Raw genomic sequence first — 55,533 nt, forward strand, 5'->3', positions numbered from 1 at the left:
ACCGCGCGCGCGAAGGGCACTATACGGAGGCCACGCGCGCGTGGCTCGAAGCGGCGACCGGCGAGCGCATCGACACCGCGATGCTCGACGCGCACGGCACGCCGCTCGATCAGGCGGTCGCGATGTTGCGCGAGAGTCATCGCTTCGCAACGGACAGTGGTATCGGTGCGCTCGCGGATCTGGTCAATGCGGGCGACGCTGTGGGCGTCGCGAAGATCTGGACACGCGGTCACGCCGATCTCGCGCGCCTCACGTGCCCCAGCACCGACGACGCGCCGCTGCGTGCGCTGATCGTCGACGGCAGGGCGGCAGACGCCGGTGCGGACCACGACGTACTCTCGCGGCGTCACGGTTATCGACACTACCTGGAGACGATGCGCGCATTACGGCCCGGGTCCGGCACGTCGTCCGAAGCACTCGCGCAATGGGCGGCCGCCGTGTTGAAGGCGCACGGCGAGTTCCAGTTGCTCTGTGCGTTGCGGCGTGGTCCGTGGGGCGTCGAAGGATTGAACCGGCGCGTCGCGCGGCTGTTGCACGAAGAAAACCTGATCGATCCGCGAGGCGACTGGTATGCCGGGCGACCTGTGCTCGTCACTCACAACGACTACGAACTGGGGCTGATGAATGGCGATATCGGCATCGCACTCGAATTGCCCGTGTGCGACGGCGAGCCGCCGATGCTGCGCGTCGCGTTCCCGGCCGCCGATGGAACGGGTGGTGTGAAGTGGGTGTCGCCGAGCCGCCTGCAAGGCGTGGAAACCGTGTTTGCGCTTACGGTGCACAAATCGCAGGGTTCCGAATTCACGCATGCCGCGTTAGTGCTGCCCAACACGTACAGCCCCGTCCTCACGCGCGAACTCGTCTACACAGGCATCACGCGCGCGCGGGCGTATTTCACGCTCGTGCTGCCCGAAGGGCGGTCGGTGCTCGATCGCGCCGTACTCGCGAAAGTGCAGCGCGCAAGCGGTTTGATGGCGGGACTCGCTGAGGATGCCGGCACGGCTTGACGCACGGTTGGCCGAAGCACGAGACGACGAGACGAACGGGCGGGCTGCGTGAGCACCCCGCCCGTTGTCGCGTAACGGCCGGGCGCGGCTTAGACGAGGGTCAGCGTCACGTCGATGTTGCCGCGCGTCGCGTTGGAGTAAGGGCACACGATATGCGCCTTGTCGACGAGCGCCTGCGCGGCCGCGCGGTCCATGCCGGGCAGTGAGATCTTCAGTTCGACTTCGATGCCGAAGCCGTTCGGAATCGGTCCGATACCGACGCTGGCGTCGATGGCGACGTCGGCGGGAATCGCAATCTTGTCGCGCGCGCCGACGAACTTCATCGCGCCGATGAAGCAGGCGCTGTAACCCGACGCGAACAGTTGCTCCGGGTTCGTGCCTGCGCCGCCCGCGCCGCCGAGTTCGCGTGGGGTGGTGAGTTTGAGGTCGAGGTTGCTTTCAGGCACGACGGCACGGCCATCGCGGCCCCCGGTGACGTGAGCGTGAGCGGTGTAGAGCACTTTTTCGATCGACATGACGGACTCCTGGTGGGTGTTGCTGTAGAACGGGACTGCGTTGGGAAGATGATTAGCTATGCAGATCGATATCGATCGCTTGTGTGCTGCCTTGTTTTGAAGCGCAGTAGACCGGCGCCGAAACGCTCTCGTGGCGAAGGGCTTTCGCCTGCCCACTCGTGACGACACATGCCTCAATCCGTTTCGGGTACATGATCCTCGCCCTCATAAGCAAATCTGGCGGCAGTCAAATGATGATGCGAAATGACGGCCGGCGCTGTGTTCCTGCAAATCTGCATATATCTATCAGAAGATAGATAACTGACCCCAAAAAGAAGGCGGAGCACCGCCTTGCCTCGCGTTCCTGCGGGAAGATCAGGACGCGCGTTTTCTCCACATTGCGTCCACATCTTCCAGCCGCGATTTCGCATGAAACAGGCGGCTTGCCAGCGCGCTGCCCTGCAGGGCAGCGAACAGCGCACGCGCCGAACTTTCGGCGCTGCCGTTGACCGCGAGCGTCCCTTCTGAGACGCCGGCGGCGAGCACCTTCGCCAGCCAGTTTTCGTTGGCGCGAAAGAACGCCTGTACCGCTTTGCGCACGCTATCGGGCAGCGAATCGATGTCCGCGGCGAGCATGCCGCACAGGCAGATCTGATTGCCGTCGCCGAGCGTCTTGCCGAACGCCTTCGTGTACGCCGTGAGCTTCACATCCGCTGGTAGTGCAGCATCGACCGCTTGCAGGGCAGCCATCACTTCGTCGCTGTATTGGCGCACTGCTTCGAGCGCCAGATCGTCTTTCGAAGGGAAGTAGTAGTGGATGCTCGACGTCTTCACACCCACCAGCTCTGAAAGATCGCGATAGCTGAACCCGTTGTAGCCGCGCCGCATCATCAGCGCAATGGCGTGATCCAGAAGTTGTTCGCGAACCGTCGATTTCGTTTCCATGGGATGGAATTTATCTACTGGAAGGTAGATTGTCAAGGACGACGCAAAAGAAAATGTTTCTTCGCCGATTTTCGGGAGGAGAGGCTTTGTTCGACGCACTCCTGCCGTTCGGCCCGGCTTCACCACAAGGGCCGCTTCCACTGTACATCGGCGATACAGGCGGCCAGCTTGCTGCTCGACTAACGAGGTACCTTTTTGCTTGCCGGCGTTGCACACCGCGTGCTTCGGCTTTTCGGCGTGCGGGCTCAGCTAGATCAACAACCGGACTGTTCCACCAGCCAGTCAATTAACGCTCGCACTTTCGGCGGAAGGAGCCGGTTCGGCGGATACAGCAGCCAGACAGGCCCGCTGTAGGCGCGTGGCTCGAACAGCCATTCGGGCAGTACCTGCACCAGCTTGCCAGCACGGAGGTCGTCCGCTACGGCAAACTCGGGCAGGCTTGCCACGCCCCAATCGTCCAGCGCGGCCTCACGCCGTGCACTCACATCGTTCGCTATATAGCGGGCCCGAACTTCAATCGTCTGCGTTTGACTGCCTTGCCGGAAAGTCCACCGGTTGTCGTCCGGCGTATCCCCGATATACAGACAATCATGCTGCGCAAGATCGTCCGGAACGACGGGCGTGCCTCGTGCACGCAGATAGCCCGGAGAGGCGCACGGCATCCATCGCACGGTGCCGAGCCGTCTTGCCACAAGGCCTTGCGGCGGTGTCGGGGTGGGCCGCACGACGAGATCGACGTGATCGCGTATCGGATCGATATCCCGATCGTCGAATACGACCTGTACGTCCACTTCCTGGTAGGTACGCAGGAAGCCTGGAATCTTCGGGTGAATCAGGCTTTTCGCGAGCGAAATCGGCGCGCTGATGCTGACCCGGCCGCGCGGTTGTGCTGTCAGCTGGCTGGCGGCATCGACGGCTCCGGACGCCGCGTCCATCATGTCCCGGCAGTGGCGATAGACCTGCATGCCGGACTCCGTCAGCCGGATGCGTCGGGTCGAGCGTTCGAACAGTCGCGTGCCCAGTGCCCGTTCGAGCCGCTGCACTTGCCGGCTGATCGTCGAAGGCGTGGTGCCAAGCGGGCGGGCTGCTGACGAGAAGTTACCGGCCTCGACCACCTGCACAAAGGTCGCGAGGTCCGGCAGCAACGGGAGAAGTTCGGTCGGTGTCATGGACGTATCCGGGCTGACCTGCATTTCTGGTCTATTTGTGCAACCGATGCACAAAAGATGTTCTTGCCGACCGGATTATCGCCGCCAATGCATCATCGGACAATGAGGACCTTTCGTTACGGGAGGTTCGTCATGCGCTTCCGGTCCAGTACATCTGCTGATTTGTTACTTCTCGTTGTGGCCTTCATCTGGGGAACGAGCTATGCCGTGGTGAAAAGCGCATTGCTCGTCTATCCGGTGTTAGGCCTTCTCGCGTTGCGCTTCGGCATCACGTTCGTGCTGCTGTCGCCATCGCTGTGGTCGATGCGCGGATTGTCGCGATCTCAGTGGGTCAGGATCGTCGGCGCAGGGTGCGTACTACTCGGGATCTTCCTGGCTGAAACGTACGGCGTGCGGATAACGAGCGCGTCGAATGCGGCGTTTCTGATCAGCCTGTGCGTGGTGATGACGCCGCTGGTCGAATGGGCATGGCTCAAACGCACGCCGCGCGGCGTCGAATGGGTGGCAGCTGGACTTTCCCTCCTGGGCGCCTTTCTGCTCGGTGGCGGCCAGTTCAATTTCACAACAGGGGACGCGCTGGTGGTGCTTGCCGCACTGTTGCGCGCGATCAACGTGTGCGCGACGAAGCGCGTCATGCAGGTCAACGCCGTTTCTCCACTAGCGATGACGGCCGTGCAATCCGGCGTTGTGTCGTTCGGTTGCGCCGTGCTCGCTCTGACCGTCGCGAGATCGGAATGGCAGCCCTTGCCTGCATTCGCCGGGTATGAGCGTTTCTGGATGATCGTCGTTTACCTCGTCGCGGGCTGCACGTTGTTCGCATTCTTCGTGCAGAACTACGCGGTCAGCCGTAGCACCCCGACACGCGTCGCGCTGTTGATGGGCAGCGAGCCCGTCTTTGGCGCCTTGTTTGCGAGCGTATGGCTTGGGGAGAGGGTAACTGTGCTTGCGTCGATCGGTGGCGGGTTGATCGTCCTTGCGTCCCTGCTGGCATCGATTAAAGGAAAGGATCGGCGCGATCGGGATGTCGTTCCGGATTTTGAAGAGCCGAAACGGTTAGTCATCTAATGTACGAGCGTACGAGCGCCGGGAAAGTTGGGCTTTGATGCTTCGAACGTGGCGTTGGATGCAGAAGAAATCGAGAGATCCGTCGAAGGTCAGATGGCAGACGCTGAGCGGCCGTTCGAGCGTCCGTGTGCGTTCCCGGGCGAGTGCGGGAAACTGGCCGGCATACAGATCTATGCATGGGGACCGCTGCCCATAGCGGATAAACCGGCGATCTGCGGCACGCGACCTGGAGCGCTCAACCACCGCTTCATTCTGCGAAAGAGATTTGACGGATCGACCGCTGCATTGCGGGCAGCGACATTCGTTCAGTTGGTGCCAGGTGACGCGTATCTGGAACTGTCAATTGGTTACACGGTGCCTGATGTTGAAGCGCGCTTTGCGCTGCAGATTCATGAGGCGGTGGCGGCTGCACTTCGCTAAGGAGCGCCCCGACGATGTCGAGCCACTGCGTGCGGAGCGCAACGGCGTGTAGTTCGGGAAGCAATGCACCCACCTCCAATTCCGAACGCATTCGCGCAACAGTTTCCGCACGATCCAGGCGCGCTCCTGAAATGGTGAATGTCGATTGTGGCCGCACCGGGACGGATGAATCACCGGTGCATGTCGACCCGCAACCGCCCCTCGCACCGTCACGCGAACTGGCCGTTGTCGCTCCGACAACGGCCGTTCACTACTCATTTCGGTTGCGCATCTGCGGCCCTACCTGGCTGCTTGCCTCGAATGATCCGCGAAACCCGGCAGTTCATTGGACAGGCGCGTCGGCATGCCCTCTGGCAACTTCCGGTTAGTACTGTTTTTTCGGTGGCAATGACCGTCGTATCTGTTTTCTCAATCGAGACACAGCCGCTGCTTTTTTCCGCTTGCGCTTCGCGGTCGGTGTTTCATAAGCCGTCCTGGCCCGCAATTCCTTTATCAGGCCGGTGCTCTCAATCGCACGTCGGAAGCGGCGCAACGCGACTTCCAGCGGCTCGTTCAGCTTGGGGGTTACGGTAGTCAATTCTTTTCCTGGTTGTGAGGTGGCGATGTTGAATCATCCTGACGTCCGCGACGGTCCTCGCCGCTCTATTCCGTTGCCGATGAATGCCGTCTGATGAAGGGGGTAAAGACCCGATCGGCTCTTTGTAGGCCGCTATTTTTGCGCTGATGGTGCGTACGATAACCCTCGATCGTATTGGGTATAGTTCGAATTCCCGATCGAATGGGGTGAAGCACAACGGCCGGCGAGCGGCCACTATACGCGTGATTCCCCGTTGCGTAACGGCATTTCTCACTCAATGACGGGCGATCCCCGCGCAGATCCTGCTGTTACGTTTTGCATCACGAAAACGGTTGACCGGATCGATGTATACGCGTATCGTGGGCAACTGAAGTATTCAGGAAGTTCAATTGGTGCCCGTCTAATGTCCGCCACTTGCGCGGAGTTCGTTGTCCTCTTTCTCCCTCTTGAAGCTTCCCCGTCTCCATCCGGAACGGGATTGATCAATTTATTCTTTTTTTGAGGGATTCGTTATGGATACCGGTACCGTCAAGTGGTTCAACGATAGTAAAGGCTTTGGATTCATCACTCCTGATGCGGGCGGGGACGACCTGTTTGCGCATTTTTCAGAAATCACGGGTGACGGATTCAAGACGTTGGCCGAGAACCAGAAGGTCAGCTACGAAACGAAGCGTGGCCCGAAGGGTCTTCAGGCATCTAACATCAAGCCGCTTTAAGTCAGTTACGCGTCCGCTGCCTCAGGCATCGGACGCCGCCCCGCCGCATGAACGCACCGGCCAGCTTTTTCGGTTGGCTGGAGCGTCTCCCAGTCTGTATTCCTCCCCGACGCTTGCTCTTGCATCCGAACGGATCAGCGTCCCCTTGCGGGACGGCGGAGTCCTATATTCATTTCAATTCCACCGGTAACAATGCAAATTCCTGTCACCAGACAATACCGCGGTTATGCGGTCCGACCGTCTACTCACTCTCTGCCTGACGGCTGTTTTTCCTCGAACGTGACGCTCGCGCGGTCCGACACCCTTGCTGGGCCCGCGCTTTACGAATTCTATTCGCTCGGATATTTCAGCAGCGAAGAAGACGCACTGGGTTATTCAGACCGATGGGCGCGCGACTGGATCGATACGCGCGGCTGATTACACCCATCGGTTACGACGCTGTCCACACCGTCTTCGCCCTTCGATGCCGTGAGGCCCCTCTTAGCCAAAGCGCGCGCCTAACCACTCCTGGGCCCAGTTTTTCGCGTAGGCAATTGCGTCCTCGCGTACGTCAAAGCCCGCAAGATCGCCACTCAGGTGAATGTCATGCTCGCTCCCGTCTGCACGGTTGGTGCTGATGCGGGCATGGGCCATGTACTCGCCGTCGGCTCTGCGTGGCGTCGGGTCGATGATGAATCGTGTCGAATTGAAGCGCATTGTCTTTCCTTGCCCGGTTGTCACGCGGATATGATCGTGGCGGACTGTCTGATGGACAGGAAGGTCAGCATCACGCATTCAGAAGAGCCATGATCTGCCCGGCCTCACGGTCGGAATCACAACTCGCCATACCGTCTTCGCGTAGCAGTGCGCGAATCGATACGAACACCAGATAAGCATCCGCATCGACCTCGTGACGACCGTCGCGGATAACACCTTCCAGGTCGGCACGGGCACCCAGCGGCAGAAACCGGTCGACAATGCCGGGGCCGTCGCAGCGAATCCAGTTCAGCAGGTCGCCCCTGTCCATATCAAACTCCCGTGTTGCCTGCCTGTCCTGCCGCAGACGCCTGCCGTCGGGTTCCGGCGTGGAACGAGGCGCGAATCACAATTCCAGATCGAGGATGTTCGTGTCGTGCGAGCACTTGTCGATGAGGTGTTCCGCATAGGCAGTCGATGCACGCCGCGCGTCGCCGGCGTTCTGGAAGGGTTTCGTCACCGCGAGCCGGAATACGCGACTGCGCGGCACTCCCTCTGAACTTCCGGGCTCCTGGATACGCACGGCAGCGTCGAACCCTTCGTCGTAGTTATGCCCGCTTCCTGCCTTGGTGGCACGATGCGGATAGACCAATGGATAAACTTCCAGTCCACGGTAGAGACGGAAATCTGTTGTCATGACAAACCTTTGAAGCCGCATCACCATGCGGCAGAATGTAGAAGGCGTGTGGACAACTGATTTCAGTCTCCACACGATCGGCCGGGTTGTTCGGCCTGCGATGAAAGTGAGCGGCCCGATTCCGCTTGAAAAGGCAGCCTGGGAAGCGCCGGGAACGGGCGTGGGTCAATCAACGAATTCATGCTACGCCCATTGCGCGATTTGTACAGCGAAAGTTTCCTGACCCCCGCGTTGGACGCGAACCGCGTGAGATGAGCCGACGACGAGCATCCGCGCAGGGTTATGATGCAAAAGAGGCGCAGCGGACGTTCGTGTACTGCCGCTTCAACGACGGCGATACGCCGGTCTTGGTGATGCGCCTCCACTGCGCTCGTCCTTGTGCCGAAAATTGATTCTTCCCTTCGTCAGGTCATACACCGAGAGTTCCAGCGTTACCCGATCGCCCGCAAGGATGCGAATATGATTTTTGCGTATACGGCCGGACGCGTAGGCACCTACCACCACGCCATTGTCGAGCGTGACGCGGTAGCGGCTGTCCGGCAACACCTCGTCAACGATACCGTCGAGTTCCAACAATTCTTCTTTTGCCATTCAAGGATCCGTATTAATTTGCAGGACATCGGCATGCGATCTCCCGCGTAGAAAAAAAGCCGCGAGCGTCAATCGACACGCACTCGCACGTAGTGCGGGAACGGGCTGGGTGGGCGGCCCCCGCGTCCTGGAAGTCTGGATAGCGCCTTGTCCGGGCGGCAAGTCATGCACGCGAGGGGATTGGGTCAAACACAGCGGTCCGCAACCCTGGTCGGACGGGCGTCGGGGGGGCAGTCCAACGGGTGCTTCTACCGCCAGCCTTTCTGGGCGATGAGTCAGAGGATGATTCGCGACGAGCCAACGCGCGTCTTGTCGGGCGCCGTGCGAAGAGGAGTAGACCCTCCATTGTAATCGAAGCGCGTCATTTGCACGGGAACTGCCGGCGGGGACAGAGGGATTGGCCGTTGTCGCCCGCACGTGCCGATGTGCAGTCAGAAGCGCCTGTTCGCTTCTTTGCATGCCCGCAGACGGCTATGAACAGCAATCGCGCAATTTATGTCACATGATTTGCGTCGGCGGGACCATTTCGACTTTCCCGGGCATATCGTCACAGCCCTGTCCCAGTTTCGTCAGTGCGCGGGAGCGATACTGGGAATGCACTTGCGTTTCGTCGGACCGCGCTTCGATCGGTTGATTCCACGGCCGTCTGCTGCCAGTTTCCGAGCAGTCTCCCCGGGAATTCGCGAAGAAACAGGAAAATCGCATGCACGCCCGCGTGCGACTATCGGGCCACCACTAACGAACGTTGTCGCGCCGGGCGTGCGGCAGTCAAAGGCCGCGGTGGCCCGCAGTGAAGATGAGCCGCAGACCGAGTGCGGCGATGGCGCCGGCGGCGGCGCGGTCGATCCAGCGCTTGGCGCGCAAATAAAGCTCGCGCGGACGCTGGCTCGAAAAACAGAGCGCGACGACGGTGTACCACCCGGTTTCGATCGCGAACACGAACGGCGGCAGCGCGAAATAGCACCACAGCGGAGGATGGTGCGGCAGGAGCGCGACGAAGATGCTGCCGTAGGCGATGGCCGTTTTCGGATTGCTCAGTTGCGTGGTGAGGCCGACCCAGAACGACTTGCCGGGGCGGCTGTCCGTCAAGGCTGTGCCGCTCATCGAAATCGGCTGTCCCGCGCCTCGCCAGATGCGCGAGGCGATGTAGAGCAGGTACGCGCCGCCCGCGATCTTGAGTCCGGCATAGAGCCATGCGACCGTGGCGAGCACGGTGTAGAGGCCGGCGAGCGCGATGCCTGCGAAGCAGATCGCGCCAGTGCCCATGCCGAGCGCGGTGGCGACGCCGTCGCGGCGCGACAGTCCGATCGAGTTGCGGGCGACGAGCACGAAGCTCGGCCCGGGGCTCATGGCGCCGAGCAGGACGGCGGCGAGGATGCTGACGACGGCGGCCAACGGGGACATGGCGGGGCCTCTTTTGGGGTGTTGCGCGCCAGAATAGCACGAGAAACGTGTCCGGCCGGGCACGGCATAAGCCCCGTGCCCGCTATCCAATGGGCGGCGGTGCATGCGCATCAGGCACGCGTCGTTTGAGCGCGAGCCTCGCCCCGCAGTATGCTCGCGAGCACACCGTCGCGGCGGATCAGTGCATGGAAGAGCGCGGCGCTCAGGTGCAATAGCACGATCGAGAAGAGCGCCAGCGCGAACCAGGTATGGGCTGCGCGTAGCCACGCGTACAGCGCGACGTTGTGCGGCACGATGGGCGGCAGGTGTACGCTGCCGAACATCACGACCGGATAGCCTCCCGCCGAAAGCATCGACCAGCCGATCAACGGCATCGCCATCATCAGGCCGTAGAGCGCGAGATGCGAGGCGTGCGCGGCGACGCGCTGCCAGGTGGGGAGATCGCGAGGCAACGGCGGCGCGCCGCGCACGAGACGCACGAGCGCACGCACGATCACGAGCACCAGAAGCGCAATGCCGAGCGGCCGATGCACTGCGAGCAGCATCGTGTGCGGCCGCGAAACGGTCGACACCATTCCCACGCCGACGAACAGTATCGCAATGATCAGTACTGCCATCGACCAATGAAGCAGGCGCGCAATCGCGCTGAAATGACGTTGTGGCTGCTTCATGGCTGTGCGTCTCCGTGCGATGCCGCGGACTTCGCTTCTTCTCGCGTGCGGCGGTTGAACGAAACGGCATAGGCGGCGGAGCGGGCGGCCAGCAATGGGTCGTCCGAGGGCGCGAGGCCGGCCGGGAGAATGGTCGGGTCGAAGTTCACGTCGCGGCATACGCCTTCGCTCTGCGCCGACGCGCGCTGAAGCACGAGCGTACCGGCGTCGATCTGCTCGCGGCCCGCGGGCCATGCTCGCGTCGCGTCGTTCGCGGGGTCGCCAGGCTGCGCGACCGTGAGCACTAGGTGCCAGCGCAGCGGGCCCTGCGCGAGGCGTGCATCGAGATCGTCGGAGAGGAAATCGGGGCGTGTCATATCTTCGGCGGATGCGGGGGCGTAAGGCGTTTCAGGGATCGTCTGCCAGCGGATCGCATGGCGCTGCCCGCTTGCATCGGTCGCGATGAACGCGTTGATGCTGTAAAACGCTGTAGTCGCGAAGCTCGACGACGGCGCGTGCGTCTTGACCCATTGCCGGAACGGCAGTGTTTCGGGGTTCGCCCGGTTGAACGCATCGAGCTTCGCCGCGTCGGGCTTGCCGGTGGCCGGATCGGCCTTCGATGCAACGAGTTGCCCGTAGAACTGCCGCGGCGTCTGCACGGGAAACACCGGCGTCGAATTCATGCCTGTGCGCCATTGTTCACCGTCCTGCAACTGGAACAGCAGCGCCATGCTGCGCACGGGGACGCTACTATCGGGTGCCGACGGGTTGCTGCCGGGAATCGCGAAACGCCCGACAATGGGCGTGCGGCCCGGCGCGAATACTTCGGCGCTGGACACGTTCGCACCGTTGCCATTGCTTTCGAACTGGCCCTCCACGCAGATTCCTTTCGCATGATTGCGACGGTAGCCCGGATGCGTGCCATAGTTTGCTTCGAACGTGTCGATGATATGGGGCGCACTGACGCGTCGGGGCGTGAGCCATCCCGCGGTCCAGGCGAACGCGAGCGCTGCACACCCTGTTACGGTTGCTATGGCCGCGAGCCGGCAGGGGATGCAGATGGTCGGACGATTCATGATCGCGCTCCGTGTCGTGCGCGGTCGGGCGCGACGCGAGGCCGAATCGAAAGTACGGACGGGAGATGTGGTAAACGAGAAGACATGATCGGTCCAGTCAAAGGCCTCGGTGGCCGACACTGACGCAAACAGTCTCTCCACGCGTTCTATTCCAGGTTTTTTTCGCTGCTGTCCGGCGCCTGTTTTGCCGGTTCGAAAGCGCTCGATGACGGCCGGCGGCTCGTTGCCAGCGCGCGCTGATTTGCATTACGTCTGGAAACGGAGGAAATAATGATGACTGGCGGCTGTCTATGCGGAAGGATTCGCTACGAGATCGCTGGCGAGCCTGTGGACTGCACGGCGTGTCACTGCAACGATTGCCGGCGTGCGTCGGCGGCGCCGTTTACCGCGTGGCTGAGCGTGCGTTCAGCTGATTTTCGCTTCGTCGCGGGGACGCCGCGTTTCTATAAATCGAGTCCGCGAGTCGAGCGTGCCTTTTGCACGGATTGCGGCACGCCGCTGACTTATCGGCACGCTACGTTTGCCGATGAAATCGATGTCGCGACGGGCAGCCTCGATCGGCCCGGCGACGCGCCGCCTGCGCATCACACGTGGACGTCCCAGAAGCTCGCCTGGGTGCAGATCGCGGACGGGCTTCCTCAACATCCGCGCGCGTGGCCAGAGTCATGATGGGCCGTGTCACTGCGTGCATATGCACGCAGTGACACATCGAGATCAACGCGAGATCAACGATGTTCGGTGACGAACTTCGTGACCAGGTACGCATCCATCGCTTCGCTACCGCCCTCGGATCCGTAACCCGAATCCTTCACACCGCCGAACGGCGTTTCAGGCAGTGCGAGGCCGTGGTGGTTGATCGACAGCATCCCCGATTCGATGTCCCCGGACAGCGCTGCGGAAGTCGCGCTCGAGCGCGTATACGCGTAGGCGGCAAGACCCCACGGCAGCCGGTTGGCTTCCGCCACGGCGTCTTCGTAGCTCGAGAACCGCGAGACCGGCGCGAGCGGGCCGAACGGCTCTTCGTTCATGATGCGGGCCGAAAGCGGCACGTCGGTCAGAACGGTCGGCGCGAAGAAATAGCCTTCGCGGCCGATGCGTTCGCCGCCAGTCAGGATTTTCGCCCCGTGCTCGCGCGCGTCGCCGACGAGGCGCTCCATCGCGGCGAGCCGGCGGTCGTTGGCGAGCGGGCCCATTTGCACGCCTTCGTCGAATCCGTTGCCTACCTTGACCGTGCGCAGGGTGGCGACGAAATGCTCGACGAACTCGTCGTACACGGCATCCTGCACCATGAAGCGGGTGGGCGAGATGCAGACCTGGCCCGCGTTGCGGATCTTCGCCAGCGCGAGGAGTTTCGCTGCGCGCGGCACGTCGGCGTCCGCGAATACCATCGCGGGCCCGTGTCCGCCGAGTTCCATCGTGACGCGCTTCATATGTTCGCCGGCCTTCGCGGCGAGCAGCTTGCCCACCGGCGTCGAGCCCGTGAACGAGATCTTGCGGATCGCCGGATGCGCGATCAGATACGACGATACTTCAGCAGGCACGCCGAACACGAGATTCAGGACGCCGGCAGGCACGCCCGCGTCGATGAATACCTGCACGAGCGCGGCGCAGCTCGCAGGCGTTTCTTCCGGTCCCTTCAGCACGACGGTGCAGCCCGAGGCCAGCGCCGCCGACACCTTGCGCACCGCCTGATTCAGCGGGAAATTCCACGGCGTGAATGCCGCGACCGGGCCGACGGGCTCGCGCGTGACGATCTGGCGGACCGCGTCGGCGCGTGACGGAATCACGCGGCCATAGGTGCGGCGGCCTTCTTCGGCGAACCAGTCGATGATGTCGGCGCCTGCGAGCGTTTCGACTTTCGCTTCGGCGAGCGGCTTGCCTTGTTCGCGCGTCATGACCGCGGCGACGTCGTCGGCGCGTTCGCGCAGCAATTGCGCTGCCTGACGCATGAGCTTGCTTCGCTCGAGCGGCGAAACCTTGCGCCATTCGCGGAATGCGCGCGCGGCGGCTTGCGCGGCATCGGAGAGATCCGCTTCGCCGGCGAGGCTCAACCGGCCGATTTCCGCTTCGGTGGCGGGGTCGACCACGGCAATCGTGCGCTCGCCGGCGCGCCACGCGCCGTCGATATAAATCTGGGTATCCGGATAGGGTTTCACGCTGGACGTCATGATGGGGCGATCCTCTTCAACGGTGGAGTGAGGCGGGCGCACGCGCATAGCTGCGCGTGCAAGCTTCGCCAGAAACGGGAGACCGGTCATTTTGCCATCGGTTCGCGCGTGCTGCTGGCGTTGCTATCGCCGGGGGCATCGCGCGTGGACGGTGTGCGCCGCTGCATGTTTGTTCGCGGCGCGGCGAATTCATGCTGCTTTCAGGATGCAAGCCGGAGAATGCCAGCTTGTGACGCGAACGAGGTGCGCGGTACGATGCGTGCGAGACGCACGCGCAGCGTTGCTGATCAAATCCGCAGTCAAAACCGCGATCAAACTCGATGGAGGCGACGCCGTGCTGAAAAATCTGGATCCGCTGCTCAACGCCGATGTGTTGCACGCGCTGGCTTCGATGGGGCACGGCGACGAAGTCGTGATCTGCGACGCGAATTTCCCAGCCGATGCGCTCGCACGCGAGACCGTGCTCGGCCGATTGCTGCGGCTTGACGGCGTGGATTCGCCGCGCGCCGTGCGCGCGGTGCTCTCGGTGTTGCCGCTGGACAGTTTCGTCGATCATCCGGCGCTGCGCATGGAAGTGGTGGGCGATCCGCATGCGGTGCCCGCAGTGCAGCAAGAGGCGCAACACGAAGTCAATGCGGGCGAAGGACGCGAGGTGCCGTTCGCATCGCTCGAACGCTTCGCTTTCTACGAGCGTGCGCGGCGCGCGTACTGCGTGATTGCCACCGGCGAGCAGCGCGGCTACGGGTGTTTCGTTTTCAAGAAGGGCGTGCTGCTGGCGGCGGACGAGCCACGTCAGCCAGCGTAGCGGCTGCGTCTGTCCGACCCTCGCGCATACGCAAACTCGATGGCGTGAGTCGTCCGGTTGCCGTCTCCGTGGGTGTGCGAGAACGGGAAGGGCGCATCGCACGGGGGAGTAAAATGTGCGCGATTGAACGCCCGGATCAAAACGCTTTTGCCAACGCCGAGAAGATGAATCCCGCACCGAAGAACGAACCCACGCAAGAGCCCAAGCAAGGACCCAGGCGCAAGCAGCCGCCCAAGTGGTTGCTGAATACCCTCACCGCGCTGGTGGGACTGGCTACGCTCGGCGTTGGCGTCGGCTGGCTGGTTTACAGCTGGATCGTCGATCTGGAGATCCCGTACTTCGCGATTCCGCTGGTGCTCTGCGTGCCCGTGATCGTCGCGGTGGCGTTTCGCAACTTCTGGGACTAGGATCCCCTTTCAACCTTCCTTTCGTGTTGTCGCAGCAACTCACGGCACGAGCACTTGCCGTCCGACGACGCGGCCTTCGTGTAACGCCTTGAGCGCATCATTGACCTCGTCGAGCGGCCGGCTCGACACCGGCACGGGACGGATCTTGCCGTCGCGCATCAGCGAGACCAGTTCGCGCAACTCGGCCAGCGAGCCCACATAGTTTCCTTCGATCCGCAGCGGCCGCATCGGGATGGTCGGCAATGGCAGCGTGATGTCGCCGCCCATCAGACCCACGATCACGATGTGAGCGCCACGCGCGCACGCGTCGAGTGCGAGCGTCACGGTCGGTGTCGCGCCAACGAGATCGAGCACGGCGCGTGCGCCGCCGCCGACGGCATCGGCAATCTGTTTCGCAGCGTCGCTCGCGCGGGCGTCGATCGCGGCGAGCGCGCCTTCCTTCAAGGCGGCTTCGCGTTTTCCCGCATCGATATCGACGACGATCGCGCCACGGCCGCCAAGGGCCTTGAGCACTTCGATGGCCATGAGCCCCAGGCCGCCAGCGCCGATCACGACGACCGGCGTTTCGTGAATGCGCTCGCCGAACTTCTTGATGGCCGAATACGTGGTGATGCCCGCGCAGGCGAGCGGGGCGGCTTTCACGGGATCGAGACCGCCCAGGTCCACGAGGTAGCGCGGGTGCGGCACGATCACGTAGTCGGCGAAACCGCCCGCGCGCATGATGCCGAGCGATTGGGGTTTCACGCAGATGTTCTCTTCGTCGCGCAGACAGGCCGCACACTTGCCGCAGCCGATCCACGGATACGCGACGGCGACCATGCCAGTTTGAACAGGACCCGCCTCGGAGCCGGCGCTGACGACTTCACCGCATATTTCATGGCTTGGCGTGAGCGGCAGCTTGATCCCACGATCGGTGAGCGAGAGTTTCTTGCCGCCGCCTAGATCGTAGAAGCCTTCCCAGATATGCAGATCCGAATGGCAGAGGCCCGCCGCCTTCACGCGCAGCAGCACTTCCGTGCCCTGCGGTTGAGGGATGTCCTGGTGCATCAGTTCGAGCGGCTGGCCGTGATGGGTCACGCAAAAACAACGCATCTGCATCGGTCTCTCCATGATTGAGGGGACGACGGGTAAGCGATGAGGATCCGATCGCATGATAACGGATACCCGACCCCAAGTCCGCGCGTTCAGTCCTGAGTCAGGGAAAATCCCGCATGCGTGTCATGTGGGGTGTCTGGGCCTTCACGTCAGTTCGAGTTCGTCGATGGAACCCGTCGCGTTGCCGCAGTGCGCGACCGGCTCAGGTGGTGAGCGATGACGCGGCTCGTCGTATGGCGAGATGAGGGCGAGGCAGCTTGAGCAGGAGGCAGCGCTCGCGCTGGCGGCGCTGCTTCGCAGGCAAAGTGCGCTGCGGCGCACCCTGCAGCAGGAAGCGAAGGCGTGTTGGCGATCGAAGGGCCCGCGGCGCTAGCGCGACTTGCTTCGCGCGCTTTTCCTGCTGCCTGCGGTGCGTGGCGTTTCCTTGCTTGCCGGAGCTTCGGTGCCGCCGAAGTGTTCCATCCACGACAGCGAGTCCGCGTAGGAAAGAAAGTGCTGCAGGTAGCCGGGCGACAGCTCGCGCATCAACGAAAGCGATCGATGCACGAGACTGCTTGAATTGAGAGGGCCGGCATTCTGCGGAACCTGGCCCAGCGATTGACGCAGCTGGTTCTCGGTGCGCAGGCTTGCCCAGATCTTGCGGAAGTAGTCGAGCATCTCGGGCGGCGACGGCCGTGCGTGGCCGGACATCGAATCGGCCAGTTCGCCCAGCGGACCGCGAGTGGGCTTGCGCTCTGATGTGTCCTCGGCAGGCGCTCGGAGTTCAGATCGAACCCCGCGCTGCACATTTAATTCGGACAACCTGGCATCCAGCAATGCTCGCGCTTTTCCGCTGTGATTCGTCGAGCGGCGCTCCAGCGCTTCGATGAAGCGCAAGTGCGCCGGCCCGACCCGATCCATGCCACATGCGCCGGGGGAGTCAGGTTGCGCCTCATCCGGAATCGTTTCGTCACTCACTGCGCTCTCCGCCGGAAGCGGTCGATCGCGGGACCGGTGCGATTTCCACGCGTCGGTTCTTCGCGCGTCCGTTCGCGTCGGCGTTCGAACTCACAGGCTGCTGCGAGCCGAATGCGGCCGCGAACACCGACGAAGCCGGCACGCCCTGATCGACGAACGCGCGCGTCACCGTCAACGCGCGCTGGGCCGACAGCTCCCAGTTGTCCGCGAATTGATGGTTGCCGGAGCGCACCTGCTTGTCGTCCGCGAAGCCGCTCACCATCAGGATCTCGTCGTGCGACTTCAGGTAGGCTGCGAGCGGTCCGGCCAGGCTCTTGAGCAGATCGCGGCCTTCGGGTTGCAGTTGATCGGAGTTCTGCGCGAACAGCACGCTGCCGCTGATGCCGATGCGTCCATTGACCAGCGTGACGCGTCCGGACGCGAGCGGCCCCGCCAACGCGTCTTCAAGCGTCTTGCGCCGCTGCGATTCCAGTTGACGCTGCTTGACCGCATCGTCCAGCTTCGTCGAGAGTTCGAGTTGCACGCCGATCACAGCCACGAGGATCAACACGAATGCGCCCAGCAGGACCGACATCAGGTCGCTGAAGGCGGCCCAGATGGGCGTCGTCGGCTCTACGCCGCCGTCGATATCCTCGCTCATGCGGCGTCGGCTCCCGCTGCGATGGCCGTGTCGGCGCGCCGGTCCGCAAGCTGCTGCAGGTCTTCCATAATCTGCCGTTGCGACAGCATGCTCAGGTCGATCACTTCGCGCGCCTGCGCGACGTAGTAGGCAAGCTGCTCGTCGCTGCGTGCGAGCGACTTGTCGAGTGCGCCTTCGATGCGTTGCAGATGCGTGACGAGCTTGTCGTTCGACTTGCCGAATGCCTGCACGGCCGCACCGAACGCGTCGCCGAGGCTCGCGACTTCTACGGCGCCGCGCGTGACCTGCGCGGCAATGCCGTCGAGTTGACTTACTTCGGATTCCACACGATCGGTGAATCGTTTGCCGACGCGTTCGAGCAGGTCAGCCGACGTGCCGACGAGCGCGTCGATTGCACTGCGCTGTTGCGTGGACGCGTGATTCACGGCATCGAGCAGGGTTTCGAGTGTGGTGAGCAGTCGGCTGCGTTCTTCGAGCATCGCGTTGTCGCGCGCCATGCTATCCGAAAGCTTCTGACGCAGTTCGGCGACAACCTCGGCGGCGGCGCGCGGGGCTTCCGACGCCGCCTGTACGAGCCGGGCGATCTCGTCGATCGTGTCGCGCGCCTGGGCCTGCGTCTGCGCCGTGATGGCGTTTGCGGTGCGCTCCAGCGTGTCGCAGATCGCCTGTTGCCGGTCGGCGGTTTGCACGGCTGCGCCGTCCCAGTGCTCGCGCAGCGTCGCGCTCATCGAGGCGACGCTGTCTCGCCACGCGGCGAGCCGCGCTTCGTCACTGGACGCGAGGCGCGTTTGCAACTGCGCGTGCGATTCGTCCACGGTGCGCAGCAATGTGGACGCGTGTTGCTCGAACGTCGCCGCAACCGCGGACAGCGCCTGCGCCTGGCCGGCGGCGAGTTTTTCGCTGGCGCTCGACTGCAGCGCGAATGCAGCGCTCCATTTTTCCGACACCGTACCCGCCGCGGTGTCGAGACGCGCGGCCACGCCGTCGAGCAGGCCCGCCGAACGTTGCTCGAAGGTTTCGGCGTAGCGATCCAGCGATGTGCGCAGATCGGCGGCGAGCGCTTCGTTCGACCGGCGGTGATCCGCGAGCGCTTCGTGCCAGAGCGTCGAGACGGCGGCGGTCGTCGTTTCGAGGCCGCCTGAGAGTCCGGCAAGCTGGCGATCGACCGCTTGCGTCACGACACCGTGCAGCGCGGCCGTTTCGGCTTTGAGGCTCGCCATCGTGGTCTCCACGACGGGCCGGATCGCGGCGCTCGCGGCTCTTGCGCCTTCGGTGGCGCTGTCCTTGAGCGAGCGCGCGACGAAGCCGGCGAGTTCGGCATAAGTCGCCTCGGTCTTGCCGAGGAAGTGCTGCTGCATGGCGATCTGACGTTCGTTCAGGGCGAGGCTCTGCTGCTCGATGGCCTGCATCATCGACTGAAGGCGATCGACGAGAACGGGCATCGCCTCGGCCTGCCGCTGCAGCAGCTTGAAGCTTGCTTCGCGCTGATGCGCATGCGAGAAGACGCGCAGGGTCGTCGCGATCTTTGCGTCGAGCCGCTCGGCTGCCTCGCTGCGCTGGCGGCGGGCAAGCGCCGACATCAGCCCGAGCATGGCCGACGTCGCGACGCCCGCGATTGACGTGCCGAAGGCGAAGCCAAGCCCCTTCACCGGCGCGGCGAGCGAGGCGCGAATCGCAAGCGGGTCCGTCGCGCTCTGAAGTGCCGCGCCCGTGCCCTTGAGCGTCGCGACCATGCCGAGCAGCGTACCGAGCATCCCGAGCAGGACGAGCAGGCCGACCAGATACGGGGTCAACGCGGGGCCGGGCACGGCGACGCGCTCACCCATCACGCGCAGGCGCACCGGCCCGCGCAGTCCGGGATGAAGCCGGTCGAGCCAGGCGTCGAGCGTCGCGGGTGGTTCGGAGAGCGACGCCACGGCTTGCTGCAGCGTGGCGGTCGCCTGCGCGTAGCGCCGCAGTTCGAGCGCGCCTGCGACATAGCAGGCGCCGATCAGTAGCGTGACGGCAAGCGCCAGCGGATTCGAGCCGAGATAGCCGAAGGCGATCCAGCAGACGGCGGCGAAGCCGGCCAGAAAAACTACGAGGTCGAAACGGAATCGGGACATAAAGTCTTGGTTAGCGGGCGCGAAGGGCTGCGAGCAGTCCTTCCACCGGTTGAAACCGAACGTCGAGTTCGGCGAGCAGCACGTTCTGCATTTCCCTGCGGAACCCGTCGAGCCACGCGCCGGGTGTGGACGCTGCGGATTCCCCGCCGGCCTGCGCGGCGGCCAGTGCCTCATCAGCTGCGCGCAGGCGTTCGAAGCGGGCACCGAGCAACGCGGGCACCGAAGCCAGCAGGCTCCGCTCACGCGCGCCGAGCGAGCGCTCCATGATCGCGTCCACTGCGGCGAGGCGGGCGAGCGCGGGCGTCTTCGCGGCCAGCATCACGCGCAGGCGGGCGCGCAACTGGCCGATATCGGTTTCCATCGCCTGCTGGAGGGACAGATAGCGCTGACGATATTCCGCGTAGTCGGCGCGCTCGTCCGCCGGGGCGGCCGGAGCCGGTGCACGGGCGTCGCGCCGCATCAGGGCGGGCGCGCTCTCGCGGGTGATCGTCCGCGTGAGGGCACTGCGCACGCTTGCGCACAGGTTCGCGTCATCGCGTCCGAACGCGCGTGCGTGCGGCGCGACAGCCGGCGGCTCGCCGGTCAGCGCCGCGGACAGCGCGATGGCATCGGTCCAGCCGAGCCACTGGCTCAGGCGGTCCGGGAGCGATTGCGACGATTCGGCAACGTTGGTGTCGGCCAGTTGCGCGAGCAGGCGCGCGAGCGCCGGTGCGCTCGGCGCGGCACGCTGGGGGGCTTGCACCATGTTACGAAAGGAAAAAAGGCAGCAGTTTACACTCTGCCGCGTTTTCGACCTCAAGTGCGTCGATCGCGACGGGCTGAAGGTCGATGCTGTAGGCCCGGTCGATGCGCTTCGCACACGCGCTGTCGAGCCGGATAGCCGTCGCCGCGAAGGGCGATGCGGGGTGCGTGTGTCGTTGCCCGCCGCGCGAAAGAGGCGCTCGGGCTTGAGCGCTTCAGCGTTTTGCCCGACGCTCGTCCATCGTTCGTGCGAACGCATCGAACCAGGCCAGCGTCTCCGGGTTGGCCATCGTTCCCGGATTGGCGACTTTGTCGAGCGGCTGGCCGAGCAGCAGCTTCTTGACCGGCAGCTCCATCTTCTTGCCAGAAAGGGTGCGCGGCACGCCATCCACCTGAAAAACCTCGTCGGGTACGTGGCGCGCGGAAAGCGCCACCTTGATGCGCTCGCGAATCGTTGCCGCCAGTTCCGGTGTCAGCACGTGATCGGGCCGCAGCACGACGAAGAGCGGCATGTACGATTCGCGGCCCAGGTATTCGAGGTCCACCACGAGACTGTCCAGCACCTCCGGCAGGTCCTCCACCGCGCGATACAGCTCGCTCGTCCCCATGCGGATGCCGTGGCGATTGATGGTCGCGTCGGATCTGCCGTAGATGATCGCGCCGCCGCGCGCCGTGATGCGCACCCAGTCGCCGTGGCGCCACACGCCGGGCCAGACGTCGAAATAGCTGTTGCGATAGCGTGCGTCGTTTGCGTCGTTCCAGAAGCGCAGCGGCATCGACGGCATCGGTGCCGTACAGACCAGTTCGCCGACTTCGTCGATCACCGGCTTGCCCGCGTCGTCGAACGCTTCGACGCGCGCGCCGAGACAGCGGCACTGCATCTCGCCGAGCCAGACCGGCAGCGTCGGCACGCCCGCCAGGAAGCATCCGGCGAAATCGGTGCCGCCCGCTATCGTGTCGATCCACACGTCGCCGACATGATCGAGGATCCATCGGTACGCTTCGGGCGGCAGCGGCGAGCCGGTCGAGCCGACCGCGCGCAAACGCGACAGTCCGGATACCCGACGCGGTTCGACGCCCGCTTTCAGGCACGATTGATAGAAGGCAGCGCCCGCGCCGAAGAAATCGACGCGCGCATCGCCGATGAAACGCCAGAGCGCGCCGAGGTCGGGGTAGCCCGGACTGCCGTCATAGAGGCAGAGCGTCGCGCCGACGAGCAGGCCGCCCACCTGGAGGTTCCACATGATCCAGCCGGTGCTCGAATACCAGTTGTAGCGATCGCCGGGGCGCAGATCGAGATGCAACGCCGCGATCTTTACGTGCTCCAGCACGATGCCGCCATGCGAGTGAACGATGGGCTTGGGCAGCCCGGTCGTGCCCGACGAATACACGATCCACAAGGGATGGTCGAAGGGGAGCGCGACGGGTTCGAGCCGCGCATTGCCCGCGATGGCGTCGGCCCACGCGACCGTGTGCCTGAATTCGGCGTCGTATTCGCCGACATTCGCGTTCGCATCGAGATTCGGCACGAGCACGACGTGGTGCACGCTCGGCAGTTCGTCGAGTAACTCGTGCAGGAGTGCGCGACGGTCGTATGACTTGCCGGCGTATTCGTAGCCGTCGACGGCGATCATCACCGCGGGCTCGATCTGGCGGAAGCGGTCGAGCACCGCGAGACGGCCCATGTCGGGTGCACATACCGACCAGATCGCGCCGACACTCGCGGTCGCTAGGAACGCGACCACGGTTTGCGGGATGTTGGGCATGAACGCCACAACGCGGTCGCCGCGCTCTACGCCCATGCCGCGCAGCGTGGCGGCGAGCGCGGCCACCTGGCGCTCCAGTTCGGCCCAGCTCATCTCGCCGTCCCGGCCGGCCTCGTTGCGATGAACGATGGCTGGCCACGCGGCCGTCGCGTGGCGGAACACCTGTGCGACGTAATTCAACTGCACGCCGGGAAACCAGCGTGCGCCGGGCATGGCGGCATCGGTGAGCGCCTTGCCGCGAGGCGTGTCCGATGCGATGCCGGCCCAGTCCCAGATCGCCGACCAGAAAGCGTCGATATCGTCGACCGACCAGCGCCAGAGCGCGTCGTAATCGTTGAACGAAAGACCGCGCTCGTTCGCGAGCCATTGCATGAATCCGGTGACGCGCGCGCGTGCGACCGTCTCGGGCGAAGGCATCCACGCGGGGCGTGCATTGGCTTCGTTGCGCATATTCACGTTATTGGTTTCCTCCAGCAAGGCGGCGAGCGGCGATCAGGCACCGTCCCGTGACAGGGCGGATTTGCCGCGTTTTTCCCATGTGGTCCATTTGTTACCATTTTTCGTACCCCGCACACCACCCGGTTAAACGCCGACTCGCTGCGCTCGCGCCTGCGCATGAGGGTGATCCGGGGAGTTAATGGCGCGTTACACGTACGGGGTTTCATCATGCGGCGCATCGGCGCTTTTTGCATTTGCACCTGGCTGGCGGCAGCCATCCTGTTCCTTGGCCAGCATTCAGTGCCGATGATCGCGGTGAGCGGCGTGGTGGCGTTTGCGGGTCTGGACATTTTTCGTCCCTGATTTCGGCTGACTTCGGCTGATCGTTCCGGCACGTTTAAGTGCAGCGCGATGGCGAACTGGCGGATTTTGCGTGGTTCCTGCGCGGGCCGTTAGACTTCACGCTTCGCCCACTGCCGGCCCGCGAGACGCGGGCATGCCGATGACCGACGCCCTGTTTTCCGCTGTAACCGATACACCTTCACAACATCGCGACGAGGCACAGCGCGCGCGCGCCAACGGCGATGAACTGGCCGCGCTCGCACATCTGATCGCCGCCGAGGCGCTCGACGCGCACGCGGCAGGCGCCATATCGGACGGCGCGGCCCGCATCGCCATGGTGGCGACGGGCTACTTCATGAAGGGTGATCACACGAGCGCGCAGCGCTGGTACGAACTCGCGCTCAATCTGGACGCAGCGCAGGCCGCTGCCTGGCAGAATCTCGCTGCGATACACACGACGGCTGGCCGCGACGACATCGCCGATCATTGCCGCGACCGCGCGTACGCGCTGCAACGTGTCTACGTGGAATCATCGGGCGAGCCGGTGCGTCGGGTATTGCTGCTGTGCGCGGGCCGCTCCGCCGGTAACGTTCCGTTCGATCTGCTCGTGCCGACACCGCACAACGCGCGCATCAAATACGCCATCGACTACGCCCAACCGTACGAAGACGCGCTGCTGCCGCCCTTCGATGTTGTGTTCAACGTAATCGGCGACGCCGATATCGCCTCGCCACTGCAGACGCGCGTCGAGCGATTCGCGCGCGCTGTATCGCGTCCGGTGCTTAACGTGCCCGAACGTGTATCGGCCACGCGTCGTGACCGGTTGCCCGCGTTGCTTCACGGTCTGGATGGCGTGCAGACTGCGCCCTGCATCCGCATCGAAGCCGCCGACGCACACGCGCAAGCGCGCATCGATTCCGCCGGTCTGAAACTGCCGCTGCTCGTGCGCCCTGTCGCAACGCATGGGGGAGAAGGGCTGGTTCGTTGCGACACGCCCGTCGAACTCGAAGCGGCGCTCGCCGCGCAATCCGGCCCGTTCTACGTAAGCGCATTTCGCGACACGCGCGACGCCGACGACTCATACCGCAAGTACCGCGTGGTCTTCGTCGATCGCAAGCCGTATCCCTACCATCTCGCGATTTCGCCGCACTGGATGGTCCACTACTTCTCCGCGGGCATGGAAGGCGTGCGCTGGAAGCTCGACGAAGAAGCGCGCTTTCTCGCCGATCCCGCTGCGGCACTCGGCGAGCGCGCCGCGAAGGCGATCGCCGCCATTGGGCAGCGGCTCGATCTCGACTATGCAGGTGTGGATTTCACGCTGCTGCCGGACGGCAGCGTGTTCGTGTTCGAAGCGAACGCGACGATGCTCGTGCATCGCGAGCGCGCCGGCGGCGAACTTGCGCACAAGAACGACTACGTGCAACGCATCGCCGACGCATTCGAAGCGATGATGCACGCGCGCGTGGGCGCCCCGCGCGGGGCGGCGTGACGCGCGCGATGCGGTCGATGCGGTCGATGCATCCCGATCAGGCTTCCTCCGCCCACGACATCCCTTCGCGCGCCAGCAGCGCGGACGAAGCGGCCGGTCCATACGTGCCTGACGTGTAGGTGCGCGGCCGGTCGCCGAGCTCATCCCAGCCGTTGAGAATCGGCTCGACCCATGTCCACGCCGCTTCGAGTTCGTCGCGGCGCATGAAGTGCGTGAGACGGCCGCGAATCACGTCGATCAGCAGACGCTCGTAGGCTTCCGCGCGGCGCTCAGGGATCGCCTGCTGCAGATCGAGGTTCAGGCTCACCGGCAGCATGTTCATGCCGCTGCCCGGCTCCTTGGCCAGCATCTGCAACTGGATCGATTCCTCGGGCTGAAGCTGGATCACGAGGCGGTTGCCGTAGTTGCGCGGACCGCTCGGGAAGATCGAGAACGGGAGATCGGCGAATTCGATCACGATCTCCGACTGGCGCGTCTGCATGCGCTTGCCCGTGCGCAGGAAGAACGGCACGTTGGCCCAGCGCCAGTTGTTGATGTGTGCGCGCAGCGCGACGAATGTCTCGTTACGGCTGCCCGGCGGCACGTTGTCCTCTTCGAGGTAGCCCTTCACCGGCGCGCCGTCCACGGCGCCTGCTCCGTACTGGCCGCGCACAGTGTCGCGTGCGATGTCGGCCAGCGTCATCGGGCGCAGCGAGCGCAGGACCTTGAGCTTTTCGTCGCGCACGGCATCCGGGTCGAGCGAGACGGGCGGCTCCATCGCGACGATGCACAGCAATTGCAACAGGTGGTTCTGCACCATGTCGCGCAGCGCGCCGGTGTGATCGTAGAAGCCCGCGCGGCTGCCCACGCCCACAGTCTCCGCCACCGTGATCTGCACGCTGCGGATGTACGGCGCCTGCCACAACGGCCCGAAGATCGGATTGCCGAAGCGCAGCACCATGAGGTTCTGCACCGTCTCCTTGCCGAGATAGTGGTCGATACGGTAGATCTGCGACTCCGCGAAATGGCGGCCGACCGACTCGTTGATTTCCTGCGCCGACGCGAGGTCGTGGCCGAGCGGCTTTTCCAGCACGACGCGCGAACGTTCGTCCAGCAGCTTCGCGGACTCGAGGTTGTCACAGATCGTCGTGAAGAGCTCGGGCGACGTCGAGAGATAGAACACGCGCAGCGCGTCCTTTCGGGAAGCTTCCAGCAGGCGAGCGTAGTCGCGGCCGACGTTCACGTCGATGACCACATACTGGAACAAGGCAAGAAAACGGTCCCATGCCTCCTTATGGAAAGCTTTGGCTTCAACGAAGGGGCGCGACTGTTCCTCCATGAACGCGCGGTACTGCTCGATCGTCCAGTCTTTGCGGCCCACGGCGATGATGTGCGTTTCCGGGGGCAGGTTGCCGTGAAGGTGCGCCATATAAAGCGCGGGCAGCAGTTTGCGCGCGGCCAGGTCGCCTCCGCCGCCGAAGATGATCATGTCGACGCTTTCGTCGGGCGCAGCTTGGACAGGCTGTTTCGTCATGGCAGATCGGATGTGGCGCCTCGTCGTACCTGGTTTTGCCTGGTGTTGCCTGGTGTTGCCTGGTGGTATCCGGAAGGCGCTTGGTGGCGCGCAAGTGGCGTGCCGGTTGTAAAAGGCGTCGCAGCGGTGAGACGGCGCGACGCGGCCAAAAAAGCTAATGGTGCATGGTTTCCCGTGAATTTGCACGCGTGCGGTGTGTTCAGCCGAGGCCGGGCACGGCGACGCCGCCGATACCAAGCAGCAAAACCGTGTTCAACGCGAGCACGATAGCCGCGCCGGTCACCGCGAGCCAGACCGTGAAGCGACGATTGCGATACGTGCCCATCACGTCGGCGCGGCTCGTGAACCAGACGAGCGCAGCCATCGGCACGGGCAGCGCGAGGCTCAGCACGACCTGGCTTGCGACCAGCGCCTGGGTGGCGTTCACGCCGAAGCCGACAACTGCGAAGCTCGGCACCATGGTCACGAGGCGGCGCAGCCACACGGGAATCCGGAAGCCGATGAAGCCTTGCATGATCATCTGCCCGGCCATCGTGCCGACGACCGAACTGGAGATGCCCGAGGCGATCAGCGCGAGCAGGAACACGCCCGCCGCGCCAATGCCCAGCAGCGGCACGAGCGTTCGATAGGCTTTGCCGATTTCGGCGACATCGGGAAAGCCTTGGTGAAAAGCACCGGAAGCCATGATGACCATGGCCATGTTGACGAGTCCCGCGACGGTCAAAGCGATCACGACTTCGATGTTCGAGAAGCGCAACAGGCGGGTGCGTTCGGTGTCGTTGCGCGGCACGACGCGCGCCTGGGTGAGGCCGGAATGCAGGAAGAGGGCGTGCGGCATGACCGTCGCGCCGACGATGCCCACGGCGATCATCGCAGCCGGTGCATCGGGAAGGCGAGGTCGGACGAGATCGTGCACGACGCTCGGCCACTCGATCGGCGCGACGAAGAGTTCGACCAGATAGCAAAGCGTGATGATCCCGACGAGCGCACCGATGACGAGTTCGAGCGGCCTGAAGCCCGCGCCTTCAAGCAGCAGCAGGCCGTAGGTCACCAAAGCTGTGATCACCATGCCGGCGAGGAGCGGCATGTGAAAGAGCAGGGCTAGCCCGATCGCGCCGCCGAGGAATTCGGCGAGATCGGTTGCCATCGCCGCGATTTCGCTCACACCCCACATCGCCCAGACGACGGGTGCGGGCAGGTGTTCGCGGCACAGTTCGGCGAGATTGGACCCCGTGACGATGCCGAGTTTGGCCGAGAGCCCCTGAAACAGCATCGCGATGGCGTTGGCGAGCACCACTACCCACAGCAGCGCATAGCCGTAGCGCGCGCCGGCCTGGATGTTGGTGGCGAAATTGCCGGGGTCCATGTACGCCACCGACACCACCACGGCCGGGCCCGCCAGCGGCAGCAGCAGCGCGGCGCCGCGGCGGCGTCCTTCGAGCGCTTCCCGCACCGCAGCCGTCGTGCTCTTCGTCAGGCCTTCGGGCAACTGTTCTTCGCGGATGCGCTGATGCATGCACGGCTCCTCGAAGTTGGGGGCGGAACGACGCGCGGCGTTGCGCGGCAAGGCTCGCGACGCGAAAAACGCGTCATCGGATTGGGGGGCTCACGCGTTAAGCAGACAATCCGTGCGCGACACGCCGCCGCACCTGCCTATCTCAGCACAAACCGGGCGCTCGCGCTGCAACCGGCTTCTCTCCCTTACGAAATGCCTGAATATCCGATCATCCGTATTACGAAAGCCCGCATCGCTTCGACGTTGCTGATGGGCGCGCTCGCGTGGGGCACGCTCGCCCACGCCGACGACAAGGTCATCGTGCTCGATTCCGGCGAGGCGCAGCTTTCGCTCATCGACGAAGCGAGTCGCACCGTGGTCGGCACCGAGCCCACCGGCAAGGAGCCGCACCACCTGATGATCACGCCCGACGGGCAGTCGCTGATCGTCGCGGACTCCGTATCGAACGACCTGATGTTCCTTGATCCGCGCACGGGCAAGGTGCAGCGTCGCGTGGAGGGCATCGAGGACCCGTATCAACTCGGCTTTTCTCCCGATCACAAGTGGTTCGTGACGACGGGTCTGCGCCTCGACCGTGTGGACATCTACAGCTACAACGGCCACGACGTCACGCTCGTGAAGCGCATTGCGCTCGCGAAGACGCCGAGCCACATCACGTTCGCCTCCGACAACAAGACCGCATTCGTGACGCTGCAGGACACGGGTGAAGTGGCCGCGATCGATCTGCCCACACAGACCGTACTGTGGAAACTGCCGGTCGGCAGCACCCCCGCCGGCCTGTGGATGACGCCCGGCGACAAGTATCTGCTCGTCGGCATGACGGGCGAGGACGACGTGGCCGTGGTGGACTGGCGCAACCGCACGGTCGTGAAGCGAATCCAGACCGGGCGCGGCGCGCACAACTTCCGCAATCTCGACGACGGCAAGCACGTCGCGGTGTCGAATCGGGTTGAAAGCACGATCAGCATCCTCGACTACACGACGCTCACGAAAACGGCCGATATCACGGGCCTGCGTCCCGGCCCCGACGATATGGAACTTTCCGCAGACAAACGCTATCTGTGGGTGACGTTCCGCTTCGCGAGGCACGTCGGAATCATCGATCTCACGACGCACAAGCTGATCGACACGATCGCCGTCGGCCGCTCGCCGCACGGCATCTATTTCGCCAACCGGGCGCCGGTCGTGGCGCCGAATCCGGACTGAGTGTGCAGGCCCCGAAGAACTCATTCGAGAGACTCGATGATTGACACCCTGATCTCGCAGCTCGACAACGCCGTATCGTGGCTGCAGACGCTGGTCTACGTGGACGTGTTCCAGCCGGTCTACTACAAGGTCGGCCTGATGGGCTACGACGACGACACCTACGACGCGCTCTACTGGGTGATCGTCGGCCTGCTCCAGGTCGGGCTCAGCTACATCGTGCTGCGCCCGCTCGAAGCGCTTCGGCCCGTCGAAGCCTGGGGCGACCGCAAGGCGGTGCGCGCCGACGTCTGGTACACGTGGATCGCGAAGCTCGGCATTCTGAACCTCGCGTTCTTCTTCATGCTGCAGCCGGTGTTCAGCCACTTGCAGAGCCTGATGGCGATCTACAACGTGCCGAACATCGACGTGGACAGCCTCTGGCCTGGCGTGACCGACAAGTCCATTGTGTCGTTCCTGATCTACCTCGTCGTGCTGGACTTTGCGGGCTACTGGTATCACCGCTGGCAGCATCGCATTGGCATCTGGTGGGAACTGCACGCCGTCCATCACAGCCAGCAGCAGATGTCGCTCTGGTGCGACGATCGCAATCATTTCCTCGACGACATCATCAACGCAGCATTCTTCGCGGCTATCGCGCTCTTCATTGGCGTGCAGCCCGCGCAGTACGTCGTGCTTGTGGCTGTCGGCAATTTCATGCAGAGCGTGCAGCACGCCAACGTGCGGCTGCCGTTCGGCCCTGTGCTGGAGCGCATCGTCGTGAGCCCGGCGTTCCATCGCCGCCATCACGCAATCGGCTACGGCCACGAAGGCACGCGTTACGGCTGCAATTTTGGCGTGCTGTTTCCGTGGTGGGACACGCTGTTCGGCAGCGCTTCCTGGAACAAGACGCTGGAGCCCACCGGTATCCGCGACCAGCTTCCCACGCCGCAAGGCGAGGGGCTCGACTACGGCGAGAGCGTGATCGCGCAGCAGTGGCACGCGCTCGTGCGCATCGCGCGGCGCTTGCGCGGCAAGCGTGATCCGATGGGAACAGCGTCCTGACGCGTGGCTTGTGAGGGCCGCGGTCCCGTCGGTCGTCCGGCTTGTGCAGTTCAACGCATGTCAAAGCATTTCAATGCTCTTCAACGCCTTTGAACGCCCGCTCGCGAGGCGGCGCGAGGCCGCCTTGACCGGCGTCCGGGCGCGCCGCGCCGCAGTGCGCCGCCGGATGCGATAATCCTGCCTGTTCCTGGCATCGCCCAGCACCGAACCGCAAGACCCGCGCCATGCGCGAGGCAGGAGAGCATCTTGAGCCGCATCGACAATCCGCAGCACGATCAGGAAGTTGGCTTTGCCGACGCCACCGTTGACTCCACCCGCATCGACGACGTGCGCATCGGCGCCGTGCGTCCGCTGATTTCGCCCGCACTGTTGCTCGACGAACTGCCGGTACCGCAAGACAGGCAGACGCTCGTGGAAACGAGCCGCGCGCAGATCGCCGACGTGCTCAAACAACGCGATGACCGCCTCATTGTCGTGGTGGGGCCGTGCTCGATCCACGACCACAACCAGGCCATCGAGTACGCAAAGCTGCTGAAGGAGAAGGCCGACGCGCTGAAGGACGATCTGCTCGTCGTGATGCGGGTCTACTTCGAGAAGCCGCGCACGACCGTGGGCTGGAAGGGCTATATCAACGATCCGCGTCTCGACGGCAGCTTCCGCATCAACGAAGGCCTGCGCGCCGCGCGACAACTGCTGCTCGACATCAACGCGCTCGGACTGCCGACCGCCACCGAATTCCTCGACCTGCTGAGCCCGCAATACATCGCCGACCTCGTCGCCTGGGGCGCGATCGGCGCGCGCACGACCGAAAGCCAGAGCCACCGGCAACTGGCGTCGGGGCTGTCCTGCCCGATCGGGTTCAAGAACGGCACCGACGGCGGCGTGCAGGTGGCCACCGACGCCATCGTGGCCGCTCGTGCGAGCCACGCGTTCATGGGCATGACGAAGATGGGCATGGCTGCGATCTTCGAAACGCGCGGCAACGACGATTGCCACGTGATCCTGCGTGGCGGCAAGACGGGGCCGAATTACGATCGGGCGTCGGTGACGGCATGCTGCGAGGCGCTCGCGAAGGCCGGCTTGCGCGAGCAGGTCATGATCGACTGCTCGCATGCGAATTCGAACAAGGCGCATCAGCGGCAGATCGAGGTCGCGAGCGACATCGCCGGTCAGGTTGCCGGCGGTGACCGGCGGATCGTCGGCGTCATGATCGAAAGTCACCTTGAAGAAGGGCGCCAGGATCTCAAGCCGGGCGTGCCGCTCAAGCGCGGGGTGTCGATCACCGATGCGTGCATCAGCTGGGCGCAGACCGCACCGGTGCTGGATACGCTGGCGCAGGCCGTACGCGCGCGCAGAAAGGCCTGAGACGCGGGCGGGCGGCGACGTTTTCGCTCGCTGCCCGACGCCTCACGGTTTCGGCAGTACGCTCTTGCTGCGGCGGTTACGTGGGGGCGGTTCGACGCCAATGCGCTCGTCGCGCGCGAGTACAAGCGCCGTCATCTTTTCCACGATGTCTTCGAACGCCGGATCGGCTTGCCGGACGTACAGCCATTTTCCGATCACCGGATGTGGCTTCAAAGCGGGCATTTCCTCGATGAGCGCGGCGTGACGGTCGTGCGACGTGCAGACCAGCAAACCGTTGAACGGCTCCTCGCGATCGGCGACGACGAGATACAACAGGCCGTCGATGTAGGCGGCGTCGCAGCCGAACATCCGTTTGCGCAAGTAGCCGGCGTCGCGTTCGAGGGCTTCGAGTATCCAGTCGAGCGAGTTGCGTACTGAGGAAGGCATGGGCGTGGCGTCCGTGAGCGGAAATGGGCGATAACTCAGATGCGATGCTATACGCAGCGTCGCACGCACGCCGGAGCCGCTGAAGGCGGCATCGCATCCCCCGCAAACCGTCGCGCCGATGGTCGATACATCCGGCGCGACGCGCGCACGATGAAACGCTGCGCCCACTTGCGCCACACGCTTTGCGGCTCAGTCCTCGATTGCCTCGTGCGCATCCTGCGCGCCGCGCCGCCAATAGGCCGATGCGCGAATGCACTTTTTATCGACGCCGCGTTCGTTCACGAGGTGCGCCCGCACGGCGCGGATCCCCGACGCCTCGCCTGCCGCCCACACGTGTCCAACGCCGGGCGGCAGCCAGATTTCGCGGACGGCGTCGAGCAACGGGTTGTCAGAAATCGCTTCGTCGCGATAGCACCAGACCGCGTAGCAGTCGGTTTCGGTCGGCAGTTCGATACGGGCGGCACGGTTCGCGACTTCAATCACCACCGCCACACGCGCATCTGCGGGAAATTCCGCGAGGCGCCGCTGGATTGCGGGCAGGGCGGTTTCGTCGCCGATCAACAGATGCCAGTCGTAGCCGGACGGAATCACCATCGACCCGCGCGGACCACCGATGCCCAGATACTGGCCCGGCTGTGCCTGCGTTGCCCACGTGGTTGCCGGGCCGGCTTCGTGCAGCGCAAACACCAGGTCGAGCTCGCCCGCTTCGACGTCGAAGCGCTGCGGCGTGAAATCGCGCATGACGGGGCGCCCGGCGCCCTCAGGGAAGATCGGGCCATCCGGGCCGGGCGCTGGTAAAGCAGGTTTTGTGGCGCCTGAGGCCGGGAAAAACACCTTGACGTGATCGTCGAACGACGCCGAAACGAAGTCGCTCAAGTCGCCCGTAAGGGTGACGCGAACGAGCGAGGGCGAGAGCGGCTCGACGCGCGCGACGCGCAGCAGCCGGAACTTAAGCGGATGACGCACACGGACGACTTCAAGCGCTGACGGGTTTTGCATAAATGGCTCTCCGGTTGAGACGGGCTGTCCGCGCGGGATCAGGCGCCGACCTGTTCGATTTCTTGCGTGGCGCGCATCAGGATTGCGGCGAGGCGGCGCTGCTCATCGGGCGATGCATCGGTGCGGCGCAGCAGTGCATGCTTGAGCGCACGCCGCGCTTCGATCAGTTCGCGCACCCAGCCACCTTCTGTTTCGTCGGCCAGATCCTGTCCCGCGAACGCGCGGCGCATCAAGTCCATCTTGCGTCCGAAGTGTGTGAGCCTCGCGAGGATCATGTCGGCGCGTTCGCGGTGGGCATCGAGATGCGCGCGGCCCTCGGGCGACAGCTCATAGCGCTTGCGGTTGCCTTCCACCGTGACGCTTACATAGCCGACTTCTTCCAGCCAGGTGAGGGCCGGATAGACCATGCCGGGGCTCGGGCTATAGAAGCCGTTCGAGCGGGCGTCGAGGGCCTTGATGAGCTCGTAGCCGTGGCTTGGGCGCTCGGCGAGCAGCGCGAGCAGCATGAGTTGCAGGTCGTCCGACGTGAACTTGCGGCTTCGGCCGAAACCGTCGCCATAGCCGTCGCCGTCACCGAACCCTCGGCTGAAGCGCTCGCCCCAGCCGCCGGCTCCTTCGCCATGTGAACGGTGCCGGCCCATGGCGTGCCAAAACGCGTGCAGGGTGGACATACGGCTCGAAACTCCGCAGCCGTTGCGGCCGAAATAATGAGGGTGGCGCATGTCGCCTCCTTTTCGATATCGTAAAACATGTCTTAAGATATATATCGTAAGAGTGTTTGTCAAAGTGAATTTTGGGGGGCAAATGGGTGATGACCAGGGCGCTGCAGCGGGCTCCCGGCTTGAAAGCTAACGGGGCACCCACACGGTTAGCCATTCGGCAGCTATTGGTCTCGCGCCCGGGAAGATAGACTTCGACGATGGAGCGATTCGTTCTGGCACCCAGAACGGATGTGTCCTCCGCAAGCAGGACAGGCGGCGTTTAGTTTTTGTTTTCGCCGGAGCCAGAAACCATTGCGAAAGTCCTAATATGGGACTACCATAACCCATGCGTATCGTTGCCAAGAAAGCCTTGCTGGACTTCATCAGAAATCACGCACGAGCCGAACAGGCGCTGTTGTCGTGGCACGCCGAAGCAGTCAAAGCTGCCTGGCAAACACCCCAGGACATCAGGAATGACTACGGTTCGGCGAGTTTCGTCGGCAAGAATCGGGTGGTGTTCAACATCAAGGGCAACGATTTTCGACTGATCGTCGCGGTCGCTTACCGGATTGGCGTGGTGTATATCAAGTTTGTTGGCACCCACGCCGAGTATGACAAGGTAGATGCGGCAAACGTGGAAATGGAGTAATGGGAATGGATATTCGTCCGCTGCGCACTGAAGAAGATTACAAGGCTGCACTCGCCGCCGTATCCGCGCTTGTCGATGCCGACCCGGCCCCCGGCACGCCGGAGGGCGATCGGCTTGAAATTCTGTCGCTGCTGGTCGAGCGGTACGAAGACTCGCACTTCCCGCTCGCGAGCCCCGATCCTGTCGAAGCGATCAAGTTCAGGATGGAGCAGCAGGGGCTGAAAGCCTCCGACATGAAGCCGTATATCGGCAATACGAATCGCGTCTACGAAGTGCTGAACGGCAAGCGCGCGCTGAGCCTCTCGATGATCCGTCGATTGCACGCGGGTCTGCATATTCCCGCGGAAGTGCTGATCGGCGCGATCTGATCCGGTGCGCCCCGGCGCGCGACTGTATCGGACGAACCGGAGGATCGGGTGCGCCGTGCGGGTAGTCAGCCGCGCCGGCGCGAGTGGGCTCGCGCTTTTCGATTCATGCTCGACGGTACCCGCGTGGCACGGGAACGTTGACCCGAAAGACATATTGAACCAAAGCAGCGCATGTCGGCGGGGTGGCCAGTGGCGTGATTGTCGTCGCCCGTTGCCTTCGATTAATCGGAGACCGGCCCATCGTTGCCGGCGATCAAATCGGATTCAGTTGGCATGATTTACACCGAGTATGCGGTTATGCCATTTTCGAAGCATGACCACGAAACGCAGCAAATCCCGGCTGGCGGGAGAACTCGGCCTCTTTGTCCAGCAGTACGCCCGTAAGGCACACGCGTTGGATCCGAATGACCGGAAGTACGATCGCAAGCTTGAAAAGAAAATGAAGCAGCTCTCCCCATTTGAGCTATCGGAGTTGCTTTCCGACGCGGGCGAAGAGCCAGGTGAGCAGCGCGGTGACGAGGATTGACAGTTGGAGATTGCCGACTTCAACCGGATATGGTCCGCTGTCTACGGGCATCCCGCCTGGTCTGTGAAGCACGGCCACGGCAGCTTTCTTACGCTCGAGTTCGGACAGCCTGAGCTTCAGATCAGAGAGCCGCGAGTTGCTGCACCCGGTGCGTCTGAGTGTGTCCGGGAACGTTTGAGCCGCCGGGACGTGAATGTGACTGGCAGGTGGCACTTGTGGATCTATTGCTGCAACTGGTCAATCACGCTGAACGGCAAAGAGGCCGCCTACAGCGACTCGCCGGACGATGACATCAAGTCTGCGGTGCAGCGACTCGACGGCCAAAAGCTGCTGTCTGTCTCATGGGGCGAGACGCCGGGCGCATGGGTATTCACTTTCGACCTGGGCGGTGAGTTGAAAACCTGGCCGTATGACGACGATCCGACGTACGAGCAATGGTTTCTTTTCGTGCGCGATTCGGGCAACGTCCTTTCTGTACGGGCGGATGGTCTCTGCTCCTATGATTCGGAACACGTTCCAATGGGAGATGAAACGTGGACTCCGATCAATGCGCGCCCGCCGCGCCCCCGCCGCCGGCGCCCTTCGTCGACTTCGTGACCCAGATTAGCGGAATGATGGCGAGGAAGATGATCGCCGAGATGTAGAAGATGTCGTTCAGGCCCATCATCGCGGCCTGCGACGTCACATCGAAATCGAACAGCGCGCGCGCCGACGGCTCGCTCATATGCAGAAGCGTCTGCGTGTTCTCGATCGACTGGTTGAACGCGGGGTTATTCACGGAAGCCTGCTCCGTGAGCCGTGCGTGATGCAGGATCGTGCGGTTGTTCCAGGCGCTCGTTGCGATCGAGGTGCCGACCGCGCCGCAGAACACACGCACAAAGTTTGAGAGGCCCGCGGCGGCCGGTATGCGATGTTGCGGTTGTCCCGCGAGGATGATCGCGGTGAGCGGCACGAAGAAGAGCGCCATCGGGATGCCTTGCAGCAAGGTCGGCAGCACGAGGTGGAATGTGTCGATTTCGAGCACATACTGCGCGCGCATGAAGAAAATCATCGAAAAGAGTACGAACGCGACCGTTGCGATAACGCGCGCGTCCGAGTGCGGCAGGATGCGGCCGACCACCGGCGCGAGGATCACGGCGAACACGCCGAGCGGCGCGGTGACGAGGCCCGCGTCCACCGAGCGGTAGTTCAGATACTCCTGCATCCACTGCGGCAACAACACGAGGTTGCCGAAAAACACGCCGTAAGCGACTGAAATGGCGATTGTGCCGCCGAGAAAGTTACGTTGCCCGAAGAGCCGCAGATCGACGATCGGATGTTCCTCGGTGAGTTCCCAGATCAGGAAAAACGAAAAGCAGATGAGGGCGGTGATGCCCAGCGCGACGATCAAGGGAGAATTGAACCAGTCGAGGTCCTTGCCCTTGTCGAGCAGGATCTGTAGCGACGCGACCCACGCGACGAGCAGACCGAGGCCCACGACGTCGATGGGTGGCTTGCGCGTCGGCGATTCGCGGTGGCGGTAGATTATCCACGTCACGAAGCCCGCGAACAGGCCCACCGGAATGTTGATGTAGAAGATCCACGACCAGTTGTAGCTGTCGGTGATCCAGCCGCCGAGCGCCGGGCCCGCGATCGGTCCGACTGTCGTCGTCATTGCCCAGAACGCGAGCGCAGTGGCCGATTTTTCCCTCGGCCAGGAACCGAGCAGGATGGCCTGCGACAGCGGAATCAGCGGACCCGCGACTGCGCCCTGCAGGACGCGCGCAACGAGCAGGAACGGCAGACTCGGCGCGATGCCGCAAAGCCACGAGGCCAACACGAACGAGAGGATCGACGAGACAAAAACGCGAACCTGGCCGAAGCGCTGCGTGAGCCAGCCGGTGAGCGGAATCGACACGGCGTTGGCGGCCGCGAACACGGTGATGACCCATGTGCCTTCATCGACGGAAACGCCGAGGTCGCCCGAGATCGTCGGGATTGCGACGTTGGCGATCGACGTGTCGAGCACGTTCATGAAGGTTGCCATTGACACCGCGATGGTTGCGAAAACAAGTTTCGCTCCATGAAGCGGAGGCGGTTGTGTGGCTTGGGTTTGCACGGAATTTGCCTGTGTTGTTGTGAGCGTGGGGAACCGGCCAGGCGGGAGCTTGCTTGACGTGGGGAAATCCGTTCCCCCACAATTCCCCACACGGTGCGACGCGGGGAACAGCATACCTCGCCCGCCTCCATGCCGCTGATGAACAATACATTTTGTACGGTCATTTTATCGCGTTGTACTGCCATTTTATCGGTGCAATAAACCGGTGCCATTGCCGGTTTTAAGGTGTGAATATTAATACGTTCTGTCTGTCATTGACGGATTGGTTGTTCTGCGCTGCAGTGCAAATCCTTGCTAATCCCCGCAGCCATTCCCCACATTAAAATGGGATTGAATTCTCTTTGTCGTTTTGTTAATTGAATTAATTCGTTTGATTGGAAAAAATCATGAAGAAATTAACAACTGTTGATAACGGTGTGCTGGTCGAATCCATGCCGCTGATTGGCCGGATACAGCACTGCATCAAGCGTGCGCAGACGCTGCAGCAGCAGGGCGATGAAACCGCTGCCATGGCGCTGGGCTGTGCGGCAGAGTCGGTCCTGTCCGCGTTGATTACCGGGGATTTACGTAACCAGTTCATGGTATTGCCGGAATCGGTGCGGTCATTTTATGAGGTCGTGCAGGATAATGCGTAAGCGCGAGCTTGCTTGATTTCGTCGTATGGGGCGTACATAATGACCACATTGCCGAATATCCCATGCACGCGTCTGGCGTTCACATCGGGTACAAGGCATAGGCTCATGAAGCACCAGTGACGCCCGGTCGTCACCGATGATCCTCTCTCTCACCAGGTTGCAGTCGCCAGGTACGCGTTGACACCAGGGCCGTCCCACCCCTAATTTGGCCCCAGCAGCACGGTACGTCGTCACCACGTCGCCCATCTAACTTGATCGAACGGCCTTCCGTATGGGGTACGCCGTCCGCTATCTGCCCTGGCTGCATGTGGCGGGTTGCTTTTGATCACCCCGAGTGCATGACACGAAGCGTTAGCTGATAGCGTCTGACCCGTCCTCTCCGGATCGGGGCAGCGAGCTTGCGTTTGCCAGCCGTGTTCACGGTGGGCCGATTCCCTTTTGTTGTTCGTTTCTTATCCTTTTTCCCCAGGAGCCATAGCCATGCCTGTAAACAAAGCCAGCCTTCTCGAACGCGCCAGGACCACGAATTCGATCCGCACGCTTGCGGATGCAGGCGTCATCAAGGAAGACCGCTCGTACAAGATTCCGCTCGATCTGCTGGAAGAAGAAGAAGGCTACAACCCGCGTGACTATGACAGTCCCGAATGCGTGGAGAAAATCCGCGCGTTCGCTGATGCGTACAAGGCGGGCCGTTATGTGCCGCCCATCGAGTTCCGCGTGATGAATGGCCACGTGCTCGTGGTCGAGGGCCACCAGCGGCGGCGTGGTGCACTGCTGGCGCGCTCCGAAGGTGCAGAGATTCCCTGGCTGTTCGGTTTCCCGTTCACGGGCGACGACAACGACCGCGACGCGCGGGTGTTCACGGCAGAGGATGGCCTGAAGCACACACCGCTGGGCCTCGCGGTGGTGATCCAGCGCATGAAGAACCGGGGCCTCGCCAACCGGGAAATCGCGGAGCGCATCGCGCGCACGCCGCAACTGGTCGAGCAGTACCTCGTACTGGCGAGGATACCCAGCGAAGCGAAGACGATGGTTGCGGACGGGCAGGTTGATGCGCAGGCAGCAATCGCCCTTTTCCGAAAGCACGGGGACAACCTGGTGCAGGTGCTCAAGGGGTTGCGCGAAACCGTGAAGCAGGAAGCGCAGACCGCGCCCGAGAACGGCAGGCCGAAGGGTGGTGTGAAGGCCGCGAAACCACTAAAAGCGCCGAAGGTGACGGTAGCAGCAATCCGCAAGCTGGAAGAAAAGCAGCGCAGCACGCCGCCGTTGCGGACCGGTCTCACGCCTGTACAGCTTCAGCAGGTGGCGGTGGCGGTCGATGCGTTTGCCCGCGTGCTGGGCGGCGACGAACTGCTGGCCGAGCTGCGTGAGGATGCGGGCGAGGCGGCGAATGACCATGTGTACACGCTTGAAGTCGCACCGTCGCAGGTGCATGCGTTCATGGAGGCGTGGGCACTGCTGCAGCCCCTGACGTTCGCGAATGCTGCGTAACGGTGGACAACATGGAGATGACGATGGGACAGGACCCGAAGGACCGCGACTACCGCAAGGAATACCGGCGCGACCACGCGTCCACGACGCAGAAGCAGGACCGCGCCGCACGCAACGCCGCACGCCGCACGATGGCGCGCAGGCTGGGACCTGCTGCCATCGCCAACCGTGACATCGACCATATCCAGCGCCTGAAATCAGGCGGCACCAACGCGCCGTCGAACCTGCGTGTGATGACGGTGCGGCGCAACCGGGGACGTAATAACTGAGATGGGCGATTACCACGGGGGAGTCTAACGAATTGTTATATTAGTTATGCTAATTGACTAAGCTGGAGGTTGCCATGGAAAACGTCACGCTTGAACCGGACGAAAAACCGGTTGCCGATGAACCCCGCGTCCCCGGCAGGGGGCGACGGCATCCCCTGACGGATGACGAGGTACACACGCGGCTGATGGCATGGCTTGATCGTCATTACGGCGGCAACATCGAGTACATGGCGATGAGTCTGGGCATGACCCCCTCCTACGCACAGATGATCGTGAAAAAGCAGCGTCCGGTGCCACGCTGGATGCTCGACCGGCTGAACATCGTATGCCGACGCTTCACCGTGGTCGAGCGGTATGACGCGTCCAGGAATCACACCCTGTGATTTTCCTGGAGGGCGTCATGAAGCTCGTGTTTCTCGATTTTGAGTCGGCATATGACGACGACTATTCCCTGTCGCGCATGCCGACCGCTGCGTATGTGCGCGATCCGCGCTTCGAGACCATCGGCTATTCGATGGCCGTGGGCGATGGGCCGGTGTCCTGGCATACCGGCGACGCCGGGGAACTGCGCCAGTCGCTCGGTGAGCCGTCATGGTGGCGCGACACCGTACTCATCACGCATAACGCCTTCTTCGATGCGCTGGTGCTCGCGTGGCGCTTCGGCATCGAGCCGGGGCGCTATGTCTGCACGCTGTCGATGGCACGCGCGCTGGGCATCGACCATACGGCGGGCGCGTCGCTCGCGGCGCTGGCCGACCTGTTGCGCGCACAGGGTTATGACATTCCGCGCAAGGGTGACGAGGTGGTACGGGCGAAGGGCAAGCGTCGCGCCGACTTCACACCGGATGAACTGGCTGCATACGGTGCGTACTGCCGCAACGATACGGTGCTCTGCCGTGACCTGTTCCATGTGATGTTCCCGCTGCTGCCGGTCGGGGAACTGCGATGGCACGACATTGCCATCAGGATGGCCGCATGTCCGCTGCTGCATCTGAATCGCGCGGTGCTGCAGACGGAGCTGGAACGGGTACGCGAGCGCAAGGCGGAACTGGTGGCGACGCTCGCGCGGCAGCTTCATGTGCAGTCCGTGGCCCAGCTTGAAGCGGCGCTGGCTTCCAGCGCCAGGATGACAAGGATACTGGAACTGCTGGGTGGCGGGTTGCCCATGAAGTGGTTTGCCGATGAAACCGGCTACCTCACGTACCTGCAGGAGCGTAACGAACGCACGGGCGGTGTACCGGTGGCGTTTGGCATTCCGGTGAAGCCGTCACCCTCTGATGCGTCGAAGCTGACGTTTGCCTATGCAAAGAACGATGAAGGACTGATGGCGCTGGCCGGGTGTGACGACCCGAAGCTCCAGGCGCTGGTGGCCGCGCGTCTCGGTGCGAAATCGACCATCGAGGAATCGCGTCTGGAGAAACTGATTGTGCTGTCGGAGTTCGACCGCCTGAGCGTGCCGGTCAAGGTCAGCGGTGCGCACACGCACCGCCTCGCCAGTGATGATGGCGTCGGAATCCAGAATCTTCCCACAGGTCGTGTTGAAGGCCAGAGCAACGCGATGCGCGTCGCCATCGAAGCGCCAGCCAGACATGTCGTCGTGGCAGGTGATTCAAGACAGGTCGAGGCCCGCACGCTCGCCTACGAGGCGAACCAGCTCGACCTGCTGCATCTGTTCGCCACGGGCGGTGACCCCTATGCCGACATGGCCGTGCAGATCAGCGGACTCGACGCACAGGCCATCCGCGAGGGCGTGCAGGCCGGGGACCCGGTAATGGTGCGATGGCGGCAGACCGGCAAGGCCGTGGTGCTCGGTGCAGGCTTCGGCATGGGCTGGGAGCGTTTCATGAAGATGGCGCGCGCCCAGCATGGTGTGGTGATGGAGCCGTACATGGCGCAGCACGTCATCGAGGTTTACCGGCGGACCAAACATTGCATCGTGAAATTCTGGTCACGCTGCGACGCCGTACTCGAAGCCATGCTCAAAGGCGGCAGCGGCTGGTTCGGCGGACCCGATGAAAAACTTTTCTTCTATGACGGCGCACGTGAGCTGTTTGGCGTGCCTACACCGGGCGTGCGTCTGCCCGATGGCCTGTGGCTGAACTATCCGCGTCTGCGCCGGGAACTGGTTCGAGATGATGGAAACCGGGAGATGTCCGATGAAACCGTGTACGACCGGCGCAGGGGGCACAGCGTGCAGCGCAGGCGGCTATACGGGGCGAAGCTCTGCGAGAACCTGACCCAGGCGCTCGCGTTCGCCATCATGAAGTGGCAGGCACGGCGCATCGCAAAATGCTATCCGGTGGTGCTCAACGAGCACGACGCCTGGGTGATGGTGGTGCCGCAGGAACAGGCCGGTGAAGCGCTGGCCTGGGTGCGCAGTTGCATGCGTGATGTGCCTGACTGGGTGCCGGGTCTGCCGCTCGACTGTAAGGCCGGGACAGGCCCCAACTATGGGAGTTGCTGAGATGAATGCGGATGACAAGGACGAATGCAGTGTGCTGCGTGAACAGCTTGACCGGGTGTACGGCGAACGCAACAACCTGGCGATCCTCGCGGCGATCTTCATGGGCGCATATCTGGAGGGCGTGAAGCACGTGCGCAATACGGTGGCGTTTGTCGGCTGGGGCGTGGACCCCGAGGCGGCGACGGGGTTCGAAACGGTGGTGTACCTGACGCCGTACACCGGTCGCCAGATTTCGTTTCACGTCTCGCCGCGCGAAGCGCCGCTCGCCCGCACGCTGTTGCAGCCGTTCGCGGGCGAGTGGGACGGCACCTTCCGGGGCCGCGAGGAGGACGTATTCCAGTGGCTTCAGGTGATACGCCTGGAAGCCGGGAATGCGTGAACACCATGGGCACCTTCATCCCCATTAGCCAGACCGCGCTTTCGACGTTCCAGAACTGCCCGCGCATGTTCGAGGGCAGGTACGTGACGAAGGAAGCCGTGTTCGAACCCAGCGAAGCGGTGGACGACGGCAACCGGCTGCACCGGGCGCTGGAGTTCCGCATCCGCGACGAAGTAAGCCTGCCGCAGGAGTTTGCCCATCTGGAGTGGCTGGGCCGGACGCTCGATGTCCTGCGCAGGCGGGCCGTCATCGAGGTTGAACACTGGATGGCGGTGGACCGGCAGATGCAGCCCTGCGCGCACAACGCCAAAGCGAAGTACCTCCAGGGCAAGGACGACTGCACGGTGCTCATGGACGAGCGCGCGGTGACGTTCGACTGGAAGTCCGGCAAGTTGCGCCGCGACGTGCAGCAGCTCGAAATCCAGGCATTGCTGACGTTCGCGCATTACCCGCAGGTGCAGGTGATCGACAGCGCACTGGTGTTCCTGAACGCCGGTCAGATGGTGCCGTTTCGCGCGCAGCGCAGCACATTTCATCCCGTGCACCTGGTCACGGAATTCGAGCGCTACGAGGCCGTGCAGGCGAGTGGCCGCTATTCGCCCACGCCGTGCGGGCTGTGCCGCGCGCATTGTCCCGTTCTGAGTTGCGTCCATAACGGACGACATATCGGCAAGTGACTTGACATGGGCACGCCCGAAGGTGAAGTCAAGCAACGGTGCAAGGCGCTGTTCACTCGCGTGGGCGCGTACCGCGCCATGGTCGTCACGTTCGGCTTCGGGGAGTCGGGGCATCCCGATTTTCTCGTCTGCCTGCACGGGGCGCTGATTGGCGTGGAGACCAAGGCAACCGCGAAAAGCCCGGTGTCAGCCCTGCAGCGTCTGCGCCTGAAGCAGATTCGCCAGGCGGGCGGCCTGGCGTTCATCGTGCATGACGGCAATCTTGTGGTGTTTGAACAGATGCTGCTGGCGGTGCACCGGCATGTGGGCGGTGCGATGCAGCGCATTGCAGATGAGCGCGGCGTGGCGCTCGCCACACTCAAGCCCTGGACCGACTACAACCCGCTCACGCTCAGTGGCACCGCCTGGCAGGCCGTGTGCCGCCGCATGAGGCAGAACCCCGAGGAAGGCAAACATGCCCGTCGTCATTCCTGAGCAGAACGAAATGGTGCTCAACCTGCGCCACCCCGAACGGGTGCGCGCGCTGATCCCGTCGTGCCACGATTTCACGTACCGGGGCCATGCGCTGGTGAAGGTGCCGCACACGATGGACGTGATGCGCGTGCTGCGCAATCTCGGCATCAACGTGAAGGGCCACGAGGTCTACCGCTACCGTTACCGTGCGCCCCTGATCAGGGGGCGTCACCGCGTCATGGCGCACCAGACCGACACGGCAGCGTTCCTGACCGAGCGCACGCGTGCCTTCGTGCTGCATCCGCCGAGGATGGGCAAGACCGCCTCGATCCTGCTGGCGATTGATTTCCTGCGCGCGCAGGGTCTCGTGCGCGCGGCGCTCGTCATCGCGCCGGTGTCGGGCCTGCACACGACGTGGGAAGCGGAAGCGTTCGGCCTCTTTCCGCACTGGTCGGCGGCGGTGCTGACCGGCTCGCGCGAGCGGCGGCTCAAGCTCCTGGCGCAGGACTACGACCTGTACATCATCAACCCGGACGGCATTGGCGTGATCGCGAAGGAACTGGCCGGGGCGGTGCGCTCGGGGCGTATCGGCGTGGTGGTGGTCGATGAAATCACCGACTTTGCGAACCCCGAGACGGAGCGCTGGGGCGCGGCGGAGCAGGTGGTGCGCCTCGCAGCTTACGCCTGGGGCGTGACGGGCACACCGGGCGACCCGATGCACGTGTATGGGCAGGTCAAGCTCATCGACCCGAAGCAGGTTCCGGCCTCGCGCACGGCATGGCGGAACATGACGATGTACCAGAGCCGCAACCGGCGCAAGTACCTGCCGCTTGCGGGTTCGGAAAAGCTCGTCAGCCAGGCGATGCAACCGGCGATCTGCTACGAGAAGGACAAGGTGCTGGGTTTGCCGCCGCTGCAGACGCTGGAGTTTGAAGCACCACTCTCGCGCGAACAGAAAAAACTGTATGAGGCGCTACGGCGCGACATGCTGGTCGCGACCGACGACGGCAACACGGTCACGGCAGCGAACGCAGCCGTGCTGGTGGGCAAGCTCCTGCAGGTGGCAACCGGGGCGGTGAAAACCGATACGGGTGCGGCGCTCATGCTCGACATGCACGAGCGGCTGTCGGTGCTGGACACCATCATCGGGCAGGGCGAGTTCAAGACCGTGGTGTTCGCGCCGTACCGGGCGGCGATGGATGCGCTTGTCACGCATCTGGAAAAGCGCTGGACGGTGGCGCGCGTCGACGGTGACGTGACGGGCCGAAAGCGCAGCGACATCTTCACGCGCTTCCAGTCCGAAGCCGCTCCGCATGTGCTGGTGCTGCACCCGAGGACGGCGGCGTTTTCGGTCGAGCTGGCGGCAGCAGACACCATCGTGTTTTTCGGCCCGCCGATGAACGGCGCATTCGTCTACAGCCAGGCGTGCGAGCGCATCAACTCGGGCCTGCAGAAATCGAAAACGCCCGCTATCGTGCATCTGCATTCGACGCCAGCCGAGCGGCGGCTGTTCCGCTCACTGCGTGAAGGCGTGGACCTGCAGGAACGGATCATCGAGCTGTTCCGCGAAATCGTTCATGAAACAGCGTAGCGCCCCTAACCGGCAAGTGACTTTACAGGAGAAACCATGAGCAACAGCAACGCAATCAACTGGCCGCAGGCCACCGACAGCGAACTCACGCGCATCTACCGGATGCTCGGCGCGCAGGAAGACAAGCTGAACCAGACCCTCAAGCGTATCAAGGCGACCAAAGGCGACATCGAAACCGAAATGCTCGCGCGCATGCAGCGGCGCAATTCGGACGGCTTCAGGACGGCGGATGCGACTGTTACACGTTCAAAAAACGTCATGGTGTCGTGCGCATCGGAGGGCTGGCCGAAGTTCTACGGGTGGCTCCTGAGCGAGGCGGATCGCCTCAAGACGGCGAGCGCCGACCCGACGCAGGTATTCGCCTACCTGCACAAGCGGGTGACGAAGGAAACGGTGCAGGCGTACATGGCGGCAAATAATGGGCGGGTGCCGCCCTCGATCACCGTCCTGTCGGAGTACGCGGTATCGGTACGTCGCCGCGCAGCGGAGGCGGCGAAGGCAGCAGCATGAGGCAACGTGGAAAGGAGGTTGATATGGCAACGAGAAAGCGCGCCGCGAAAGCGGCACCCGCATTGGAAACCGCAGCAGGGGAATCTGCAGCAGAGCAGCTACCTGCAGGCGAGCTGACACCCGCCGCGCATGTGAGCACGGCGCTCACGCAACTGGAAGCGCTGGGCGCGCGTCGCTCGCCCGCGCAGGTCAATGCGCTGGCGTACCTGAAGCAGGCGCAGATGTGGCTGGGCAAGGACAACCGTTAATTACCGGGAGAGAGGGAAATGAATGAACTGGCAATCTTTGGCACACCGGATGCACGCACGCTGGCACTGCTGAAAAGCGACACCAGCGGCATCGGTGCGGCGCTCGGCGGGGGACTGGCGGGCGGCATCAACCGCATGTCGATCCGTGGCAAGCACTTCCGCTTCTTCAAGGGCGGCACGGAAGTGGGCGTGCGTCGCGAACACTGGCTCGACGTGGTGATCATCGCCGCGCACCCGGAGGTAGGCCGCATCTGGTACAGGACCGGCTACAGCAAGGAAACGGAAGGGCAGCGTCCGACTTGCTGGTCGCGCGATGGCGTCGCCCCCGATGCGCCCATGGAGCAGATTCCGCAGGTGCAGACGAACCAGGGCTGGCGCACGGTCAACTCCTGCGCCGAATGCCCGAACAACATCAAGGGTTCGGGGCCGCAGGGCGTGGGGCGCGCGTGTGCGTTCAAGAAGCGTATCGTGGTGGTGTCGCCCGATGACATCGAGGGCGATGCCTGGGCGTTCGACATCAACGCGATGAGCCTGTTCGGCGACCCGGACCCGGCGAACAATGCGCGCTCGCTGAAAGACTACGTGACGTTCCTGGCGACACCCCGGTCTGGTTTTGAGAAGGGCATTCCGCCACACGCGATCATCACGCGCCTGACCTTCGATGACCGCGAGGCCGTGCCGGTGGTGCGCTTTGGCGTCGCGCTGAACACCGAACAGCGCGCGTCATTCCTGAGTCCTGCGCAGATTTCGGCGGCGGCGCTGCGTTCGCGCGACGCGGACGTGCTGCATCTGCTGAACGTCGATGCGCAGGAGTACGCGGCTGCGGTGCCGGTGGAGCCTGCCGCGGATGACGACCTGCACGGCGAACCGCAGCCGGTGCAGCAGGAAACGCAGCAGGAAACGCGGTTCGAGCCACCACCGCAGGAGCCGCTGGGACTGGATCACCCGGACGTGCCCGATGCGCTGCGCGAGTGGGCGAAGCATCCGATGGTGACGGAAGCGATGGTGCTGGACGAGCTGCGCGCGAACTATCCGCACACGCTCGACGTGCCGAAACCCAAGGCCCCGCCGCCGCCGCCGCCGAAGCCTGTTGCACCGCCCCCGCCGCCGTCTGCCGCAGCGGGTGCAGCAGCAGGCACGGCGCGGCGCGCACGGCGCACGCCGAAGGATGCCGCCAACGATGCCATGGGTGGTGCGCCGGTCGCGCCGCAGACGGCACAGACCACGCGGCCACGCGGGCGGCCACGTTCGGGCGGCTTCGTCGCACCTGCCGAACCGGTGAACACAGCCCGTGGTTTCACGGGCATGAACGGTGACGCACAGAACGACGATGAAGGCGGCGTGCAGGATGAGCCAGGCGCGGAGTCGGGCCTGGGGGATGCGTTCCTGCAGGGCAAGATCGAGTCCCTTCTGAACGGCACCGACGACTGAGGGGACGTGGCCGGACACAGCCATGAACCGCAATGATATGGGCGGCTTCCTGCGACGCGTGCTGCCGCGTCGCGGGTGGCTGTGTGCCGCCCGACCCATACGGCGGACACAGTACAGCTACTGGCGCAACACGCCCCACGCGGACGTGGATGCGCTGGCAGCAAACCTTGCCGCCATCGACGCAGCCGGGGGCGACGCCTACATGGCGCTCGCGGGTTTTCGCGATGCTGAACGTGCGCACGAAAATCCCGCGAAAGCCGCACGCGGCGTGAAGCGCTTTTATCGCACCCAGGACAACGTGGACACGGTACGCTCGCTGTGGCTCGACATCGACGTGAAACCGGAGCGGGACGATGCCTATGCCACGGCAGATGAAGCCACCAGAGCGATCACGCGTTTTATCCACGACGCGAACCTGCCATGGCCGCTCGTCGTCGCGAGCGGCCACGGCTACCACCTCTACTGGCCGTTTTCCGAGGACCTGCGTGTATCGACTTGGCGCAGCGTTGCGACGCTGCTGAAAGTGATCACCCAGGGGCTGGGACTCAAGGCCGATCACGCCTGCACCACCGATGCCGCGCGTATCCTGCGGCCTGTAGGCACCCTGAACCGCAAGGACCCGTTAAGGCCGCGACCGGTGGAGCTGGTGCGCGTGAACGATGCCTATACCAGTGTCGAGCTGGTGGAGCGGCTGGTAGCGGCAGCAAAACCATTCCGCACGCAACTGATGTCGCTTGTGCAGGCCCGCACAAGTGACTTGACGCCTGCCAGCGGCAGGATCAATGGCAACGCCGCTCACACGGAGGGGCTACTGGCCGCGCTCGATGCGTCGTTGCCGAAGTCCGCCGAACCGGTCATCCTCGGATGCCGCCAGGTCCGCGAAGCCGCGTTTGCACGCGAGGACGTGTGGCGCGGCATGCTGTCGGTGGTGCGGTTGTGTGTACAGGGCGAGCGCTGGTGCCATGCACTGTCGGCGCGCGACACCACGCGTTACCGGCGCGAGGACACCGATGCGAAGCTCGCCACGCTCGCGCACCAGCAGGGCGCGGGCGGCATGCCGATGACCTGCGCCACCTTCAACGACCGGCGACCCGGCGTGTGCGATACCTGCCCGCATCACGGGCTGATCCGCTCTCCCATCGTGCTGGGTCTTGACCGGTTACTGCCTGCGGATTGCGGCGAAAGACCGGAACACCTGGTCAGGGGGGACGGCCAGCTTCACGCGGGACTCGTGATGCCGCACACCGTCGTGCCTGCGATGGCACCGGTCATGACGCTGCGTGATCCGCGTTTTGAACTGGTACTGCCCGATGAAATGGACGAACGACGGCCCATGGGTGTCTGGTTCCTCGAACGCGTGAAAGACGGGAATGGCAACGAACAGACGCAGCGCGTGCGGATGATGCACCAGCCCGTTCACGTCACCGAAGCTGTGCAGGGCCACGATGACGAAGGACGCGAAACTTTCCGCTACTGGGTGCGGGCCTGGGATTCGCCACGCCACTTCTGGTATGCCTTTGACCTGTCGGGGTCGTTGCTGAGCCGCCCGGTTGATCTGGTCGGAGAACTGTATACCCGTGGCGTCACCCTTGCGCCCGGACAGGAACATCACACGGTCGAGTATATGAGAGCCTATGTCCGCCAGATTCGCCGCAGGAACCATCCGGTGCCACAGTACGCGCATGAAGGGTGGGTGAGTGCGGACACGTTCACGACGGGAACAAACATGTATACCGCAGTCACGCCCGCTGGTGATACCCCGGCGCGTGTCGAGATTACACCCGTGCGCCTCACGCGCACAGCGGCGGGCGTAGCGCGCTGGCTCACCACGGCAGGATTGCTGGAAAACTGGAAACGTGCCGCCAACCTCTACGCGAAGCCGGGGCAGGAAGCGATGGCGTTCGCGCTCTTTACGGCGTTCGGTGCACCGCTGCTGCACTTCACCGACTGTGCGGGGTTGCTGGTGCACCTGTGTGGCGAGTCGGGCACAGGCAAAACCTCGGTCATGTGTATTGCGGCAGCCATATGGGGGCAACCCGGCGCTCTGGTGGCGCATGCGCCGCTCACGCCTTACGGCAATACACGCAATGCATTGATGGCAACACTGGGGGTACTGCGCAACATTCCGCTGATGTTCGATGAAGTCGCCATGACGAAGCCCGAGGAAGTGTTTCCGTTGTTGCTGGCACTCGCGAGCGGCAAGGAACGCGACCGCATGACCTCGGCGCTCGACCTCTCGCAGGGGCGTTTCTGGCAGTCGGTCTATCTGTCGGCAGGCAACCGGTCACTTCGCGACATGCTCACCGGCACGAACGACGCAGAACACGCGGCGGTGCTCAACCGGTTGCTGGAAATCCATCTGCCGCCGATCAATCCTGCCGACCAGAGCTGGATAGCCGAGCAGCCTGTCGTGAGTCTGGCAGCAGACAATTATGGTCACGCGGGGCAGGTTTACGTGCAATGGATGGTTGCCAACGCCTCAAAGCTCGCCGGACTGATCCGCGAACGGTTGCAGGTGCTAATGCGTCATGCGCAGGCAAACCGCGATGAGCGCATGTGGTTCACGGCACTGGCGGCCATCCTGACCGGCGCGGAACTGGCACGTGCGGCGGGCCTGCACGACATCGACGTTGCACGCGTCGAGCGCTGGGTCATCGACATGCTGCTGCCCGCGCAGCGGCAGGAAGTGAAGGAAAGCCGCAGCGGCAGGGGCGCGTGGCTGGCCGAATTTCTGAACGAGAACATCGGCAGCACCGTGATCGTCATGCAATCCCATGAGCCTCGCGACCCGGCGCTTGCCGCTGACTACGTGGTGCGCGACATCGCGCCAGGCGGGACACTGAAGGTGCGCTTTGAGCAGAAAAGCCGTCGTGCCTATATTTCACGCAAGGCTTTCCGTAACTGGTGCCAGCGGCGGCACATCGACTACCAGGACACGCTGGCCGACATGCGGCGCAACGGCCAGCTCCTGAAGGCCCGCTGCCGCTCGGCGCTGGGGCGAGGACTCGCGAAATATGGCAGCGCGGAACTGCGCACCGACTGCCTGTGCGTGCAGATCACCGACGACATGCTGGGAGCAGGCGATGACGACGATAGCAGCACGGAATGACGATGGTGCGATCACCATGGCGGCAGATTCGCGCCTCTCGGGCAGCGACTTCGCCTATGCCGATCCGGTGCACAAGATACTGCACGGTGACGGGTGGCTGCTGGGCCTGTCAGGGCCGCTCGCCGTAGTCCAGCACGTGGAGCGCTGTGCCAAGGTCGAGGCGGCACGCTATCCACTTTCCGGCTCGAACCACACGCTGATGGACACGCTGCGCGCGCTGCACATGATGCTCAGGGAAGCGGCGCTCATCCGCCCCGAGTTTGAGGCGACGCAGACAGAAGAAAGTCACTTTAACGCGCTGGTGGCAAACCGCACGGGTCTCTATACGATCATCGAGGACAGGTCAGTCATCGGCCCGCAGAAGTTCTGGGCCATCGGCAGCGGCTGGCGCTTCGCGGTGGGGGCGCTGGCCTCGGGAGCCACCGCACAGCGCGCGGTGTGGGTGGCGGGGCAGCTCGACCACGCCACCGACCTGCACGTGCAGACTGCCTCGCTGCACGCGATCCGCTGAAGGCTTACGCGATCTTTGCGTAGGTCAGATAGCCCTGGAGCTTCAGCGGATTGCTGCCCGACTGGCCGTTGATTTTCGTGAAGCCGAGCCACGTAGACGTGCCTGCCGTCCACGAAGCAATCGAGCCAGCAAGCGCTACCGTGCCGAGGACCGCGCCACCTGCCACGCTGACCGAGGTTTCGGACAGGTCGGGATAGCGCTGTACCGCGTACTGGTAGATTCCGGGCCACGCATACTGCTGGCCGGTTGCAAGCACGATCTGGCCGGGAATCGTGTAGGTGTCGGCGGCTGGGGCGACGACCTTGCTGCAGCCCACCACGAGGTAGGTGCCCGCGAGTCCCAGCGCGAGCGTGCCGTCGCTGTTCACCGAGTAGAGAAAGCCGTTGCGGGCGGTCACGCCGATGCTGAAACTCAGCTCGTAATAGGTGCCCTGGTCGATGCCATAGCCATTGCCCGCCTGCTGGCTGTGGCCGAGTTCGATGGTCAGCGTCGGGATGGTGGGCGTCACGGGCGGCACGAACAGCCCGCCGTCCGAACCCGCTACGAGCACGTTGCCCGTGTCGGTCGAAACCTGGATGCTGCTGCCCGCCAGCCTGTCACCGGAGGCGAGCGGCACGTGCTGGTTGGTGCCGAGAATGATGGGAGTCTGCGTGGTCATGGATTACCTCACACCGTTGTGCTCCAGGCTGAAGTGGTTGCCGTCCGGCGACCGGAATCGTCCACCCCATGAACCGCCCAGCGATTCCCAATACTCGCCTGGTCCCCGGTACTGTTCGCTTTTCGTCAGATACACGCCGTCCTTGAACAGGTTCAGGTCAACGGCGAGGCGCGACGTATGCAGGCTGTTCGCCACGCCCTTGCCCTGTTTCGCATACAGTGCGGCGGTCTCGGGTGGACGGTACGCTTCAGCAAACGATGCTTCGTAGCCATTCGCGTAAATCCACTCGATCAGTTTCGCGACCATCAGCGTGAACTTGCGCTGCTTCTGGCCCAGCGTGAGCGTTGCCATGGCCTATCCCCCTACCTCAAGCGTGACGGCCTGCGAGGCGAGCGCGCCGTTACAGTTGGTTGCCGCAACCGACAGCAGGTAGCTGGCTGCGACAGCCGGTGTCCCGGCGAGCGTCACGAAATTGGCTCCTGCCGTGACACTCATCCAGGCGGGCAGACCCTCGACCACGAGCGCCATCGGCAGCGCGCCGCTGAATACCACCATGCCCTGCCACGCCACCCCCACGCTCGCGGGCGGCAGCATCATGCCGGCAGCAGCCACCGCCTCGCACGGGCAGGCCCCCGCGCAGCAGTCGTAGTGGCAGATCAGGTCCTTCACGCCCGCATACGTCACGCGCCCGTCCACGCAGGCCCCCTTCGGGAAGCTGCGCGGATTCGGCGCGGCGGGCGCGGCATCCTGGTCACGCTCCAGGACCAGCGTGCTCCCATAACCGGATACCTGCAGCACCTCGGAACCGCTGCCGTCCCACGCATACAGGTAGGCGTAGGGGGCCTCGTTGGCGTCGCTGGCCGCAAGACGCGCGAGCAGCTCGGCCTGCGCGGCGGGGTTCAGCGCGAGCGCGGCGTCGGTGGCCGCAAGCGGTGCGGCCAGCGTCGCAAAGAATCCCGTTACTGAAACCTGCATGATGGACACTCCGTACAGCACTCCTGAGCTTCGACCATCGCCACCTGTTCAACGAGCGGGGGTGGCGCTTCGAGCGCGAGACCGAAGGCCAGCAGCTCACGCTCGCCGTGGAGGATCACTGCCTTGTAACGCCCCTCGGGCTGGGTGTAAAGGAGGCGGTCGAAGTAAAAGCACACACGTCCCTGGCTGTCCGTGTCGAACACCGGATACTCGATCACGGGAGACGCACACGGGGGCGGTCCTGCGTCGACCGCCCCGTCACAGGGCACATGGCAGCAGCCATTCCACACCTGGCGGATCGGCAGCGGCGGGCGAGGGCAGTGGATGCGCTCGATGCGCAGCACCAGACCCGAGGCGCACGCGGGTGCCCCTTCGCAGACGGGACTGCGCAGCGCGAAGCAGGCTTTGAGCGTGCGGTACGGCACCACCGGCACGATGAGCTTCTGGACGAGCATCGCTGTTACCTCACTGCACTTCGCGCAGGTAGTCGCGCATGATGGCTTCGCGCTGTGCCTGGATCGCTTCGAGCTGCGGGCGGATCACGTCGGTGTCGCCGTTCGCATCCCGGTACGCCTGGTTCGCTTCCTTCGAGAGCGTGCGCAGCGCATTGGTGGCGCGCGTGGTCGCGTCGTCGCGCACGGGGTTGGCGTCGGCATCCCCCGCCTTCGCGGCGCGCTGCTGCGCCTGCGCACGGTTCAGCGTGTCGTAGAACACGCTCTGCAATTCACCGGGATCGCTCTTGAGCACGCGCGAGAGGCCGAACGCATCCGCGAGGCCCAGCTCGTCGCGCGTGCTCCCAGGCCTGCCTTTCGCGCCCGGTTCGCGAAAGAGGGATGCCAGACCGGTGAGCGGCCCTATCATGTAGCCGTTGACCAGTGTTTTCCATTCTTCAGGCGCGAGGTCAAGGCCCGTGACTTCGCGGACATTGTTCGCCAGCCGCTTGTACGATTCCTCGGTATTCATCTGCCCCTGCATCGAACGGTATTGATCGGGCGAGAGGTCGCGCGTGATGGGCGAGCCGAACGTCGAGGTATTCATCGCCACCTGTGCAGCAGGACGCAGCAGACCCGGTGTAGCCGACAGGAATGTGTCCTTCAGCAGGTTGCCGCTGCTGCCTTCGGGCAGCGCGAGCGGCGTGGTTTCCTTGAGCACGGAATTCGCCGCGCCGAACACCACGTCGCTCATGTCGGCCTTGCCTGCCGCACCGCGCGAGGCGAGCACCGCCAGCTCCCAGGCGACTTTCGGAATGCCGTAGCCAACCGGCACCGAAATGAAATGGTCGCCCACCTTGACGGGGATGCCGTTCGCAACCGTGCTCATCGGCAGGTTGTCGATTTCGTTGCCCATGTCGGGGTCGTCGTTGCCCGTGCCGCGCGCCATCGCATACATCATCATCGCGCCGACAAAGGCGGTGGCGAACACGGCCTGACCCCGGCGCGTGGAGAGCGAGCGCACGAAGTTGGCTCCGCCCTTGAGCGTGGAATTGGTGAACGGAAAGAACGCACGTGCCCAGCCGGTTCTGGTGCCGTGCTGGTTCAGGTCAAAGAGGTCGAGCGTGCGGAACAGCGCCTCCTGCTTCGGCACGCTCTGGTCGCGCAGCGCCGAATAGATCGACAGCGCCGAGCCGGTGTCGAAAAACTCGTTGTATTTGTTGACATAGTTCAGTGCCGCATCGCGTGCCGTGAACGCGCCTTCCCGGAAACTTTCCGCCTTGAACACGTCTTTCGCACGCGCCGCCTCGCGCATGATCGAATCGCGCGAGGCGGCGTATTCACTGGTGTAGGTGGTAAGCGCGCCACCCTCGTGCAGTTCCTTCAGGTACTGGCCGAATTTCGACATGTCCGCGAATTTGCCGGGACCTGCGCGCAGCATGTTCAGTATCGCGCCGTTCATCTGCGGACTGACCTGGGAACGCGCTACATCGGAGAGAAACCGTGTGCGGTTGATAGCGTTGCCGTCCACCGTCAGGATATTGCGCGACACGGCGTTCAGACTACGCTCCAGCACGTCGCGCGCACGCATGAGCGGCGCGAACATGGGGGTGAAGCGCGTGAGCAACTGGAAATAGCCGCGCGTACCTGCGCCGAGCTTCTGCAGCACGGCACTGTGCGTGTCGTCCATCCCGGCGCGCAGCGCCTCGCCCACGTGTTCATCGTCCCAGTAAATCTTCCTGCGGTTACCGTTTTCATCACGGTAGCGGATCACCGAAGTTGCCATACCCGGCCGACCTACGCTCTGGCTGTCCGGCACGATGTGCGCGCCAGCGGGCTTTTCTTCCTCGATGGATTTCGCCAGCGCATCGACAAACGGCTGCTTGGCGATGGCGCGCGAGAGTTCGGAGGCACGCGCATGAAAGGCGGTGAGCGCATCGTCCGCGAGCGAGGCGCGACCCTCGCGCGAGCGGATGATGTCGTGATTCATTGCGGATGCACCGAACACGTCACGCTCGCCGGTCGTGTCGATGCCGGGGTCGCCCGTGAGCGGCACATAATCCTTATTCAGTGCGCTGTCTTCAAGTGACTTGTCGTACACGCCCGCGTCGATCCCGGCGCGGCGCAGCTCGCCATGCACTTTCACGTGTTCGGCAGCAAGCCGCTGCAGGTCAGCCTTGCCGTAGCGCGCTTCGAGCGCGGCCATGCCTTCACGGGCCTGCGCACGCGTGATGCCACCCGGCAGCAGGCGGCTTTGCTCGCCGGATTCCGTCAGACCGCCATGCGCCTGCGCGTGGTCGAATTCCGAAAGCGCATCGCGTGCCGCGTCGCGCGTGCGCATCATGTCGGGCGTGGCAACCTCGCCGCGCTTCACCACCTCGTCAATTTTCCCCTGCGCGTTCTGCAGGGCATCATGCAGGCCCGCACGGGCTACGTCGGTGGCGCTGCCCGCGATGTGCGACCAGGTGGGGTAATACGAAATCTCGCGGGCGATCTGCGCGGGGTCGCGCCCGCTATCGGCATGCCTGCCTGCAATCTCGCTGGTAAGGTCCATCAGGCGGCTACCCTGGTCGTGCAGCAGGTCGTGGTATTCGGCGCGTGCGCGGCCTTTCATGAGCCGCCACTCGCGGTAGGCCGGAATGGAGTCGTATTCGCCGCCGTCGCGTTTGAGGTTTTGCCGCGCCCACGACAGGAACGGCGTGTCGCTGAAATTCAGCGACTCGCGCAGGTTGCGCCAGAGCTTGTAGGAGAGCGTGTCGTTGTCGGGCGGCTTCGCGTCGCGGACCGGCTCGCCGCGCAGCATGCGCATGGCTTCCTCGTGGGTGCGCGGAATCGGGTTCTCGTCGCGCGAGAG

The 55,533-nt window shown here is 63.8% G+C and carries 60 protein-coding genes (2 of these 60 cut by a window edge); 31 read left to right on the top strand and 29 right to left on the bottom strand.

Going from position 1 to position 55,533, the window contains the following annotated elements:
- A protein-coding gene (gene recD, locus D1Y85_RS11865) for an exodeoxyribonuclease V subunit alpha (protein WP_246024884.1) crosses the window boundary here: on the top strand, positions 1-1,007 show its final stretch. It extends 1,213 nt beyond the left edge of the window; only the last 1,007 of its 2,220 coding nucleotides appear in the window; the start codon falls outside the window, past its left edge; its stop codon occupies positions 1,005-1,007.
- Between the two features lie 89 nt (positions 1,008-1,096).
- On the opposite strand, the gene D1Y85_RS11870 is transcribed toward recD, so the two are convergent.
- The 3 genes from D1Y85_RS11870 to D1Y85_RS11880 all read right to left on the bottom strand — a co-directional run bounded on the left by D1Y85_RS11870 (position 1,097) and on the right by D1Y85_RS11880 (position 3,615).
- Positions 1,097-1,522, bottom strand: a complete 426-nt coding sequence (locus tag D1Y85_RS11870) for an organic hydroperoxide resistance protein (RefSeq protein ID WP_124151244.1) — start codon at positions 1,520-1,522, stop codon at positions 1,097-1,099.
- 354 nt (positions 1,523-1,876) lie between these two features.
- Positions 1,877-2,446: a TetR/AcrR family transcriptional regulator gene (locus D1Y85_RS11875; RefSeq protein WP_124151334.1), complete on the bottom strand. Its 570-nt coding sequence runs from the start codon at positions 2,444-2,446 to the stop codon at positions 1,877-1,879.
- 254 nt (positions 2,447-2,700) lie between these two features.
- Positions 2,701-3,615 (bottom strand): LysR family transcriptional regulator, encoded by a 915-nt coding sequence (locus D1Y85_RS11880; RefSeq protein ID WP_124151245.1) that lies wholly within the window; start codon positions 3,613-3,615, stop codon positions 2,701-2,703.
- Between the two features lie 132 nt (positions 3,616-3,747).
- Here D1Y85_RS11880 and D1Y85_RS11885 point away from each other — a divergent pair, with 132 nt between their 5' ends.
- Entirely contained in the window at positions 3,748-4,680 is a 933-nt protein-coding gene (locus D1Y85_RS11885; protein ID WP_124151246.1) for a DMT family transporter, read from the top strand.
- A gap of 54 nt (positions 4,681-4,734) precedes the next feature.
- Positions 4,735-5,100 (top strand): hypothetical protein, encoded by a 366-nt coding sequence (locus D1Y85_RS27575; protein ID WP_246024885.1) that lies wholly within the window; start codon positions 4,735-4,737, stop codon positions 5,098-5,100.
- Between the two features lie 364 nt (positions 5,101-5,464).
- On the opposite strand, the gene rpsU is transcribed toward D1Y85_RS27575, so the two are convergent.
- Positions 5,465-5,677, bottom strand: a complete 213-nt coding sequence (gene rpsU / locus D1Y85_RS11895) for a 30S ribosomal protein S21 (RefSeq protein WP_124151247.1) — start codon at positions 5,675-5,677, stop codon at positions 5,465-5,467.
- A gap of 512 nt (positions 5,678-6,189) precedes the next feature.
- On the opposite strand from rpsU, the gene D1Y85_RS11900 reads away from it, so the two are divergent.
- A complete protein-coding gene (locus D1Y85_RS11900; protein WP_124151248.1) occupies positions 6,190-6,393 on the top strand; it encodes a cold-shock protein in 204 nt (67 codons plus the stop codon).
- A gap of 192 nt (positions 6,394-6,585) precedes the next feature.
- Positions 6,586-6,810 (top strand): hypothetical protein, encoded by a 225-nt coding sequence (locus tag D1Y85_RS27580; RefSeq protein ID WP_124151249.1) that lies wholly within the window; start codon positions 6,586-6,588, stop codon positions 6,808-6,810.
- Positions 6,811-6,873: 63 nt separating this feature from the next.
- On the opposite strand, the gene D1Y85_RS11910 is transcribed toward D1Y85_RS27580, so the two are convergent.
- From D1Y85_RS11910 to D1Y85_RS11940, 7 genes are all read right to left on the bottom strand, one after another.
- Entirely contained in the window at positions 6,874-7,089 is a 216-nt protein-coding gene (locus D1Y85_RS11910) for a hypothetical protein (protein ID WP_124151250.1), read from the bottom strand.
- A gap of 70 nt (positions 7,090-7,159) precedes the next feature.
- A complete protein-coding gene (locus D1Y85_RS11915) occupies positions 7,160-7,399 on the bottom strand; it encodes a hypothetical protein (RefSeq protein WP_124151251.1) in 240 nt (79 codons plus the stop codon).
- Between the two features lie 75 nt (positions 7,400-7,474).
- Positions 7,475-7,765: a hypothetical protein gene (locus tag D1Y85_RS11920; protein ID WP_124151252.1), complete on the bottom strand. Its 291-nt coding sequence runs from the start codon at positions 7,763-7,765 to the stop codon at positions 7,475-7,477.
- A 324-nt stretch (positions 7,766-8,089) separates the two neighbouring features.
- The gene (gene infA, locus D1Y85_RS11925; RefSeq protein ID WP_124151253.1) at positions 8,090-8,356 is read right to left on the bottom strand and encodes a translation initiation factor IF-1; all 267 of its coding nucleotides are present in this window, start codon (positions 8,354-8,356) and stop codon (positions 8,090-8,092) included.
- Positions 8,357-9,124: 768 nt separating this feature from the next.
- Positions 9,125-9,760, bottom strand: coding sequence for a LysE family translocator (locus tag D1Y85_RS11930; protein ID WP_124151254.1), 636 nt, complete (start codon positions 9,758-9,760; stop codon positions 9,125-9,127).
- Between the two features lie 110 nt (positions 9,761-9,870).
- On the bottom strand, positions 9,871-10,431 hold the full coding sequence (locus D1Y85_RS11935; protein ID WP_124151255.1) for a cytochrome b: 561 nt from the start codon (positions 10,429-10,431) through the stop codon (positions 9,871-9,873).
- On the bottom strand, positions 10,428-11,486 hold the full coding sequence (locus tag D1Y85_RS11940) for a catalase family peroxidase (protein WP_124151256.1): 1,059 nt from the start codon (positions 11,484-11,486) through the stop codon (positions 10,428-10,430). The genes D1Y85_RS11935 and D1Y85_RS11940 overlap by 4 nt, the downstream gene beginning before the upstream one ends.
- 273 nt (positions 11,487-11,759) lie before the next feature.
- On the opposite strand from D1Y85_RS11940, the gene D1Y85_RS11945 reads away from it, so the two are divergent.
- Entirely contained in the window at positions 11,760-12,155 is a 396-nt protein-coding gene (locus tag D1Y85_RS11945; RefSeq protein ID WP_246024889.1) for a GFA family protein, read from the top strand.
- Positions 12,156-12,211: 56 nt separating this feature from the next.
- Here the strand turns inward: D1Y85_RS11945 and D1Y85_RS11950 are convergent, their stop codons facing one another.
- Entirely contained in the window at positions 12,212-13,654 is a 1,443-nt protein-coding gene (locus D1Y85_RS11950) for an NAD-dependent succinate-semialdehyde dehydrogenase (protein ID WP_124151257.1), read from the bottom strand.
- A gap of 334 nt (positions 13,655-13,988) precedes the next feature.
- On the opposite strand from D1Y85_RS11950, the gene D1Y85_RS11955 reads away from it, so the two are divergent.
- The gene (locus D1Y85_RS11955; RefSeq protein ID WP_124151258.1) at positions 13,989-14,459 is read left to right on the top strand and encodes an RbsD/FucU family protein; all 471 of its coding nucleotides are present in this window, start codon (positions 13,989-13,991) and stop codon (positions 14,457-14,459) included.
- A gap of 164 nt (positions 14,460-14,623) precedes the next feature.
- Positions 14,624-14,866 carry a hypothetical protein gene (locus D1Y85_RS11960; RefSeq protein ID WP_246024890.1) on the top strand — a complete coding sequence of 81 codons (243 nt, stop codon included), beginning with the start codon at positions 14,624-14,626 and terminating at the stop codon, positions 14,864-14,866.
- Positions 14,867-14,905: 39 nt separating this feature from the next.
- Here D1Y85_RS11960 and D1Y85_RS11965 read toward each other — a convergent pair whose 3' ends face one another.
- The 6 genes from D1Y85_RS11965 to D1Y85_RS11990 form a co-directional block, all read right to left on the bottom strand.
- Positions 14,906-15,958, bottom strand: coding sequence for an alcohol dehydrogenase (locus D1Y85_RS11965; protein WP_124151336.1), 1,053 nt, complete (start codon positions 15,956-15,958; stop codon positions 14,906-14,908).
- A gap of 372 nt (positions 15,959-16,330) precedes the next feature.
- Positions 16,331-16,918 (bottom strand): DUF2894 domain-containing protein, encoded by a 588-nt coding sequence (locus tag D1Y85_RS11970; protein WP_246024886.1) that lies wholly within the window; start codon positions 16,916-16,918, stop codon positions 16,331-16,333.
- Complete coding sequence (locus D1Y85_RS11975) at positions 16,911-17,558, bottom strand: OmpA family protein (protein ID WP_124151260.1); 648 nt, start codon at positions 17,556-17,558, stop codon at positions 16,911-16,913. The genes D1Y85_RS11970 and D1Y85_RS11975 overlap by 8 nt, the downstream gene beginning before the upstream one ends.
- A complete protein-coding gene (locus D1Y85_RS11980) occupies positions 17,555-19,663 on the bottom strand; it encodes a DUF802 domain-containing protein (RefSeq protein ID WP_124151261.1) in 2,109 nt (702 codons plus the stop codon). Before D1Y85_RS11980 ends, D1Y85_RS11975 begins: the two co-directional genes overlap by 4 nt.
- 10 nt (positions 19,664-19,673) lie before the next feature.
- Entirely contained in the window at positions 19,674-20,408 is a 735-nt protein-coding gene (locus D1Y85_RS11985; RefSeq protein ID WP_124151262.1) for a DUF3348 domain-containing protein, read from the bottom strand.
- A gap of 211 nt (positions 20,409-20,619) precedes the next feature.
- A complete protein-coding gene (locus D1Y85_RS11990; RefSeq protein WP_124151338.1) occupies positions 20,620-22,620 on the bottom strand; it encodes an acetoacetate--CoA ligase in 2,001 nt (666 codons plus the stop codon).
- Between the two features lie 216 nt (positions 22,621-22,836).
- Here D1Y85_RS11990 and D1Y85_RS27910 point away from each other — a divergent pair, with 216 nt between their 5' ends.
- The gene (locus tag D1Y85_RS27910) at positions 22,837-22,971 is read left to right on the top strand and encodes a hypothetical protein (protein WP_124151263.1); all 135 of its coding nucleotides are present in this window, start codon (positions 22,837-22,839) and stop codon (positions 22,969-22,971) included.
- A 133-nt stretch (positions 22,972-23,104) separates the two neighbouring features.
- Positions 23,105-24,439 (top strand): ATP-grasp domain-containing protein, encoded by a 1,335-nt coding sequence (locus D1Y85_RS12000; RefSeq protein ID WP_124151264.1) that lies wholly within the window; start codon positions 23,105-23,107, stop codon positions 24,437-24,439.
- 37 nt (positions 24,440-24,476) lie between these two features.
- Here the strand turns inward: D1Y85_RS12000 and zwf are convergent, their stop codons facing one another.
- Both zwf and D1Y85_RS12010 read right to left on the bottom strand, forming a co-directional pair.
- A complete protein-coding gene (gene zwf, locus D1Y85_RS12005) occupies positions 24,477-25,952 on the bottom strand; it encodes a glucose-6-phosphate dehydrogenase (RefSeq protein ID WP_124151265.1) in 1,476 nt (491 codons plus the stop codon).
- 199 nt (positions 25,953-26,151) lie between these two features.
- Complete coding sequence (locus D1Y85_RS12010) at positions 26,152-27,468, bottom strand: Nramp family divalent metal transporter (RefSeq protein ID WP_124151266.1); 1,317 nt, start codon at positions 27,466-27,468, stop codon at positions 26,152-26,154.
- A 249-nt stretch (positions 27,469-27,717) separates the two neighbouring features.
- Here D1Y85_RS12010 and D1Y85_RS12015 point away from each other — a divergent pair, with 249 nt between their 5' ends.
- The 3 genes from D1Y85_RS12015 to D1Y85_RS12025 all read left to right on the top strand — a co-directional run bounded on the left by D1Y85_RS12015 (position 27,718) and on the right by D1Y85_RS12025 (position 31,080).
- Positions 27,718-28,674 (top strand): YVTN family beta-propeller repeat protein, encoded by a 957-nt coding sequence (locus D1Y85_RS12015; protein ID WP_246024891.1) that lies wholly within the window; start codon positions 27,718-27,720, stop codon positions 28,672-28,674.
- A 36-nt stretch (positions 28,675-28,710) separates the two neighbouring features.
- Entirely contained in the window at positions 28,711-29,715 is a 1,005-nt protein-coding gene (locus tag D1Y85_RS12020) for a sterol desaturase family protein (RefSeq protein WP_124151267.1), read from the top strand.
- 246 nt (positions 29,716-29,961) lie between these two features.
- On the top strand, positions 29,962-31,080 hold the full coding sequence (locus tag D1Y85_RS12025; RefSeq protein WP_124151268.1) for a 3-deoxy-7-phosphoheptulonate synthase: 1,119 nt from the start codon (positions 29,962-29,964) through the stop codon (positions 31,078-31,080).
- Positions 31,081-31,122: 42 nt separating this feature from the next.
- On the opposite strand, the gene D1Y85_RS12030 is transcribed toward D1Y85_RS12025, so the two are convergent.
- From D1Y85_RS12030 to D1Y85_RS12040, 3 genes are all read right to left on the bottom strand, one after another.
- Entirely contained in the window at positions 31,123-31,506 is a 384-nt protein-coding gene (locus D1Y85_RS12030) for a hypothetical protein (RefSeq protein ID WP_124151269.1), read from the bottom strand.
- Positions 31,507-31,695: 189 nt separating this feature from the next.
- On the bottom strand, positions 31,696-32,505 hold the full coding sequence (locus D1Y85_RS12035) for a siderophore-interacting protein (RefSeq protein ID WP_124151270.1): 810 nt from the start codon (positions 32,503-32,505) through the stop codon (positions 31,696-31,698).
- 38 nt (positions 32,506-32,543) lie between these two features.
- Positions 32,544-33,227, bottom strand: coding sequence for a PadR family transcriptional regulator (locus D1Y85_RS12040; protein WP_124151271.1), 684 nt, complete (start codon positions 33,225-33,227; stop codon positions 32,544-32,546).
- Between the two features lie 325 nt (positions 33,228-33,552).
- Here D1Y85_RS12040 and D1Y85_RS12045 point away from each other — a divergent pair, with 325 nt between their 5' ends.
- From D1Y85_RS12045 to D1Y85_RS12060, 4 genes are all read left to right on the top strand, one after another.
- Positions 33,553-33,855 (top strand): type II toxin-antitoxin system HigB family toxin, encoded by a 303-nt coding sequence (locus tag D1Y85_RS12045; RefSeq protein WP_124151272.1) that lies wholly within the window; start codon positions 33,553-33,555, stop codon positions 33,853-33,855.
- A 5-nt stretch (positions 33,856-33,860) separates the two neighbouring features.
- A complete protein-coding gene (locus D1Y85_RS12050; protein WP_124151273.1) occupies positions 33,861-34,223 on the top strand; it encodes a helix-turn-helix domain-containing protein in 363 nt (120 codons plus the stop codon).
- Between the two features lie 313 nt (positions 34,224-34,536).
- Positions 34,537-34,749 carry a hypothetical protein gene (locus tag D1Y85_RS12055; RefSeq protein WP_124151274.1) on the top strand — a complete coding sequence of 71 codons (213 nt, stop codon included), beginning with the start codon at positions 34,537-34,539 and terminating at the stop codon, positions 34,747-34,749.
- Between the two features lie 3 nt (positions 34,750-34,752).
- Positions 34,753-35,346: a hypothetical protein gene (locus tag D1Y85_RS12060; protein WP_124151275.1), complete on the top strand. Its 594-nt coding sequence runs from the start codon at positions 34,753-34,755 to the stop codon at positions 35,344-35,346.
- Here the strand turns inward: D1Y85_RS12060 and D1Y85_RS12065 are convergent.
- Complete coding sequence (locus D1Y85_RS12065) at positions 35,294-36,847, bottom strand: DHA2 family efflux MFS transporter permease subunit (RefSeq protein ID WP_484217434.1); 1,554 nt, start codon at positions 36,845-36,847, stop codon at positions 35,294-35,296. The two genes, D1Y85_RS12060 and D1Y85_RS12065, sit on opposite strands and share 53 nt — an antisense overlap.
- Positions 36,848-37,233: 386 nt before the next feature.
- Here D1Y85_RS12065 and D1Y85_RS12070 point away from each other — a divergent pair, with 386 nt between their 5' ends.
- From D1Y85_RS12070 to D1Y85_RS12135, 14 genes are all read left to right on the top strand, one after another.
- Positions 37,234-37,482 (top strand): hypothetical protein, encoded by a 249-nt coding sequence (locus D1Y85_RS12070; RefSeq protein ID WP_124151277.1) that lies wholly within the window; start codon positions 37,234-37,236, stop codon positions 37,480-37,482.
- A 480-nt stretch (positions 37,483-37,962) separates the two neighbouring features.
- Entirely contained in the window at positions 37,963-38,973 is a 1,011-nt protein-coding gene (locus D1Y85_RS12075; RefSeq protein ID WP_124151278.1) for a ParB/RepB/Spo0J family partition protein, read from the top strand.
- Positions 38,974-38,996: 23 nt separating this feature from the next.
- Entirely contained in the window at positions 38,997-39,242 is a 246-nt protein-coding gene (locus tag D1Y85_RS12080; protein WP_124151279.1) for an HNH endonuclease signature motif containing protein, read from the top strand.
- A 74-nt stretch (positions 39,243-39,316) separates the two neighbouring features.
- Positions 39,317-39,625 (top strand): hypothetical protein, encoded by a 309-nt coding sequence (locus D1Y85_RS12085; RefSeq protein ID WP_124151280.1) that lies wholly within the window; start codon positions 39,317-39,319, stop codon positions 39,623-39,625.
- A gap of 17 nt (positions 39,626-39,642) precedes the next feature.
- Positions 39,643-41,706 (top strand): DNA polymerase, encoded by a 2,064-nt coding sequence (locus D1Y85_RS12090; protein ID WP_124151281.1) that lies wholly within the window; start codon positions 39,643-39,645, stop codon positions 41,704-41,706.
- Between the two features lies 1 nt (position 41,707).
- On the top strand, positions 41,708-42,085 hold the full coding sequence (locus D1Y85_RS12095; RefSeq protein ID WP_124151282.1) for a hypothetical protein: 378 nt from the start codon (positions 41,708-41,710) through the stop codon (positions 42,083-42,085).
- A gap of 5 nt (positions 42,086-42,090) precedes the next feature.
- Positions 42,091-42,762 carry a PD-(D/E)XK nuclease family protein gene (locus tag D1Y85_RS12100; protein ID WP_124151283.1) on the top strand — a complete coding sequence of 224 codons (672 nt, stop codon included), beginning with the start codon at positions 42,091-42,093 and terminating at the stop codon, positions 42,760-42,762.
- 6 nt (positions 42,763-42,768) lie between these two features.
- On the top strand, positions 42,769-43,236 hold the full coding sequence (locus D1Y85_RS12105; protein WP_124151284.1) for a hypothetical protein: 468 nt from the start codon (positions 42,769-42,771) through the stop codon (positions 43,234-43,236).
- Positions 43,217-44,806: a helicase-related protein gene (locus D1Y85_RS12110; protein ID WP_124151285.1), complete on the top strand. Its 1,590-nt coding sequence runs from the start codon at positions 43,217-43,219 to the stop codon at positions 44,804-44,806. Before D1Y85_RS12105 ends, D1Y85_RS12110 begins: the two co-directional genes overlap by 20 nt.
- Before the next feature lie 36 nt (positions 44,807-44,842).
- Positions 44,843-45,316, top strand: a complete 474-nt coding sequence (locus tag D1Y85_RS12115; RefSeq protein WP_124151286.1) for a hypothetical protein — start codon at positions 44,843-44,845, stop codon at positions 45,314-45,316.
- A 23-nt stretch (positions 45,317-45,339) separates the two neighbouring features.
- Positions 45,340-45,564 carry a hypothetical protein gene (locus tag D1Y85_RS12120; protein ID WP_124151287.1) on the top strand — a complete coding sequence of 75 codons (225 nt, stop codon included), beginning with the start codon at positions 45,340-45,342 and terminating at the stop codon, positions 45,562-45,564.
- A gap of 18 nt (positions 45,565-45,582) precedes the next feature.
- Positions 45,583-46,995 carry a hypothetical protein gene (locus D1Y85_RS12125; protein ID WP_124151288.1) on the top strand — a complete coding sequence of 471 codons (1,413 nt, stop codon included), beginning with the start codon at positions 45,583-45,585 and terminating at the stop codon, positions 46,993-46,995.
- 22 nt (positions 46,996-47,017) lie between these two features.
- Positions 47,018-50,104, top strand: coding sequence for a DUF927 domain-containing protein (locus D1Y85_RS12130; RefSeq protein WP_124151289.1), 3,087 nt, complete (start codon positions 47,018-47,020; stop codon positions 50,102-50,104).
- Between the two features lie 16 nt (positions 50,105-50,120).
- Positions 50,121-50,615, top strand: a complete 495-nt coding sequence (locus D1Y85_RS12135; RefSeq protein WP_185218963.1) for an Ntn hydrolase family protein — start codon at positions 50,121-50,123, stop codon at positions 50,613-50,615.
- A 4-nt stretch (positions 50,616-50,619) separates the two neighbouring features.
- Here the strand turns inward: D1Y85_RS12135 and D1Y85_RS12140 are convergent, their stop codons facing one another.
- The 5 genes in view from D1Y85_RS12140 to D1Y85_RS12160 are tightly spaced (at most 10 nt apart) and all read right to left on the bottom strand, a layout consistent with a single transcriptional unit that may run on beyond the window.
- Positions 50,620-51,273 (bottom strand): hypothetical protein, encoded by a 654-nt coding sequence (locus tag D1Y85_RS12140; protein WP_124151291.1) that lies wholly within the window; start codon positions 51,271-51,273, stop codon positions 50,620-50,622.
- 3 nt (positions 51,274-51,276) lie between these two features.
- On the bottom strand, positions 51,277-51,624 hold the full coding sequence (locus tag D1Y85_RS12145; RefSeq protein WP_124151292.1) for a M15 family metallopeptidase: 348 nt from the start codon (positions 51,622-51,624) through the stop codon (positions 51,277-51,279).
- 3 nt (positions 51,625-51,627) lie between these two features.
- The gene (locus D1Y85_RS12150; RefSeq protein ID WP_124151293.1) at positions 51,628-52,248 is read right to left on the bottom strand and encodes a hypothetical protein; all 621 of its coding nucleotides are present in this window, start codon (positions 52,246-52,248) and stop codon (positions 51,628-51,630) included.
- Complete coding sequence (locus D1Y85_RS12155) at positions 52,233-52,703, bottom strand: hypothetical protein (RefSeq protein ID WP_124151294.1); 471 nt, start codon at positions 52,701-52,703, stop codon at positions 52,233-52,235. Before D1Y85_RS12155 ends, D1Y85_RS12150 begins: the two co-directional genes overlap by 16 nt.
- 10 nt (positions 52,704-52,713) lie before the next feature.
- Positions 52,714-55,533, bottom strand: partial view of an LPD38 domain-containing protein gene (locus D1Y85_RS12160; RefSeq protein WP_124151295.1) — the 3' portion only. It continues 4,362 nt past the right edge of the window; only the last 2,820 of its 7,182 coding nucleotides appear in the window; the start codon falls outside the window, past its right edge; its stop codon occupies positions 52,714-52,716.

It is taken from the genome of Paraburkholderia dinghuensis, assembly GCF_003837865.1.
Taxonomy (GTDB): domain Bacteria; phylum Pseudomonadota; class Gammaproteobacteria; order Burkholderiales; family Burkholderiaceae; genus Paraburkholderia; species Paraburkholderia dinghuensis.

Bases quoted from the DNA above. Each gene is read 5' to 3' on its own strand.
- D1Y85_RS12150 (WP_124151293.1), bottom strand. From the start codon at position 52,248: ATGCAGGTTTCAGTAACGGGATTCTTTGCGACGCTGGCCGCACCGCTT.
- D1Y85_RS12050 (WP_124151273.1), top strand. From the start codon at position 33,861: ATGGATATTCGTCCGCTGCGCACTGAAGAAGATTACAAGGCTGCACTC.
- D1Y85_RS12100 (WP_124151283.1), top strand. From the start codon at position 42,091: ATGGGCACCTTCATCCCCATTAGCCAGACCGCGCTTTCGACGTTCCAG.
- D1Y85_RS11870 (WP_124151244.1), bottom strand. From the start codon at position 1,522: ATGTCGATCGAAAAAGTGCTCTACACCGCTCACGCTCACGTCACCGGG.
- D1Y85_RS12105 (WP_124151284.1), top strand. From the start codon at position 42,769: ATGGGCACGCCCGAAGGTGAAGTCAAGCAACGGTGCAAGGCGCTGTTC.
- D1Y85_RS12125 (WP_124151288.1), top strand. From the start codon at position 45,583: ATGAATGAACTGGCAATCTTTGGCACACCGGATGCACGCACGCTGGCA.
- D1Y85_RS11875 (WP_124151334.1), bottom strand. From the start codon at position 2,446: ATGGAAACGAAATCGACGGTTCGCGAACAACTTCTGGATCACGCCATT.
- D1Y85_RS11935 (WP_124151255.1), bottom strand. From the start codon at position 10,431: ATGAAGCAGCCACAACGTCATTTCAGCGCGATTGCGCGCCTGCTTCAT.
- D1Y85_RS11910 (WP_124151250.1), bottom strand. From the start codon at position 7,089: ATGCGCTTCAATTCGACACGATTCATCATCGACCCGACGCCACGCAGA.
- D1Y85_RS12110 (WP_124151285.1), top strand. From the start codon at position 43,217: ATGCCCGTCGTCATTCCTGAGCAGAACGAAATGGTGCTCAACCTGCGC.
- D1Y85_RS12145 (WP_124151292.1), bottom strand. From the start codon at position 51,624: ATGGCAACGCTCACGCTGGGCCAGAAGCAGCGCAAGTTCACGCTGATG.
- D1Y85_RS11945 (WP_246024889.1), top strand. From the start codon at position 11,760: ATGACTGGCGGCTGTCTATGCGGAAGGATTCGCTACGAGATCGCTGGC.
- D1Y85_RS12080 (WP_124151279.1), top strand. From the start codon at position 38,997: ATGGGACAGGACCCGAAGGACCGCGACTACCGCAAGGAATACCGGCGC.
- D1Y85_RS12045 (WP_124151272.1), top strand. From the start codon at position 33,553: ATGCGTATCGTTGCCAAGAAAGCCTTGCTGGACTTCATCAGAAATCAC.
- D1Y85_RS12075 (WP_124151278.1), top strand. From the start codon at position 37,963: ATGCCTGTAAACAAAGCCAGCCTTCTCGAACGCGCCAGGACCACGAAT.
- D1Y85_RS12070 (WP_124151277.1), top strand. From the start codon at position 37,234: ATGAAGAAATTAACAACTGTTGATAACGGTGTGCTGGTCGAATCCATG.
- D1Y85_RS12155 (WP_124151294.1), bottom strand. From the start codon at position 52,703: ATGCTCGTCCAGAAGCTCATCGTGCCGGTGGTGCCGTACCGCACGCTC.
- D1Y85_RS11915 (WP_124151251.1), bottom strand. From the start codon at position 7,399: ATGGACAGGGGCGACCTGCTGAACTGGATTCGCTGCGACGGCCCCGGC.
- D1Y85_RS12135 (WP_185218963.1), top strand. From the start codon at position 50,121: ATGGCGGCAGATTCGCGCCTCTCGGGCAGCGACTTCGCCTATGCCGAT.
- D1Y85_RS11885 (WP_124151246.1), top strand. From the start codon at position 3,748: ATGCGCTTCCGGTCCAGTACATCTGCTGATTTGTTACTTCTCGTTGTG.
- D1Y85_RS12000 (WP_124151264.1), top strand. From the start codon at position 23,105: ATGCCGATGACCGACGCCCTGTTTTCCGCTGTAACCGATACACCTTCA.
- D1Y85_RS12140 (WP_124151291.1), bottom strand. From the start codon at position 51,273: ATGACCACGCAGACTCCCATCATTCTCGGCACCAACCAGCACGTGCCG.
- D1Y85_RS12015 (WP_246024891.1), top strand. From the start codon at position 27,718: ATGGGCGCGCTCGCGTGGGGCACGCTCGCCCACGCCGACGACAAGGTC.
- D1Y85_RS27580 (WP_124151249.1), top strand. From the start codon at position 6,586: ATGCAAATTCCTGTCACCAGACAATACCGCGGTTATGCGGTCCGACCG.
- D1Y85_RS11985 (WP_124151262.1), bottom strand. From the start codon at position 20,408: ATGGTGCAAGCCCCCCAGCGTGCCGCGCCGAGCGCACCGGCGCTCGCG.
- D1Y85_RS12030 (WP_124151269.1), bottom strand. From the start codon at position 31,506: ATGCCTTCCTCAGTACGCAACTCGCTCGACTGGATACTCGAAGCCCTC.
- D1Y85_RS11950 (WP_124151257.1), bottom strand. From the start codon at position 13,654: ATGACGTCCAGCGTGAAACCCTATCCGGATACCCAGATTTATATCGAC.
- D1Y85_RS11880 (WP_124151245.1), bottom strand. From the start codon at position 3,615: ATGACACCGACCGAACTTCTCCCGTTGCTGCCGGACCTCGCGACCTTT.
- D1Y85_RS12040 (WP_124151271.1), bottom strand. From the start codon at position 33,227: ATGCGCCACCCTCATTATTTCGGCCGCAACGGCTGCGGAGTTTCGAGC.
- D1Y85_RS11930 (WP_124151254.1), bottom strand. From the start codon at position 9,760: ATGTCCCCGTTGGCCGCCGTCGTCAGCATCCTCGCCGCCGTCCTGCTC.
- D1Y85_RS11980 (WP_124151261.1), bottom strand. From the start codon at position 19,663: ATGTCCCGATTCCGTTTCGACCTCGTAGTTTTTCTGGCCGGCTTCGCC.
- D1Y85_RS11920 (WP_124151252.1), bottom strand. From the start codon at position 7,765: ATGACAACAGATTTCCGTCTCTACCGTGGACTGGAAGTTTATCCATTG.
- zwf (WP_124151265.1), bottom strand. From the start codon at position 25,952: ATGACGAAACAGCCTGTCCAAGCTGCGCCCGACGAAAGCGTCGACATG.
- D1Y85_RS11975 (WP_124151260.1), bottom strand. From the start codon at position 17,558: ATGAGCGAGGATATCGACGGCGGCGTAGAGCCGACGACGCCCATCTGG.
- D1Y85_RS12095 (WP_124151282.1), top strand. From the start codon at position 41,708: ATGAATGCGGATGACAAGGACGAATGCAGTGTGCTGCGTGAACAGCTT.
- D1Y85_RS12120 (WP_124151287.1), top strand. From the start codon at position 45,340: ATGGCAACGAGAAAGCGCGCCGCGAAAGCGGCACCCGCATTGGAAACC.
- D1Y85_RS12020 (WP_124151267.1), top strand. From the start codon at position 28,711: ATGATTGACACCCTGATCTCGCAGCTCGACAACGCCGTATCGTGGCTG.
- D1Y85_RS11940 (WP_124151256.1), bottom strand. From the start codon at position 11,486: ATGAATCGTCCGACCATCTGCATCCCCTGCCGGCTCGCGGCCATAGCA.
- D1Y85_RS12035 (WP_124151270.1), bottom strand. From the start codon at position 32,505: ATGCAAAACCCGTCAGCGCTTGAAGTCGTCCGTGTGCGTCATCCGCTT.
- D1Y85_RS11960 (WP_246024890.1), top strand. From the start codon at position 14,624: ATGAATCCCGCACCGAAGAACGAACCCACGCAAGAGCCCAAGCAAGGA.
- D1Y85_RS12055 (WP_124151274.1), top strand. From the start codon at position 34,537: ATGACCACGAAACGCAGCAAATCCCGGCTGGCGGGAGAACTCGGCCTC.
- D1Y85_RS12090 (WP_124151281.1), top strand. From the start codon at position 39,643: ATGAAGCTCGTGTTTCTCGATTTTGAGTCGGCATATGACGACGACTAT.
- D1Y85_RS27910 (WP_124151263.1), top strand. From the start codon at position 22,837: ATGCGGCGCATCGGCGCTTTTTGCATTTGCACCTGGCTGGCGGCAGCC.
- D1Y85_RS12130 (WP_124151289.1), top strand. From the start codon at position 47,018: ATGAACCGCAATGATATGGGCGGCTTCCTGCGACGCGTGCTGCCGCGT.
- D1Y85_RS12010 (WP_124151266.1), bottom strand. From the start codon at position 27,468: ATGCATCAGCGCATCCGCGAAGAACAGTTGCCCGAAGGCCTGACGAAG.
- D1Y85_RS11900 (WP_124151248.1), top strand. From the start codon at position 6,190: ATGGATACCGGTACCGTCAAGTGGTTCAACGATAGTAAAGGCTTTGGA.
- D1Y85_RS12115 (WP_124151286.1), top strand. From the start codon at position 44,843: ATGAGCAACAGCAACGCAATCAACTGGCCGCAGGCCACCGACAGCGAA.
- D1Y85_RS11965 (WP_124151336.1), bottom strand. From the start codon at position 15,958: ATGCGTTGTTTTTGCGTGACCCATCACGGCCAGCCGCTCGAACTGATG.
- infA (WP_124151253.1), bottom strand. From the start codon at position 8,356: ATGGCAAAAGAAGAATTGTTGGAACTCGACGGTATCGTTGACGAGGTG.
- D1Y85_RS12085 (WP_124151280.1), top strand. From the start codon at position 39,317: ATGGAAAACGTCACGCTTGAACCGGACGAAAAACCGGTTGCCGATGAA.
- D1Y85_RS11990 (WP_124151338.1), bottom strand. From the start codon at position 22,620: ATGCGCAACGAAGCCAATGCACGCCCCGCGTGGATGCCTTCGCCCGAG.